Genomic DNA, 57671 nt, shown 5'->3' with positions numbered 1-57671 from the left:
ATCCTCATCAATACCGACTCGGAAGAGGAAGGCGACGTCTACATGGGATGTGCTGGCGGTGTGGATGTTCAGGTGAACCGCAGGATTGGACGTCAGCCGTTGCCTGCCGGTTATCAGTCCTTTGAACTGACGCTGTCAGGATTAAAAGGTGGTCACTCTGGCTGCGATATCCACCTGGGACGTGGTAATGCGAACAAACTGCTGGCCCGTTTTCTGTTTGGTCATGCAGAAGAACTGGAACTGTGTGTCGCAGATATTCGTGGCGGCAGCCTGCGCAACGCGATTCCCCGTGAAGCGGGTGCAACCATTGCTGTGTCTGCAGCGAATGTCGATGCGCTGAAAGCCCTGGTGGATCGCTATCGTGGGATTCTGTCGTCTGAATTGGCGGCTACAGAACCAACGCTTAAGCTTGAGCTGTCACCGGCAGATGCTCCGGCTCAGGTCTTCACCACAGCAGATCAACGAACACTGTTGGCGATGATGCACGCCGCACCTAATGGCGTGATCCGGATGAGTGATGCCTTCCCCGGTGTTGTGGAAACTTCGACCAATATGGGGGTGGTGAAAACGGCTGACGAGCAGGTGGAAATCCTGTTCCTGGTACGCTCCACCATTGATTCCGGTCGTAACATGGTGGAGAACATGCTGCGGGCGCTGGCATTCACCGCCGGTGCGGACATGGAAGCTTCCGGTGCTTATCCCGGCTGGAAACCCGATGCGACCTCACCGGTCATGCAGATAGTGCGAGATGTTTACCAGGAAAAATTCGGCAAACTGCCGTCTATCCAGGTCATTCACGCAGGGCTTGAGTGTGGCTTGTTCAAGGAACCTTATCCGTCACTGGATATGGTATCGATAGGCCCAACCATCCGCTTCCCGCATTCTCCGGATGAGAAAGTGGACATCGCTTCTGTGGGCCGCTACTGGGAACTGCTGGTGGCTGTGCTGGGTGCGATACCTGCCAGAAACGCCTGAAACGGATACCCGTTTCTACACCGCGGCAGAGATTCCTCTGCCGCACTCACATCAAGAAATTACCCTTTTATTGATCATTATCGGGGTTTGGTGAAACAATTCTGTCACACAATAGAAAAATAATGTTCGAACAAGAACGAATGTAAACATGATCCTGGGGGATTTTATGCGTAAACCAGCCCGTAAGTTTCTGGCCGCAGCCGGTGCAGGCCTGCTTGCCTGCAGTCTGACAGTATCGGCACAGGCCGAGGAATTACGACTCCTGACGTGGGGAGGTTATGCGCCCCAGGAAGTGATTGACCTGTTTGAAAAAGAAACCGGTATTGACGTCAAAGTCACAGTATCAAACAACGAGGACATGATCTCGAAGTTGCGCGCAACCCGTGGTGCGGGCTTTGATCTGGCGCAGCCGAGCCAGGATCGTATCCTGGGCGCCCAGAAGAACTACCGTATCTACAAGCCGATGGATATGAGCAAGATTGATACGAGCCGGTTCATTCCTTCCATGCTGAAAGCCTCTGAAGCCAGTGCAACGATTGGTGATGATGTATATGCGGTGCCGCATATCTGGGGCACCAGCGGTCTGATTGTGAATCAAAGCACCGGTCAACAGGAGTACAGTTTCAATGACCTGTGCTCTGATGACTATGCGGGCAAAGTCTCCTACCGCCTGAAGCGTCCGACCCTGATCGGTTTTGCCTTTGCCATGGGAGAAGACCCCTTTGCGGCGTATGACGACCAGAAGAAATACGAAGCCATTCTTGGCAAAGTGCAGGACAAGCTGATCGCGTGTAAGGGCAATGTTAAAGCCTACTGGTCCGGTGGTGATGCCCTGATCAACCTGCTGCGCAGCGGCGAAGTCACCATGGCAATGGGCTGGGATGCCGGTGGCTGGAAGCTTAACCAGGAAAACGACAGGATTAACTTTGTCGCGCCGACATCCGGTGCGTTGGGTTGGATCGATACATTTGTATTGCCTGCCAAGGGACGTAATGACGAAGCCGCCTATAAATGGATTAACTTCGTAATGCGCCCGGATATTGCTGCGAAAATTACCACATCTGCCGGTAACTTCACTGCTGCTGTAGGTGCTGAAGAGTACGTGGATGCCGGGTTGCGTCGCAGTTACCAGCAGAGTTTCGACCAGGCCGCCCTGGATAATATCAAGTGGTATCCGCCGGTACCGGCCGGTCTTGAAACCATCGAGGGGAAAGTACTGGATCGCGTAAAAGCGGCGCAGTAACCCTGATCGGGAGGCGGGCTTCCCTGCCTGCTTCCCCCATGCATCTGGTTCTATCTCATCAGTAACAGCAGGATCTACCCATGCCCCCAGAGTTTGATCTCGAATGTCGGGATGTCTGTAAGTCATTCGGTGATTTTCAGGCTGTCAGGGACGTGTCGTTTGCGATTCCCCGTGGTGCTTTCTTTTCCATTCTTGGTCCTTCCGGTTGCGGTAAAACGACACTGTTGAGAATGCTGGCGGGTTTTCTGGAACCCGGCGCCGGAGCCATTGATATCAAGGGGCGCTCCATGCTGGGCGTTCCTCCCAATAAACGACCGGTCAATATGGTGTTCCAGCATCTGGCGCTGTTCCCGATGATGAACGTATACGAGAACATCGCCTACGGTCTCCGGCGTCGTAAAACGCCGAAAGATGAGATTCAGCGACGGGTCGAAGATGCACTGGAGCGTATTGGCTTACCCGGCATTGGTAGTAAGGCTATCAGTCAATTGTCGGGTGGTCAGAAACAGCGTATTGCCATTGCCCGCTGCCTGGTGCTGGAACCGGATGTATTGCTGCTGGATGAGCCGCTGGGCGCGCTGGACCTGAAGCTGCGGGAGCATATGAAGGTTGAGCTCAAGAAACTGCAGCAGGCGTTTGGCACGACCTTCGTTTACATCACCCATGACCAGTCGGAAGCCATGGTGATGTCAGACCAGGTGGCGGTCATGAACCAGGGACGTTTTGAGCAGATCGGTACGCCGCAGGAACTTTATTACCATCCAAAAACGGCGTTCGTCGCTGGATTTGTCGGTGAAAGTAATCGCTTCCAGGGCGTGGTTGAGGCCGTTACCGGTAATACCATCAAGGTTAAAACGGAATGTGGTCAGCTGTTTCAGGCACAGGCCGCCAACGGCATGCCGATGGATGTCGGCAATCCCGTGTCAGTTTTTGTACGGCCCGAAATCATCCATCTGGGCAAAACCGATAACAAGACGGCAGATAACCAGGTGTCAGGCGTCGTTGAAAATATTCTGTTTGATGGTGGTAACAGCCGATTACTGGTGCGCGATGCGGATACAGGTTCTGAACTTCAGGTCGTGTTGCCACAGACACACGAGTTCACAGGTATTCAGCGAGGTGATCAGTTATACCTGAGCTGGAATGCCGAACAGTGTCATTGCTTTGCAGGTTCTGGGGATGCCACGATTTCCGTACCGAAACCCGTTCAGGCACAAGCCACTGAGGCGGACGTATGATCAGAATGACTGGAAGCCGGCTGACGCTTTACCTGTTGATGATGCCTTTGCTGTTAACGCTTGGGTTACTGATACTGTTTCCCCATCTGGACATGATCAGTATCTCCCTGCGGGAACAGATCAGCTACGGTGAATACCGTTTTACCACTGACCACTATATGGAGTTCTTTACTGAACCCCTGTACTGGCGAACCTTCCTCCGCACGGCGGTCATGTCGATCATGGCGACAGCCATCACGCTGGTGATTGCTTTCCCTATTGCCTGGTATATCGCCAAACTGGCCCGGGGGCGTTCCCGTAACCTGATGTTCCTGGCTTGTCTGATCCCCTTCTGGGTCAGTGAGCTGGTGCGCACCTATGGCTGGATGATTCTGTTACGGGAAACCGGCGTCGTCAGTAATATGCTGCAGTGGATGGGACTGGTCGATGGCCCCATTGAACTGTTGTACAACGATGTGACGGTGATGATGGGACTGGTTTACAGCTCCATGCTGTTCATGGTCGTTCCGCTGATCACCACGCTGGATGGACTGGACGACAGCCTGGTTGAAGCAGCCTATGACCTGGGTGGCAACGGTTTTCATGCGTTGAAAGAGGTCATCATTCCTTACGCCATGCCGGGCATCGTCTCGGGCTGTATCGTGGTGTTCATGCTGACGTTGGGTAACTACCTGACACCAACACTGTTGGGCGGTAAGGATAGCCTGTGGTTTACCGATCAGATCTTCACACAGTTTATTACCCGCTTTAACTGGGAACAGGGCTCGGCATTCGGTGTCCTGCTGCTGGTGCTTTCCTCGCTGATTGTCTGGCTTGGCCTGAAACTTAGCGGACAGTCATTCCGGGATACCATGGGTAAGTGAGGAGCCGACCATGATTGCATCCATTCCCCAGAGTCTGGCGTTTCGCAAAACCTATGCGGCGTATGTCAGTCTGTTCTTTTTGTTCCTGATCGCACCGTTGGTGGTTGTGGCGGTCTTTTCATTTAACGACAGCCTGTTTCCTTCGCTGCCCTGGCAAGGATTTACGCTGGACTGGTTCCTGTCAGAAGGCGGTGGACGTACAGGCCTTTTTCATGACGACAAGTTACTGGGCAGTATCGGTATCAGTATGGTTGTTGCGGTTTGTGTGGCCCTGTTATCGGTGCTGGTGGCGTTGTCCAATGCCTTTCTGTTTGAACGGAATGAATTTCCCGGAAAACAGCTTCTCTATACGTTGATGTTGATTCCTCTGGTGATTCCCGGCGTTATTCTCGGTATTTCTGTACTGGTCTTCAGCAGTAATATCGCCAATGGCGCAGAGGATCTTTGGGGTTGGGATCTGAACTTTCTCCGTCCCGGGCTGCTGTTGATTGTATTAGGACAGTTCTCGTTTATTTCGACAATTTGTACGCTGATTATCTCTGCCCGGTTGCGTAAGTTTGATCGGGCGCTGGAAGAAGCCGCACTGAACCTTGGCGCCAGCCGTTTTGATGTGCTGTGGACTATAACGTTGCCTTGGTTGCGCCCAGCGTTGATTGGCGCTGCCATTGTTGCCTTCCTGATGTCATTTGAAAACTTTAATACGACGCTGGTGCTGGTTGGCAGTGATGCGCCCCTGACTATCACCATGTTCGACCGGATGCGGGAAGGTTCCACACCGGTACTGAATGCGGTATCGCTGTTGTTGATGGTGGCATCGGGTGGTCTGGCGCTGTTAAGTGTCTTTGTGCAGAGACCTGGGCCGCGCTGACGCCGACACCCTGAACCGGAACAGATGCAGACAGGGGACTTTGCAGGAAGTCAGTATTGCTTGCGCAATCGCATCTCTTGAAACCCTTGTCCGGCGAAGCTTGTCGGCTGCACTGGGCGTGTGCGCAAACGGCCAGGTCATGGGTTCTGACTCCAACAGCAATATCTGATTCAAATAGAGCCCGGATCAAGTGTCATCAACTATATTCATCGGACGCTATTATCAGAGCGTTCGATGAGTGATGCATAAAGGTACGACTGCAGGTTGGGGCAATGTTGTTGCTGTCCGGTGTCTGGCGTTTGCCCTGTTACTCTTGCCCAGGACACTTATTCCTTATGGGTATTGTTCATCGGGTGCTTCGGGCATTGATACCGACAATTACTCCTCGGGAATTTATACCGACAGCATTGTTTCTTATGGTGCTGGTAACACGGTCACGCTGTCAGGCAGTATGACGATGAATTACGACTCTGACCTTCGTGGTTCCGCAGCCTTCTTTGCGGACAAGCGGGGCTATATTACCGGTGCGGTGGATGATCTGACGATTAACCTGCTCAAATCGTATATGGGGGGCATACGTACCCGTGATGGGGGGGAAGTGATGCTCACGGGGCCGGTCACGATTAAGGGGCGGGGTGATAAGGTCGAGGGGCTGTCTTCCCTGATCGGCGAGGGTATCCATATCAACGGGCCTGTCACAATCGATGTAAAGGGGTATTTCTCCCAGGCGATCGGTTCCCTGCCGGGAGCAGTCACGATTGATGGACCATTGTTCGTGACGGCAGAAGGCGGCTATGCCCAGGGACTTTTTGTCAGGCACATCACCAAGCCTGGCGTAGTGACGCTCAATGGTGTGACGGATATCCGGGTGTCGGGACCGGAGGCCGCGGGCATCAGTGGCTGGAACAGTATCGTATATATTCATAACGCGCTGACTCTTACAGCCAGTGATGACGCGTGTGCGATACAGACCCTGAGTTCATCCCAGTATCTGTTGCCCCCTTCCACGATCACGCCGGTGGCTGATGATCCTGATATGCCCATGGCCTTGACAACTCGCAGCAGCATCCATTCGTCACAGCCCAATCCGCAGGTCATCAACATTAATGGCAAGATCAGTATCCAGGGCGAATACAACCAGCTGATCCTGGATCTGGACAGTGGATCGCATATCAACAGTGAGTTTGTGGAAGCTTCCAGCAAGGGCGTATTCCGGCTGCATTTTCATAAGCCGGACGCCAGGTGGACAACCGGTCACGGCTCCACCCTCGGCGGTGGCGGTAAGCTGATGCTGGATTTCGTCAATGGGGGCGTATGGGCATTACCGCTGTCAGATGTGAACCGGGTAGGCAGTGGCTTGCCGATAGCGCCCCTGACCATTGAACGTGATGGCAATTTTGTGATTCAGGGGCATGGAACCCTGTTAGGTCATGTGAATACCCTGATGGAGGAAGGTGAGCAGGCCACTTACCTGTTAGTGAAAAAGGATATTACTGACAGCCCGTTAGCATTGAACCTCGCCCAACTCACGGCCGTAACCGATCAGGACAACTACTCACTTGCCTTAAAACAGCAGAACGAGGGAAGTGACGGGTATCTGTATGGCATCCTGACACACCATGCGCCATTACCTGAACCGGTCATTGACCCGACGCTTTCCAATGTCGCATTAACGCGCAGGCTGCCTGTGGCGATGATTGATCAGAACCTGGCATCCCTGCTATTGGCGGGCATAACCCGGGCTGGTGCGTGTCACAACCCGCGTCGCGCTATGGGTGTTGATACTGTTCCGGATTGTGGCAATGCCGCAGATTCAGACGTTGCCCCCTGGCTACTGCCTTTTTATGTGCACACACGAGCCAAAGACCTGGATATTGATGGCGTACAGGCAGGTTACAAAGCCAATATCCGTGGGCTGGCGATCGGATTCATACATGAATGGGGTCATGGACGCTGGGGACTGGGTTTTTGGAATGGCAATGGCGACATGGATGCCCGGGGAGATGCCCGGCCTGCTACAAGTCATGCCGATTATCGGGGAGGTTCGCTGTTTGGCAATCTCTTCCTGGAAAACGTGCAGGCGTCAGCGGCGTTGATTCTTCTGCACTCTGATCACCGGTTGCACCAATACGGTGGGGTAGCCAGCCTGAAATCGGAGAGCGAAATCGACATATTGGGCGGGCAGGCAGGTTTGTCTCTACCCGTGGATTTGGCAATGTGGAGATTGACGCCGGGTGTTGGTCTGTCCTACTGGCATACCCGTCAACACGGCGCCGAGGTTATCGATCAGCAATCGGGGCAGGTCTATGGCAATGGCAGCAGTACACAGACCTACTGGCAGCTACCGTTGAGTCTGTCCGTCAGTTCTGTTGATCCGTTCACGACGCGCCACCCTGAGGTTGCCGTGATGCCGGACATCCGACTCCGTTTTGTACCATCATGGGGGGATCGGGATTTGCCGGTCACTGTGTGGCGCAACGATCAGCCGGCATTCAGGCTCAGGCAGTCAGGTGTTCGCAGAGATTGGTACAGTGTTGAAGCCGATATCGGCCTGCGGGTCGTTAGTAAGGCAGTTAACAGTACGGTGCGCTATGGTGTGAGTGCGTCCAGACACACGCTTTCGCAGCAGATAAGCGGTGAATTTTCCTGGACTTTTTAACGGCGTGGGCAAGAAGTTTGTCACTTCCCGTAGCGATCAGGTCGTTTCTTCACTGTCACGCGGTTTCGATCGTTTGCCGGTTTCTGGTGAATACTCGCGCGTTTCCCCTTCGGTATTTTCGCTACCGTTATATTCAGAGAACTCAGTCATTGTCGTTAGATAGTCAGTGGCAGCCTCAAGTAGAGAGATTCGAATTTCAGAGAGTTCTTTTTTCATTCGTGCAATTAAAACTGATCGGTTGATAGGGTCAGGGTCTGGATCATTCTTGCTCACCGGTGCTCTCCGGTTTTACTGTTTGAGAGAGTGTCCATAGTTCACGATTCACAGGCTCAATGCTATGACAAGGGAGTCTGAAGGGCTGACCAAAACGGTGAAGTTTCTGTGACCTTCCCGTTGTGCTGTCAGAGAGAATCAAGGGTGATTTGAATGCTGTTCGTGTGCAGCGTATGACGTCAGGGAAAAACGACGGAAAAGAAAATACCGGTTTTTTGCGATGAGATGAATTGGCGGGAAAGTACCAGAAAAAAGATTATTTTCAGGATGAAGTCGTCAGCAGAATATGCTTTCAGCGGCTGTGATGTTTGTCACAATTTTCCCAGTATCCCACAGAAAAACCTGAAGAAACAGACTGTTTTTCCGAGGGTGTTTTCCCTAACCTTGAAAGTGACATCGAATAACAATAACCAGCGATGTCGGTGAAAAAACAAAACGGTATGCCATGGAAGAGGGGACGGTGAAGCCCAACCATGGCGTGAAACTGACGGTCGGGGACAGCGCGGGAAGGATTGTTTACAAGTTTGGAGTGGGGCTGGATGCACGCCCGGCACGTCGTACACATCCGGTTTATAAAAACCAGAGATTCATTCAGGAAAGACGGGTGGTGAGTATGTCAATATTCCAACATTTCCAGGATCGTTATGACTCCACGGCTCAGGAAGAGATGAGCCTGCAGGAGTATCTGGAACTCTGTAAGAACGACCCCGGAGCTTACGCCAGTGCAGCGGAACGCATGCTGATGGCCATTGGGGAGCCGGAGCTGGTAGATACCTCCCGCGACCCGCGTTTAAGTCGTATTTTTTCCAACAAGATCATCAAGCGCTACAAGGCGTTTGAAGAATTCTACGGCATGGAAGAGGCGATCGAGCAGATCGTGTCCTACTTCCGTCATGCCGCCCAGGGTCTGGAAGAGAAGAAACAGATTCTTTATCTCTTAGGCCCCGTTGGTGGTGGTAAATCCTCCCTGGCAGAACGCCTGAAGCAGCTGATGCAGCAGGTGCCTTTCTATGCCATCAAGGGTTCTCCCGTATTTGAATCCCCGCTTGGGCTGTTTGACTCAGCCGAAGACGGCACCATTCTGAAAGAAGAATATGGTATTCCCGGCCGTTATCTCCGACACATCATGTCGCCCTGGGCTGTTAAGCGTTTGCACGAATACGGCGGTGATATCACCAAGTTCCGTGTCGTTAAACTGTATCCGAGCATCCTGAACCAGGTGGCGGTTGCCAAGACTGAGCCCGGTGATGAAAACAACCAGGATATCTCCAGCCTTGTGGGTAAAGTCGATATCCGTCAGCTGGAAGAGTACTCCCAGGACGATCCGGATGCATACAGCTTCTCCGGCGCATTGTGCCGTGCCAACCAGGGCATGATGGAATTCGTCGAGATGTTCAAGGCCCCGATCAAGGTCCTGCACCCACTGCTGACAGCAACCCAGGAAGGTAACTACAACAGTACCGAAGGTCTGGGTGCGATTCCGTTCGAAGGTATCCTGCTGGCTCACTCCAACGAGTCAGAATGGCAAACCTTCCGTAACAACAAGACCAACGAAGCCTTCATTGACCGTGTGAATATCGTCAAGGTGCCTTACTGCCTGCGGGTTGATGAAGAGATCCGAATCTACGAAAAACTGCTTGAGCACAGCTCGCTGCGCGAAGCCCCCTGTGCGCCGGATACCCTGCGCATGCTCGCCCAGTTCATCGTGCTGTCCCGTATCAAGGAGCCGGATAACTCCAACGTCTTCTCCAAGATGCGGATTTACGACGGTGAAAGCCTGAAGGATACCGATCCGAACGCCAAGTCCCTGCAGGAGTACAAGGACGTGGCCGGTGTCGACGAGGGTATGGATGGTTTGTCCACCCGTTTTGCCTTCAAGATCCTGTCCAAGGTGTTCAACTTTGACCCGAGTGAAGTGGCGGCCAACCCGGTTCACCTGCTCTACGTGGTCGAGCAGCAGATCGAGCAGGCGCAGTTCCCGCAGGAAGCTTCCGAGCGTTATGTCCGCTTCCTGAAGGAATTCATTGCACCCAAGTACATCGAGTTCCTGGGCAAGGAAATTCAGACCGCGTACCTGGAGTCCTACTCCGAGTATGGTCAGAACATCTTTGACCGTTACATCACCTATGCGGACTTCTGGATCCAGGATCAGGAATACCGTGATCCGGATACCGGCCACATCCTCGACCGCTCTTCTCTCAACGATGAGCTGGAGAAGATCGAGAAGCCGGCAGGTATCGCCAACCCGAAAGACTTCCGTAACGAGGTGGTGAACTTCGTGCTGCGCGCCCGCGCCAACAATGAAGGCAAGAACCCGAGCTGGCTCAGCTACGAGAAGATGCGTTCGGTCATTGAGAAGAAGATGTTCTCCAATACCGAAGACCTGCTGCCGGTGATCTCCTTCAACGCGAAGGGTAGCCAGGACGAGCAGCGCAAGCACAACGACTTCGTGTCACGGATGATGGAACACGGGTATACCGAGAAGCAGGTCCGCCTGCTCTGTGAATGGTATATCCGCGTGCGTAAGTCCCAGTAATGCCTGACACGTGACGTGGGACGACGAGCGTCTCACGTCACCGTGTTACCGCATTCTATCTACTTCGCACGGGGCCGTATTATGACCAGTATCGTTATCGACCGGCGCCTGAACAGCAAAGGCAAAAGCACGGTGAACCGTGAGCGTTTCATGCGTCGCTATCGCCGCCATATACGCCGCGCTGTGAATGACGCCGTTAACAACCGCTCTATCACGGATACCGAGAGCGGCGAAAAAATCAGTATTTCCAACAAGGATCTGTCTGAGCCGTTTTTTCATCACGGCCAGGGTGGACACCGGGAACAGGTACACCCCGGCAACAAGGAATTTGATACCGGCGACCGTTTCAAGCGACCGGACAAGCAGGGGGGGAGCGCTTCCGGCGACGGCGACGCCAGCGATGGCGGCGGCGGTATGGATGATTTCGAATTCCAGATCAACCGGGATGAATTCCTTGAATTCCTGTTTGATGACCTCGAACTGCCCAACATGGTCCGCAAGGATCTGAAGGACAGTAATGAATTCCAGACCCGTCGGGCCGGCTTTACCAGTGCAGGTTCGCCAGACCGGCTGAACGTTGTGCGTTCTCTGCGTAGCGCCCATGCCCGCCGGATTGCCCTGGGCGGCAAAGAGCGTCGTGAGATTCGCGCCCTCAAGCGTGAACTGCGCGAGATGGAGGTCAGTCCCGAGGGGACTGATGAAGCGCGCGCCAAAGAACTGCGTGAACGTATCGCGGCGTTGAATGGCAAGCTCAAGCGGCTGCCGTTCATTGATGACTTCGACCTGAAGTTCAACAACCTGATCCGGGTGCCCATGCCGTCGAGCAAGGCGGTGATGTTCTGCGTCATGGACGTCTCTGGCTCCATGACCCGCGACATCAAGGATATGGCGAAGAAGTTTTTCTTCCTGCTGTATATGTTCCTGCAGAAGAACTACAAGGCGGTGGATGTCGTCTTTATCCGCCACCATGCCGAAGCCCGGGAATGTGATGAACATGATTTCTTCTATGCTCGTGAAACCGGCGGTACCGTTGTGTCATCGGCGTTGTCGCTGACCAGCGAGATCATTGAAGAACGTTACAACCCGAAAGACTGGAACATCTACGTGGCCCAGGCCTCAGACGGTGACAACTGGGAGGCGGATACGCCCAAGTGCACCAAACTGATCCGCGAGAAATTGTTGCCGCTGGTCCAGTATTTCGCCTATATCGAGATCACGGACCGCCACCACCAGAACCTGTGGCATGAATACCGGTCAGTGGAAAGCGAATATGAAGGCCAGTTTGCCATGTCCCATATTCGTTCGGCGAAAGACATCTACCCGGTATTCCGTGAGCTGTTCGAGAAGCGGGAGGCTACCGCATGAGAAAAGAACCTCTCTCGACCGGTCCCGAGTGGACCTTTGAGTTACTCGACAAATACGACAAGGAAATTGCCCGTATTGCCGAAGGCTACAAGCTGGACACCTATCCGAACCAGATCGAGGTGATCCGCTCGGAGCAGATGCTGGACGCGTATGCGTCCACTGGCATGCCGCTGATGTACAGCCACTGGTCCTACGGAAAACATTTCCTCAGTAACCAGGCCAACTACCAGCGTGGCCAGATGGGCTTGGCGTATGAGATTGTCATTAACTCCAACCCTTGTATCTCCTACCTGATGGAGGAGAACTCCATGACCATGCAGGCGCTGGTTATCGCCCATGCCTGCTATGGCCATAACTCCTTCTTCAAGGGGAACTACCTGTTCAAAACCTGGACGGATGCCGATTCCATCATTGACTACCTGCTGTTCGCCAAGCGCTATATTTCCGAGTGCGAAGAGCGTTACGGTATTGATGCGGTCGAAGATTTGCTCGACGCCTGTCATGCGCTGCAGAGCCACGGCGTCAATCGTTACAAGCGACCGCGGCCGTTGTCTGCAGAAGAAGAAAAGAACCGTCAGAAGGATAGGGAAGTCTATATCCAGCAGACACTGAACGATATCTGGTCCACTATTCCGAAAACGTTCCGTGAGGAGAAAAAACAAGAGGAACGGTTCCCGGAGCATCCGGAAGAGAACATCCTCTATTTCATTGAGAAACACTCACCGTTGCTGGAAACCTGGCAGCGAGAGATCATCCGCATCGTGCGCAAGCTGGGGCAGTACTTCTATCCCCAGAAGCAGACCAAGGTCATGAATGAGGGCTGGGCAACGTTCTGGCACTACAACATCATGAATGACCTGTACAACGAAGGCTTGATCACGGAAGGCTCCATCATGGAGTTCCTGAAGTCGCACACCAACGTCGTGTTCCAACCGGGGTATGACAGTCCGTACTACAGCGGCATCAACCCGTACGCGCTGGGTTTCGCGATGTTCCAGGATATCCGTCGTATCTGCCAGAACCCGACCGAGGAAGATCGCCAGTGGTTCCCGGATTTTGCCGGCAGCGACAACTGGCTGGAAATCGTCCATTACGCGATGCAGAACTTCAAGGATGAAAGTTTCATCCTCCAGTACCTGTCGCCGAAGGTGATGCGGGATCTGCGTTTGTTCTCCATTACGGATAATGATACCAACCCTTACCTGGAGGTCGGTGCGATCCATAACGAGCCAGGCTACCGGCAGCTGCGGGAAACCCTGGCGGCCCAATATAACCTGGGCAACATCGAGCCCAACATCCAGGTCTACAACGTGGATGTGAAGGGTGACCGTTCCATGCAATTACGGCATTTCATGCATAACCGCCAGCCGCTGGACCAGCGCAGTACCCGGGACGTGGTCAAACACGTGCAGTCTCTCTGGGGTTTTGATGTGAAGCTGGAATCCGTCGACGGTGACGAAATCCTCGCCACCTACCCGCAACCGGAGTCAGATTCGCATAAAGCGGCCTGATTCAGTCGGGATTTGAGGTTTTTGCCGGGCTTGTCCCGGCTTTTTTGTTGGTTATTGGCGGGAACCTGCCGGGATATTCGCGGTCTAGACTATTGTAAAGCGGGAAAAAACGCGTTTTAGCAGGGGGAACGGTGAAGCAATGCGCTTATGGACTGTCATCGACTGCAACAGCCGAAAAGTACCTGACATTATAGAAATCCTTGAAACGCTGGGTATCACGGCGGAGTGCGTCCAGCTTGAACAGGCGAATGAGCACGACTTCAGCTCTCAGTCAGAAGCGGTCGTCATATCCGGTGGCCCGCGCCTGTTCACTGATTCAGCCATTCATCAGACACTTCTTGAGCAATTTACCTTCATCGACCATCTCACAATGCCGGTTTTTGGCATTTGCCTGGGGCACCAGGCAATCGCACTGCGTCATGGTGCGACTGTCTATCGGGGCGAGGAGCGTCGTCAGTATGAAACGGTTGAATTACTGGATAGGCAGCATCCTTTCCTTACGGGTCTTGAGGCGAGCACCTGTTTTGCTGCTGATCACTGTGAGGGAGTGACCTTGCCGAAAAATTTCCGACTATTGGGAAAGTCTTCTCACTACGGCGTTGAAATTATGGCCTGTCCTGCCGACAGGCAGTTTGGTGTGCAGTTTCATCCGGAAATATCCGGCATGCCGGGGGATATCCTGTTTCGAAATTTTGCCGAACGGGTCAAGGTATTTCATCGTCAGACACTTTGATGAATGGGGTGCTTGCTAAGCTGAAAAGAGACGTTTCTTCAGGGACATCGGGGTGACAATGAGTATCAAAGGTGTTGGAACCGGTAATTCATCCAGTTACAAAGAGTCTGCAGTGACGGCCAAGCCTTCCACCGGGGAAGGCAGCAGTAAAGGGTATGCGGTTAAATCTTCTGATGGTACCAGTCAGTTGGCCGATAAAGGCGGAAAATCGGGAGGACAGTCCCCGGATTTGAGTAGCAGGCAAATCAAACAATTGTTAAATACCCTGTTTAAATCCCGCGGCAAGGAACCGGACGCCCAGTTCTATAAAAGCATTCAGACGATTCTTCCCGGTGCAGATAAAAAAACCATCAACCTGTTCCTGGTTAGCCATAAACTGGCCAGCAAAGGCGATCAGGATGATTCCGTTGTTCTCAAAAGCCTCTCCAACCGTCAGGTGAAAACCAATATCAAGCTGACCAAAATGGAAATGGGACACTATGATCTGAAGGCGGCTTCCAGCGCCATGGCCAAGTATATCTCCCAGATTGAAGAAAAGGAGCTGGGTCATAAGAAACACAAGAAAGCGGTGACGGATAAAGTCGAAAAAGCCAAGGCTAAAATGCAGAAGGAACGGACAGGTCGTGCAGCGCCCGGCTCTTTTCATGCGGCGCTGAAAAAGCGCGCTTCCGACGCAACGACGGCAATCGCCAGTAAGGATTGTTTACTGACCATCGACAGTTACCGAATGAGTGGCAAGAGTTCAAAGAAACGTAAAACCAAAAAGCTGAGAGAGGATGACGGTCAGCAGTCATCTGATCATCGTGATGAATAATTTACTGAAATGGAATCGCTTGTAAGAATTCGGCCCTATCAAGAAACTCTTACTGTTTAAATTGGTTATGAATAGATAGCTGAGAACTTTTTTTATTCCTCGTGTCTTATCTGTATCAGGATTTTATTTATCTCAATTTAATAGCATTGTTCATAGGGTACGATTTTGCTCACACCTGCAACAGGATCCCAACCAATTACGCCCGGTACCATTCCCCCTTCACCCGTAGCGGGTACTCAGAATGTAAAAAAGGTGACCCCCCAACAGCGACCCGGGCAAGCGGGGGGAGGATTTTGTGCGTGTTTATGGCGTTGTATTGTCAGGGTTTTTCACTTTTGCTGTTGCTGCAGCTGTATTCGAACAGTTGCCCCCAGGGCTGGTAACCTGATTGCGCAACCGCAACCGCAACCGCAACCGCAACCGCAACCGCAACCGCAACCGCAACCGCAACCGCAACCGCAACCGCAACCGCAACCGCAACCGCCTCCTCCAGCTGCTGTAGCTTCTTCAGTAGCACTGGCTTCGCCAAAGGATGATAGGAATATACAAGAATACGAAGATCATAAAGCTAATGGTCGAGTGAAAGAACTCTATATGAGGATTGTTTCAGATCAAAATTATCGACGTGATTATTTAAGCCATAAACCTGATGTAGAAGAATTCGGGAAATCAGATCAATTGTGTTATAACCCTTTGAATCTAATGATGTGTGCTTGCGATCGGGCGGGACATTTAACGAGAAGAAAAATATTAGAAGATCAGATTGTTGATTATGTTTGCAAAAATATTACTGAAAGTGATAAAGGGAAAATAGTCAGTTTACTTGAGTTTGGTTGTGGTGGATTATTGCAAACATGGTTTACTATTGGGCGATTAATAGAGAAAGGATATAAAAGTTTCGAAGTATTATTGGTTGAGCCTTGTGATATTTCAAGTCAGGTGAAAGCGTTCTGTGATTTTTATAAAGAAATACCGGGGGTCATGATTAAAGTGAGAAAGGCAGATGGTATTGCTTCTGTGACAGCAGGAAATTTTTTTCCCCATGTTATATCTGCTATCGATTTTGATGCGATAGACTCATTAGATGATAAGGCTTCAGATCGTGCGTTAATGGATTTTAATCAGTTAATAGAAAGGTATAAAGATATTAAGCCGTTATTTGTTTTTGGAACTCCATATAATGACTTTAGATTTTTGGAGGGCTCAATTGAACGAGTGAGATGCGGGCATCAGTGGGAAGGTTTTTTGAGATATCTGCAATTATATGTTGGGAGAATAAAGAAAGACCTTCCATGCAGGATTTATGTGTGTGATAAGTACCATTTCATATTAATGGATATAATACGGTATCTTCAGGCGCAGGGTATTACCGACTATAGAATTTATTATCGTTATTGTGATCGGATTTTAAAGGTAGGAGATGATGGCGACCTATCGGGTAAGCAAGATGAGTCTAAAATTAAGGAAGCTAATGAGCGCTATCAAAATATTAAAACATTATTTAACCTGATGTTTCCCAATATTAATATTGATTTTGTGACTGAGGCTGATTTGGGGAAGGCTCATTTTTGTTATGGTGTGAATATACCTGATCATTTCAAAGTCACCCCTGAACGAATTATTCAGTTGCAGCCGGGTGGTGGCTTTAAACCAATAACTAAATCCGCAACTTCTAAATAGTAACCTGTTTTAGATACTGGTTTAGTGGTTTCTGGAAAATAATGTCTGTAAGACTAACTCGTAATCGCGTAGTTTCAGGATGTGTTTTTCTCCTGTTGGCTCAGGCATCTGTTATAAATAACGTTACCAATGCAAGTCTGTACACCTTTTCACGTCTCAAGTAATGGTTAAAGTTACCCTTAATCAACTCCTGTTTTAGCGGATGCCCAAATCACGTAGTGGAGGAATTATCCACACTTATAAAAAAGGAAGGCAGTAATGCGCTGGAGGTACGACGTATGGCTCATATCTTGTAGATCCGACAATAGAATCAAAGCGCTTACCAGTGAGCCGGACATTCGTTTTTGTCTGTTGGCTCGTTGACGAAAAGCGTCGGTTGTGGGCAGGCTGATGTACAAAACTCTATAGCGACTTTCTCTTTATCCAGCTCATAGTGGCCAATGGTGGTAACCCCATCAGCAAGAAACGTATTATTGAGCCATTGCTGAAAAAAAACAGAACCATTGGATCTTGCTGCTTCCATAACACGCTGATAATAGCCCTCTCTGGGGAGTAATCGATCTGACGTGTATTGACTGGGTGTTGGTGAACTCAGAATGTACGCGAAACTATAGCTTTCTGCCCGTTGGTCAGGTGCAACATTTTGATTTGAGTCCACCCAATCCTGAACAATAACAGGTTTCAGGTCATAGCCAACTTCCCTGGACAGCAGGGCTGGTATTTCATCCAGGGGAATATCCAGCAAAACACCAAGAGCAATATCCTGGGTATCTCCTGTGACAACGGTATTCAACATCGCAATAGCATAAGGGACTTCCGGTTCTCCCCAGTGTGGCGTAGCAGTGTATGGAACGGATCGGTTATAAATCGTTTTGACACCGTAAGCTTTAGCCAGCTTCCTGGTCTTCAATGTATCTGGATGCAATGTTCTACTGGCAGACATACAATCCATTAAACTGCCATAAACAAATAGATTGATGGATTGTTTACCCTGCGATGCAAGCAGTGACGGTAAATAGTCGTAGGGATATTGATAGGTTGGCAGATCAGGCAGGCTTTTAGTGAAAGTATCATAATCATCATCCGCAAATGCAATTGTCCGGGATTGTGCAAGTCCATCTGCTGGAATCGATTCAACAGGTAAGGCATCAGACAATACCGGCCCGCATAAAATGAGTAGTGTCAGGAATAGGGATCGATATTTTGCGAAATACGTTTTCATGTTTGTCATTTTCATGAGGACTCCGTTTTTACATTTGATTCTAATTATCTGTTCAATTTGTTTAGACAATTATTGTTGGCAGGGTTCATTAGTAATTAAAGATATTTGTTTTAATTGGTTTCAGTTATTTTTTAAAGTTATATGCGGGTTTATGCCAGTTGTACGTTTGTCGGACTCCTGTAATCGAATCATGAATATTTCACTCATTACGATGAACTAATCGGCTATGAAAATGTCTATTAGTCCTGTGTATTAAAAAATAGTAATTTTTACGAGGATGTTCTGCCATGAAATCAATAAGGATTGCGTTGTTTGCTCTCTATAGCTTCTCTGTTGTAACAGCTAATGCTGTACCATTAGTCAGTGATGATGTTGTTTTTGAAAAAGATCATTCAGTGATTGCGGAAATATTAAATACCAGCCTGCAATGGGTTGAAAACATGATGGTCGATCGTCAGGGCAACCAGGCTGATTCAAATATGACGACATTAGGATTGCATCAGAATGTCAAGAATACCGCGTGTTATCTTGTGTCTCCAACGTCGGGCTTGACTGAAGCGGCTTGTACAGAGACCTCTCGAAACCTGGAAGCGTATGTGGCGGAACACAGCCAAAAAGTTGATATTCCAGAGCATACTGAAATAACCGCTGACTGGTTAAAAGATATCAGTGATGTTGGCGGGGATGAGAATATTCTCGGAGACAATGTCATGCTGTCTGTCGACAGTGAAAATACAACGATCACTGTACCGGTTGTGGAGGCTGATGACGAAGCACTTCTCTATTATGGCGCAACCCTGGTTGATGCCGGCAGTAATGTCATTTTTCCCAATGACAGCTATCCAGTCTGGAAAATGCAACTTGGGAATGATTATGTGGATAATTACCTGATGACGGATCAGGGAAAAGGGTTTTATCTTGAATACCATCGTGACCGTCCTCACTGGCATCAGCCTCTCTCAGAGGATGCGGGTGGGTTTTATCTGCTGGCCAGAGAGGCCGGTATCAATGAGGCTGGTAAGGTGGTTTATCACCTGACGGGTTTCAGCATTCCTCATGGTAAAGCGGTTTATACCCGTATGGGCGCCATTCATGCCGACCCTGCGCTGACGGGCAGTGTATGGGCTGTGGGTTACAGTGACTCTGGTGATTTTTCTACCGCCCTGGTGCGCAACCGTGATGGGCTGATGATACGCTTTGCGCCTTCACCGTAACGTGGTTTGAGCCGACTGACCGGCACAAATAACTCACCTGTTTCAAGGGAACATGCGTTCCCTTTTTCCCTTCATGGCAGAGGGTTTTTCCGTTAAGGAATCCGTAAGGATTGCGCCTGTTTTTCAGCATGTCGAAAAAAACATCACCACGGGGCATGAAAACAGGGTTAAGCGGTTTGTGTATGAACTTTTTCCGTATCCCTCGGCAATTCGGATTTTTTTGATCTGAACAGGCAGTATCGTTTCAGGATAATAGTTATGGAAAATCTTGGTATTAGAGAGGCTGCTTCAAAATCGGCATCTGCTATACCTGCCGTTGATGATGGCACGCAAAAAAAACGTCGCCATGCATTCGGGGGAGCAGAGATGGCGAGTTATATGACTATTGTTTCAGCGCCCAATCGTTGTAAGTATTTAGTCAATATGAATCAGCCAGAATTCGATTTTACTGAGCAATGGCGTCATCGCTCCCTGAATTTGAGAATGTGCGCTTGCTCTCAGGCTGGAAACATGGTTCGAAGAAGACTGCTGGAAGATGCGATTGTTAAACATGCCGACAATAGTGACAGAAGCAGAGCGTTCAATTTACTGGATTTTGGTTGTGGGGGCTTGTTACAAACATGGTTCACTATTGGACGTCTTATAGAAGTAGGGTATACAACATTTAATGTTGTCTTGATTGAGCCGGATGAAATATCGGATCTATTAGAATCATTCAAACGCTTTTATGAAAATATGCCGGAGATTACCGTTACGGTGCACGAAGCCGTGGGTAGTATTCAATCCTTATCGGAAAGTGGTTTTTGTCCTGATGTTGTATCGTTGTTCGATTTTCCTGCGCTGGATATTAGATGTGATGACGCTTCCGATAAAGCGATAAAGGATGTTGCCCGGTTAATTGAAAGGTTCAAAGACAGTAATTCATTCTTTGCGTTTGGAACATACTATGATGATTTCACATTGTTTAATCGCTCGGTCGATTTTATCGCAGCCGGTAATCGATGGGGTGATGCCCCTGAATTACTGGATTTGTGTGTGGGGGATATACTGCATGACTGCAGAATTTATGTCTTTGGCCAATATAATTTTTTATTGATAATAATAAAACACCTATGTGGCAAAGGTATCAACAATTACCTGGTTTACTATCATGAATATTACAAGGAATTCATAAAGGCGGCGAATGACGGTTTATCAGATGAGGAATGCGCATCAATGGCTAAAGTGGCTGATGATCGTTCCAGGAATCTTCAGAAATTATTGAGTTTGATCTTTCCTGATATAAACATTGTTTTTGTCAATGAAGATGGTTTGGGTAAGGCGGATATCTGTTATGGCATGCATATACCTGAACATATCAAAATAAGGCCGAAAAATATTTTCAAATTACAGCCGGGTGAGAAGTGTGCTCTCCTTCGGAACACTGAAGCGTTTAAAGAATGACTGTTTTTTTTGATGTGCTGATTCTTGTCAGGCGCCAATTCCTGTAAAGGGAGTCTGTACCCTTTCCCCTGTCCGTTAAGGAACCGTTAAGGTTTCTATCAACATACTGCGCCCGTTTTTCAACATAGACCAAGTAGATAGCAATCTGGGGGCAGGTAATGTTTAAACCGTTTACAGCAAGCGTTCTGACTGCGGCCTGTATAGCCGCTTCTTCTTCAGCCATGGCCGGTGACTGGTTTGCCGGCGCCGCCATCGGTACTGTCAAGCAAGACATCTCGGTTAAGGAAAATGGTGAAAAAGCCACTTACCCAAGCGATCAAGATGTTGCCGGCAAACTGGATAATCCTGGTTTTGGGGCGCTGAGGCTTGGGCAATATTTGAACGAAAATATTCGCGTTTATGCGACTCTCGGTGCCGGGGGCGTAGAAGCCAGTGAACGAGGTTCTGTGGCAATAAACAACAATGGTTCGCCGGCAGTTGTGGACTATAAGGAAACCGACCGCATAGACAACCGCGAATTAAGTTTCTCTGCTGATTATATGGACAATCTGTTTGGTCTGGAGACAACCCACTATTTCGTCGGTGGAACGCTGGGCATGAACCAGATGGAAGCGGAGTTTAAGGGGACTTATCAAGGACCCAATGTTGCACCGTTGGAGAAGCAATCCAGGAAAGACAACGCCTTGATGTACGGTATTCAGCTGGGTCTGATTCAAGAAATCGGTGATCATTTTTCTGCAGAGTTGGGCTATCGCTATACCAGGATGAACAATTCAGTGAAATTTAACATCGACGGTGATCAGTATAAGTTCAAACTGAAAGACCAGAAGCTCTCTTACCTGGCCATTAACTACCACTTCTGATAGCGGTGAGTTGTCGTATCGAATCAGGTCGTTTAACCGCTTGACATCAAACGACAGGATTGTAGTGGAGATGAGCCGTGGTTCCGGGCTCAATCAGCTGCCATAGAATAGCTGATGCCAGTTCTGCTCTATCTCCCTTTTCGCTCCCCCCAACATAGACAAACTTTCCAGGGTGACACCATGAAAAAATTATTCGTTATGCTGTCGGTGACGTTGCTGTTTGCCGGCTGTGCCAAACTGACGACGCAAACCCGTTATACCGAAACGGGACGTGAGATCCTGATCGGCCAGTTCCCACCTGAACCTGTATCGGAGTGCCGAATGCTTCACAATGAAACGCTTGAACAGAGCCTGCTGCAGCGTTACACCGATACCGGTGCTCTCCTCGGTTTCTATGCGGATTCGGAACAGACGCTGTCGATTGCCGAAGCCAGGGGCGCTAATTATGTTCACATCTATATTCCGCCCAAGAAGCTGCTGTTCGGCATTATCGATTTGAACTACAACGACAAGCCCCGGGCAACCTACTATACCTGCAAGCAGATGCCGTTCCGTTAAACCCGGTGTGGATCCCGATTATCTTGAGCTGTTGATCGCCGGAGCCGGATCATGAATGTACTTATTGTCGAAGATGAAGAGCTGTTGCTGCACCATTTGCGCTATCAGCTGGAAAATGATGGGCACAGCACGCTCGGCGCCACGGATGGTGAGATAGGCCGGTACTACCTGCTGAATTACCATCCGGATGTCGCCATCATCGACCTTGGCCTGCCCGGCATCAGCGGCCTGGATTTGATCCGACAGGTTCGGGTTCAGGGGAATGCCATGCCGATCCTGGTTCTGACGGCAAGGGGTAACTGGCGTGACAAGGTCGATGGCCTCAATGCCGGTGCTGATGACTACCTGGTCAAGCCGTTTGAGCTGGAGGAATTGAAAGCCCGTTTGAATGCGCTGGTCCGGCGTTCGGCAGGCTTCTCCCAGCCGGTGATTGAGGTCGGGCCGTTCAGCATTGACAGTCTGACCAAGACGTTTTTGGTCAGCAACGAACCGGTGTCCCTGACGGCCTATGAGTATGTTCTGATGGAATACATGATGCGTAATCACCAAAAGGTGTTATCGCGCACGATCCTGGAAGACCAGATCTACGGCAATAACCACGGGGCGGACAGCAACGTACTGGAAGTGTTGATCAACCGGCTGCGAAAGAAACTGGAAAAACACGCGGGTGTGAATCCGATTGTCACGGTGCGCGGCCAGGGGTACCGGTTTGACCTGCCATGGCATTGATTGAATCCCTCAAAGGCCGCATGACGCTGGCTGTGGCGTTGCTGTTATTGCTGTTTTTGGGCTTGGTGCTGGCCGCGGTGCTCAGTTCGTTCAATCGAACGCTGGATAAAGCCGCCAGGGAACAGCTGGCAGCCAATGCCAACGCCATGTTGGCTGCAGCAGCCCGTGAAGAACATGGCCAACTGATCATGCCGGATACGCTGACGGATCATCGTTTTAATACCCCCGGTGAAAAGCTGCGTGGTTATATTTATGACGAAGATGGCAAGCTGGTCTGGCAGTCCATTTCGACCATGGGGAAGAGCCTCCCTTATGCACCGGATTTCAACCTGGAAAAACGGGTCACCTTCAACATACTGACGCTGGAAGGTGAGGATTTCCTGGTCTACGAAATTGATGTCCCGGTGGGGCAGGATTCCCTCGGGTATAGCTTTGTGACCGTCGTACCCGCCCAGAGCTATTTCGATATTATCAGTGTTTTTGAAAATCACCTGTTGTTCTGGATGGGGCTGGTGTCGCTGGTGATCCTGGTCACGTTCTGGCTGGCGCTCGGGTGGTCGCTCAAGCCGTTTCGGCGTGTCATTGCGCAGATCCGTGAGATTGAATCGGGCGACCGTGAACAGCTGGATGGCTATTTTCCTTCAGAAGTCCGGTGTCTGACCGGTAGCATCAATACCTTGCTGATATCGGAAAAGACCCAGAGGGAGCGATATCGCACATCGATGGATGATCTTGCCCACAGCCTGAAAACGCCACTGGTGGTGTTGCAGACCCTGGGCAACACGCTGGATATCCAGAAAAAACGCCCGGACTGCCATGAACTGCAGGATTTGCGGCAGACCATGATGCAGCAGATTCACCGGATGAACCAGATCATCGGCTACCAGCTGCACCGTGCCGTGACCGGTCGACAGGGGCTGACGCGCAAGGCGGTTCAGATTCGTCCCCTGGCCGAGGATCTTTGCCGTACGCTGGATAAGGTACACAAGGATAAGCACGTTAATTTTCAGATAAACCTGGATGCCGCCTGTCTGTTTTATGGTGATGAGAATGATTGTCTCGAGATCCTTGGCAACCTGCTCGAAAATGCGTTCAAGTTTTGTGTCCAGCGTGTCCGCATCGGGGGATATGTGAAGCCTGTGGATGAGCGAACAGGTCAATCCGGCAATCTGGTCCTGGTCGTTGAAGATGACGGTGCAGGATTGGCTGATGATCAACGGGCACGGGTATTAAAGCGGGGAGTCAGGGCAGATTGCCTGGGCCCCGGGCAGGGCATCGGGCTGGCTGTTGTGCTGGATCTGGTGGAAAGCTACGACGGCAAACTGGTGATTGATACGTCGGACCTGGGAGGCGCTCTGTTCCGTCTGGTATTACCCTGAGCATGTTATGGCTGATACTCTCTTTTGGGGAATACCAACGCTTGCCAGTGACATTTTGTTGGTAGTGTCGTTAGCTGCTTAGCGGCATTGGACGGGTATTTGAAGAAGTTCTGACCAGTCGCTTTCCCACCCCTTATTATGGCCAGCGTTAGTGTTCATATAGCGTGAAAGACAATTCTTTGGCTGAAAGAATGACGCGTAATGGTCGTAGACCGCCGGGGTAATGACGCGGTCTTTACCACCGATAAAATGCAGTTGCGGTATGGTGGCCAGTTGACCGGAAAAGTCGACAGGATTAAGGCTGTCAGGCATGGGGCTGACTTTATGAAAGGCATTGACGAATGCCGGATCCAGATTACCCGCAATCGTTCTGACAGAGAGCACATCATCCCGCCTGGCGGCAAGCAGCAAGGCAAGCGTTCCTCCACCGGAGAAACCAATCAACTCAATGTTTTGATAGGGGCCTTTTGTTTTGAGCTGATCCAGTGCGTCGTTCAGTGTATCTACCATCGGCTGGCTGTACCTGAGGCTGGTCCAGACCGGAATTTTGCAGTTTTCGCTCCACACAAACTGGCAGGGGCGGGCAAGATAAACACGGTCTGGAAAGTTATCCTGGTGCATTAACGCTGCGAGTAACAGGTTATGGGGGGTCGGGTCCAGGGAAGGTCGGCGCCGACTGGCCCAGGCATGACCATCGCCTTCAAGGTATATACGCAGGGTTTTTTGCTTGCCATCGATAACTTGCAGCGTCTGCAACTTGAATAATCCGGTTTCAATAACCCCGGCACTGTAACCTGGCTGCAAGGCAAGGTTCGAAAACATGTGGCGGCTGTCTGTGATGTGGGAGCAACCTGCGAGGAACAGGGCAAGAAAGGATGTAATAACGCGCAATGGGAGCAACCGTTAACGGGGCTTGAGATTGTATGTTAAATGAATTTTTGTTTGTTTTTAAGTTTGTATGGTTTTTTCAGTGTGGACTCTTCTGGTGTTGCTCCAGTCTGTCTTTATCGAGAAAAAGTTGATCGCAATAGCAGCATTGTAATATTTCCAAATCTTGCGCTGTCTTGGATGTTCTTGTTTCTGTAGCTATTGCTTGAGGTGGCGGGGTATTAGAAGACTCTTGAGTTAAAATCCATGGTGGTGATAAAGGTGTAATGAACGGAGTTTCTGGAGGGTTCTGCAAGGGTGTTTCCACAGCTTGAGGTGTCTGTAAGGTGGTATTGTCTGGTAATGGTGTTGGAGTGGCTGTTGCTGTTGGATCGGGTTGGGGAAATATTTCTAATTGGCTTAAATCAGTCGGTGTCGGTGTCGGTGCGGATGGCTGTTGATCCGGGGACGATTCATCGGTATTGGAATCCTCAGTGCTTTCTGGCTTACGACTTGCCACCATCATGACAGTGTTAGTATTTTCTGATCCATTCTGTTCAGGAATGTGGATAAGCGTCGATGGCGGTGATGACGATGCAGGCTGCTCGGTTCCTACAGGTTCGGTTTGCACCGAATCGGTCTCTGGAGATTGTGGAATGTCTTGTTTTTCCGATGGTTCGGGCTGTCCCGTGGACATTTGATCTTGTGCTTCCGGTGGCGATGAAGTAACTATGATGTCGCTAGTCGTTGGAGCAGTAGCAATACCTGAGATTCTGGCAGATTGTGATAATATATCACCACTAACTTGCGACGTTGTAATAGCAGGAGGAATTGTATTTCCGGGAATAAACAATGTCCCGACTGGTTGTAATAAAATTGGTATTGGCGTCAATGTTGCTGGAAGTATTTGGAGGTAGGTTCTGGTTATCGGCATAGTATTCGCAGGTTCATTGGTTTTCTGGGTGGATTCTTTTACGACACGTTGTTTTTTTCTGCTCGGTCCTGGCTGTTCTGTATCCTCGTCACCACTTGGGTTCTGGTTCCTGGTGGAGACCGGATCTGGATGTTCAATGTGTTCAGTTAATTGACCGGTCTCATCAGGCCATGCGATAGTTATGGCATTCCATTCGTCGTCGTTGATTTGTTCACAGGCATGCTTAAGCGCATTTAATGCCGTATGGACATTGTTTAACAACGCAGGCTGTTGGCATAACGTTTCATTGGAGAACACCGTCATTTGATCAATAAATTCATCTTTTACTTCCTGTAATTTTATTGTCTTCGGGAGATGCATGCCTTTTATGGTGAAATATTTAGTGAGTGTCTTGATGTGGGTGTAATGCTTGTAGTAATCCGAAAGACTTTTCGGCAGGGCATTCAGGTTGCTGTTATTTAATTCTTTTTGTATCGTGAAAGGGATATTTTCAAGTGTTGATTGTGTTATCGTATCGGACAATAAATTCATTCTTTTTGTGATATTGGTATCTCTTTGTTGTTTAAGGTTATCCATTATGAATTTCAGCTGGCGCCCGTTTATGATATCTATTCTGTCATTCAGTGCTGTAAGTAATTCTTTTTTTTCTGTTTTTTCTAGCAGGTCAGCGATTTCTTCCCTGATATGATTTTGTTTTTCTTTGATGATTTCTTTTTGTGGGTTATCTATTTTGCATATTCTATGATCCAGCCAGATTTTATCATCCGCTTCAAATGTTTTGTCATGAATGCTGTTGTTATAAATGTCGTAGAGTGGATGTTTTTGGTAGTCATAACCGTCATTAATTCTCATAGTGTTAAACCTTCACATTAATGGTTGTCTGAAAGTAAAAGGGCTGCTGCCTCCCATACCCTGTCATGTCATTATTGGCTGCTCTTTTCATACGACTCGGTTGTGCAAGTCGATGGTGAAGATCCGGCGTCCCGTGTAGTGCTTGTCCTGAAAGGTATTTCTGTATCCGTATTTTGGCTTTCCGGGTCGCCTGGGTTTGTTGCCAGACTGGCTGGTTCGTACATGACATAGGGTGAAAAAGTTATCGAAGCGGGTGTTGGAGCCACAGAGGAACCTGGGGTGTTATACACCAGCTGGGGTGTCATTAAAGCTTGATATGAAGACTGTGGTGTTGATGTCGCGATGATGGCTGTTTCTTGTTGAGAAAATTTGCTCCCTTCCCCCGTTATATGTGTTAGTTCCTCTTCGGCGGAGGATTTTGAGTCAGAAGCTGAGCTTTGGGAAGAGGGAGAATCAGGGCGAATCAGTGTAGGCGGTTGCGATACTGGGGTAGCGGCACTTGTCTGTTCATAAGTACAGGTCTGTGGTGGACTTGAAACAGAGGGGAATTCTTGCACTGCCTGTATGGAAGTGGATGTATCACATCTTTGTTGTGATGAAACCGCGTGTGTTTCGGGCGCAATCATGCTTTCTACGTTTGAGGTTGTTAGAGGTGTAAAAACAGGCGTTGTTTCGAATGAAGTAGTCCTTGGCTGTCCGGTGGTTATAAGCTGTATTTCTTGCGGTGCTATCGTACCATGTCGGATCTGTGAAATTGGTGTCGTGGAGATGGGTGTTCCTTGTTGAGACATTTTTTCAGGCGTAAGGGTTTCCTCTATTTGTATAAATTCCTTTTCGCCGGAGGCTGGTTGTTCAGGAGACGAACTTTGGTAAGAGGGAGCGACTGTGGTGACAGTTGCTGGAATGTCTGTGCCACCACCATGGGTTATTGCTGGATGAAGGGGCACTGCTGGCATCGTTGATATGTTGACTGCATGAGCCTGTTGTGATGAAGCTGCAGAATAAATTGAGGGTATTTGAGGCGTTAATACAGGAATTGGAAGAGTAACCACCATACCAGGGTTACTTGTCAGAAGAGGGGTCGCTATTTGTTGTCGCTGCGCGGACGGTTGTCCAATTGGGTTACTGGAAATATATGGGAAATCAGGTTGTGGAGCAGACGGTTGACTACGTATTGGCATGTTGGCGTAAAGCGTTGGATTCGCTCCAGCTGTTGGCTTGGGCGCTATTAAGGCCAACTTGGGCGGAGTCTTTTTTGATTTTTTGGGGGGAGGAGGTGCAGGAGGTGCTTTTATTTCAGCGAACTTTCGTCCAGAGTCATATCTAATAGTTATTGCATTCCATTGATTTTCCGAAATTTTTTTGCATGTTGCTCTCAACGCATATAATGCAGCGTGGGTTTTGCTAAATAATTCAATGGATTGATTAAGTGCCTCTAAGGTGAATGCTTTAATCTGATATATAAATTCACTTTCAAGCCCTTCTTTTTTTATTTTATTTGGAAGATCCATTCCTTCGATGATGAGATATTTGGTTAGCATGTCGAACTGGGTGTAACTCTGTAGATATTTCTCAATGCTTCCTGGTAGAGAATTTATTCCGGCTGCAATTATTTGTTGCCTTAAATTAAATGGGGTTTCCATGATGTTTTTTTTTGCTATGGTTTTATCTAGTTTATTGGCTCTATCCTTTATTATTTTAATCTTTTCTTTTTTCAAAGCTTGGTTTAATTTCATCAGACTGGCACCGGTAATGGTTGTTGTAGTGATTTGTTTTAATGACCTGTCGTCTTTTAGGTTTGTAGAGCTTATCAGAATAGTGATTTCATTTTTTAATGATGTCTGAAGAGTTTCTACGGTTTCATTGTTTGGTTTAGTTAGTTTGGTTATTTTTCTATTATTAAGCCAAACTTCATCATCTTTTCTGAATTTGTTTTCTTTGATGCTTTTATCAAGGATAACCGTGAAAGGGTGGTCTTGGTAAAAATGCAGTGCATCTCGCATTCTCATGCTATATACCTCATGCGCACAGATTAAAGTTTACAATACGCTACGACTTCAATTGACACCTGCGGCAGCAGTAAAGTTTCTGGTAGAGGGGATATTGACAGCGTTTTACGTATAAAAGTTTATCTCGTTGACCGCACGGGATGTGCATCGGGTTCATGACAGTGTGTGTTGGCCATTGACTATGTTGTTACGTCGAAAGAGATAACATACTCTCTGGCGTCAAGAGTCTTTTGTGTAAGGAACCCCGTGACCATAACCATCATCGCGGAAAAGCGTGACCAGGCGCAGCAGATTGCGACGGCCATGGGCTGGCGGATGCAGAAGGAGCTGGCGACCGGTACCCTGGAGGGGCAGCCGGTGATGCTGGTGTGGGCGTCTGGCCATCTGCTGGAAATCCGCGAACCCCAGGAGCTGAAGCCCGATGCGTCCTGGAACAATCCCGCCACCCTGTTGCCTATTCCCAGGCAGTTTGACATGCGTCTCACACATCGCAGTGGTCGGGGCAAGACACCGGCGCAATATTACAAAATCATTCGGGATCAGCTCCGGCAGGCCAGCGAAGTGATTGTCAGCACCGACCCTGACCGGGAAGGCACCGCCATTGCCTGGCACCTGCTGGAGGCCTGTCGCTATCGAGGTCCGGTACGGCACGCCTGGCTGGTGGACGGGCTTGACCGGCAGGCGGTGCGTAATACGTTTTCCCGGCTGAAAGGTGGTGATGAAATGAAGTCCTGGTTCCGGGCATCAGAGGCCAGGGCGAGGGCTGACTGGAGCTACCAGTTCGCCGTACGGGCGCTGACCTTCTATGCCCGGGGAGGCGCCATGGGGCCAAACCTGGGGCAGGGGGGCGGTCGGGAATCGGTGGTTTCGGTCGGACGGGTGCAGACACCTACGCTGGCGCTGGTCGTGGAGCGGTGCCGTGAGATTCGTCACTTTGTGCCGAAGGATCATTTTCTTATTAACGGTCATTTTACGGCTTCTGACCTGTTGATCGAGGCCCGTTACAACCCTCCTGTCACAGCTGACATCATTGATGCTGCACCGGATGGCGTGTCCTGGGAACCCAGTCGGCGCATTGCCAAAGAAGGCGACCCGGAACCACTGGATATCCCTTTATTCACCGGTGAACAGGAAGTGCAGGCGTTCAGACAACGGCTGTTGAAAGCCGGTGATCAGGCGACAGTTATCCACAATCGAGAGCGTAACAGTCAGCGGAATCCCCCGTTGCCCTGTGACCTGGCGGAGTTTCAGGCAGAGATGCACCGGGCCTGTGGCATGACGGCGGCTTCTGCACAGAAAGTGCTGGAAAAACTTTATAACGATGGTCTGGTCACCTATCCCAGAACCGAGCATGCGGAGCTACCTGATTCACTGTATGCGCCCGATGAGCGCAATCCCGTGCTTGATCACCTGACACAGATACCGGAATTTGCCCGGCAGGCACAGACTGCCCGTGATATACACGACGGAAATCATCAACACTATCCCGCCAGAAAGCCCGCCTGTTTCACCAGTAAGCCGATGGAGCACTATGGCATTATTCCTACCCGTAAATCAGCTAATCTGTCGTCCATGAACCGTGAGGCGCAGATGGCTTACCGGATAGTGGCGCGACGTTATCTACAGGCGCTTTGGCCAGCGGCCAGCCTGCGGGAGCAAAAACTGGCGTTCCAGGTTCCCGTGACGGATCTTCTGGGTCATCCGGCAAGCCGTTTCACTACGTCGCGTACTGAGGTCGTTGATCCGGGCTGGATGCAGGCGTTTCCCCGTCAGAACGACAATGATGAAGATGCGGCTGAACGCTACCAGGCGATTCTCCCGGTACAACAGGGCATGCTGGCACCGTTGAAGCGGGTCGATATTGTGACGCGGACGACCCGACCGCCAGCGTATTACACCGACCGGACACTGATTAAGGCGATGAAAACGGTTGGCCGTTTTGTCAAAGATCCGAAGTTGCGGCGGATTCTGCGTGAGAGTGCCGGCATCGGTACGCCGGCGACACGAAGCACCATCCTTGAGACGTTACTGGCTCGAAAGTTCATTGTACGCAAGGGCAGCCGTCTTGAGTCGACGGCCAGTGGTGAATCGCTGGTGGACTGGTTACCGGCGTGGATGACCAGCGCAGAGACGACCGCTGTCTGGGAAGATTACCTGACCCGGGTCTGTGAATTGCGACATGATGACAACCTTGCCTGTGAAAAGCGGGATCGGTTTGTTTACCGGCAGATTGATCGGCTGGAAAGCTGGTTGCAGGAATTGCAGGGTTCACTGGCGGATAAAGTCAGTGTCCAGGGGCGGACGCGTTTTTCGGGCAGTGGCACGCCGACGCCGAAAATGCTGGCTTATGCACGCAGCATCAGCCGGCAGGCGGGTGTGCCGTTACCCGATAATGCGCTGACGGATCGACAGGCCTGCAGTACGTTCATTGATGCCCATCAGGCCCAGGCGTCACAGAACCGCGCACCGACACCTAAAATGCTCGGACTTGCCCGAAAACTGGCACAGGAACGGCAATTGAATGTGCCGGACGATATTGCCTCAAACTTTGAAGCATGCCGGGCCTTTATCGACAGTCAGCTGGGTAGTCGTCAGCAGCCGTCTTCTGGCAAGAAACAGCGTCAGGCAACCCGACCTCGGCAGGCGACAAGACGACAGGGTGGTTAAGCGGTGGCGGATAAAACAATCGTGCTGGCAGGTGGCGGTCATGCTCATGCGTTACTGCTACATAACCTTATCAGGAAGCCTTTGCCCGGTGCACAGATAGTGATGGTGTCGCCGGATCGCTATACACCGTATTCCGGTATGTTACCGGGAATGATTGCCGGGCAGTACCAGCCGAACGAGATGCATATAAACCTGGCGGAGTTGTGTCGTCTGGCAGGCTGTGAGTTTGTGCAGGGACATGCCGTCAGGCTTGATGCTGACAAGGCCATCCTCAGTATCGATGGCGGCCGTGGTTTTCATTATGACTGGTTATCCATCAACACCGGTTCATTACCCCAGGGTCCTGTGGGTTTCGGCCAGTCTGACCGGGGCATGACGGTGATAGGGGTGAAACCCGTCAAGCAATTCCTGTCATGGCTGGAAGATCTTGAAGTTCAGCTGCCGGTCTTACCGTCTTTTTCGCTTGGGGTGCTGGGGCTGGGGGCTGCCGGTACCGAAGTGGCGCTGGCACTGGAACAGCGTCTCAGCCAGCGGTTCCCCGGGGTTTCCATTCACCTTGTGGGTGCCGGTGGCTTGTTGTCCGGGTATCCCCTGACCCTGCAACAGCATATGCGTGAGCAACTTGCCGCTCGAATGATCCGGCTACATGAAAACTTTCAGGCGTCCCTGGTTCCGGGGGGATTGCAAAACGGGCAGGGTAAAACAGTATTCCTGAATGCTGTGGTGTTGTGTACATCGGCGCGGCCGGATGGCTGGTTGCAGGGCAGTGGTCTTACACAGGATGAACAGGGTTTCATCCTGGTGGACAGCGCCCTGCAATCACTCAGTCATCCGAACGTATTTGCTGCCGGTGATATGGCAACCCTGTCATACCGGCCGCATCCTAAATCCGGTGTTTATGCGGTTCGCCATGCTGCGGTGCTGGAAACCAATCTGCGACACCTGCTGATGGGTAAACGCGTCATCGCGTATAAACCACAGCATCAGTCACTGTCACTGCTTAACACGGCGGATGGACGCGCTGTCGGGTCACGGGGAAATGCTACGGTGGCCGGGCGCTGGGTCTGGCACTGGAAGCGCTGGCTTGACCACCGTTTTATGAAACAGTTTCCCCGTGGGTTTCAGCGATAACCTGGTTATTGATGTTTTTCGATGCTGATGTCCTGATGATTTTTTTCATCGGGTTTTATGGCCAGAATCGAACAGTCGACACCGGCAAAGACGTTCTCTGCCGTATTGCCCACGACAAAGGCGGCCAGCCCGGTTCTGCCAGCCGTGCCCATGATCACCAGGTCTGCCCTGATGGACGCCGCCAGTTTCTGAATTTCATGGGAGGCACGGCCTCGCTCCAGGTGACATTGCGCCGTGTCACCCATGCCGTTGGTGGTGACCAGGGTGTTGAGACGATCCCGGTTGGTCGTTTCCGTTTCCTTTAACAGGTCATTGACCTGCTCGCGGGACATATTGATGAACGGACCCTGGAGGCGATCTTCACCATAGAGATCCCAGACATGCAGCACATGCAGGCTGGCTTTTTCCTGCAGGGCCAGGTGGTCAGCGCAGGCCAGCAGTTTCCGGTTAAGGGCGATTTGTTCCGGTGTATCGGTACTGGTGTCGAGGGCGACCAGAATGACCGGTTCCTGTGCCGTTTGTTCGCTGTCTTTATCCTGCATCATCCAGACCGGGCAGGGGCAGCGACGTAAAAGATTCAGGTCATTGCCTGTTAGTTGTCGTCTGTTAAACACCCCGCTGGGTTCTGCCAGTTTGACGACCAGGTCATACTTTTCCGTTTCCACCAGGTGGATTATTTCGTGGAACGGCTGGCCACAGATCTGCCGGGTGGTGACCGAAATACCGGCATCCATGGCGGGCTGGGCGATGGCCAGCAGGTGTTCATCCCAGAAGGACTGAAAATCATCCCGTGCGAGCAGTGGATTTTCAAACCAGGCAGGCTGAACAATACTCACAAAGGTCAGTTCCGCCTGGTTATCGGCTGCCAGTGTTATGGCCTGCGCAAGTTCCGCCTTGCTGGTATGGGCATTGGTGATGGCGACCAGAATCTTTCTGAATTCCTGCATTCGGTTCTCCTCCCCGTTTATTCTCATGGTAGTGATTGCATCACTGTTACGGTTTGACGGGCATCAATGACCGGAATACTGGCTTGGTGCCGGATTGCTTTCTGATAATATTCAGTGATCGGGTTGTTTACCGATAGTACAGGGAACGGGGATGTTCGTCAGTGGAGAAGTTGTATGTCGTTTTATCGCTGGCAGGGTAAGGACCTTGTGATTGCCTGCCATCTGCAGCCCCGGGCCAGCAGGGATGAGTTTGCCGGATTGCATGGTGATAGCCTGAAAGTTCGTATCAAGGCGCCGCCGGTTGAAGGCAAGGCGAATGCTTACCTGGTGAAATTCCTGGCCAAATGCTTTGGCGTGCCTCGCCGGAATGTTGAAATTGTTGGTGGTGAACTGAGTCGGGAAAAACGTATCCGGATTAGCGCACCGACTATCCTGCCTGGGGTGCTGGGTATTGAAGCTGGCGAATAATGCCAGAACCTGTTGTACTATTTATGAACAGTGCGGTTTTATGGATATCGCAGCAAGATAACGGAATACGACGCTGAAATGGATAGCTCGATGATTGAAACCCAAATACCCTATATCGCTATTGTCGTTTGCATCGCGCTGTTGGCCACCCTGGCGGTGGCTGTCGCTTCGCGCATGCGCAGGGACACTGGCGTACATGTTCGCAAGCCCTTCTTTGATGGGTCGGAACGCTCTTTCTATGGCCTGCTGGACGTGGCAGTCAGGGAGCATTTCTGCCTGTTTCGTAATCCTTCCCTTGATGAAGTGCTCTTTACGGATGAGCAGCAACGCCCGATGTCTGCACGCCTCCGTAAAGCCCGGATTGACATTTTGTTGTGCGAACGTCGTTCGCTAGCGCCGCGTTGTGCGATTCTGCTTGCGGACCGAAGTACCAAGAAGGGACGTCGGCGGATTGACAATATGCGGGTCTGGTTTGACAAGGCTGGCCTGCCGCTGCTGGTCTACGAGACGGGTGGCATGCTGGACGTTCGCACGTTACGGGAAGATGTTTACATAGCGACGGGTATAGAGCATGGACATCAGGGCAGTGAGGTGATCGGCTCTGCTTCCGTACGCAAGGCGATCAATGAACAGCCACAGCGGCCGGAAACCCGGATTTGCGGGAAGTGCGGTGGCGGCATGGCGCGTCACACATTAAAGCAGGGTAAGCATGCCGGGCGGGAAGCCTGGATCTGCAGCAGTTATCCTGAGTGCCGTACGGCAGTTATGATCCCCGGTAAAATATCCGGCTAGATGCCTAAGGCAGTTTCCTGGTATTCAGGAACTGCCTTCTCTTTTCTTCCTCTAAAACTGTCGGCAATCCTGCTTCAAATGGGTGCTGGTTCTCGTGACTCGTACCGGGGGAACTCAGTTGGTCAGACAGGCTTTCCCGTTTTGTCAGGTAGACTAAACGCTGCCTCCTTGCGATTTCTGGCTGCCTCTTCGTTTGAAGCGGCGGAGCTGGCGCTGGCGGTTTATCGTCAGGCACCGGAGCCGTATGGCGACTTTCATCGACGTCTCATATTGAAACCCGTAGCGCATACCCGTCGTTCAATTCAGGCAACACCGGCATTCGTCATCGTTATAAAGTCAGCAGGCTGGTTATGCTGATGGTGATTCTTAACGGTTTGAGAGCAGCGTGTTTTCCTTTATACGTCTATCGACGTAAGGGTTGCGTTTGCCGGTAATCTGGCCAATCCGCTTGTCCCGTTCTTCTTCCCATGCAGACACGGGCCAGGTACGGTCCCATGCTTCGTAGAGTTTGCGATCCTGTTGGCTCAGTCGCAGTTTGTATTCTTCGGCCATATACAGGTAAATCCTGGCGATCATCCCCCGTGTTGCCGGCGGTGGTTCGGCTTTTCTTGCTTTGAAATCGACCTTGAAGGCGCACTGGCCATATTGTCCCCGGGTTTGGGGTAGAAGGCTGAAGCGGTAATTGGAACGATCACCATTGATCTCACCGATGGCCGGCACCAGGTTGTGCAGGTCTGCCTCCATTACCCGGAATTGCTGGCTTTTCTTTGTGCAATTCTTGCGTCCCCCCTGTTGCCAGCATTGCAGCTGGTGGCCGAAGTTCCAGGCAGGAACCACATGTTCCCATTCCACGCGTGATGCGCGCCTTTCCTGCTTGCGAATCTGGTAGCCACAGGCGTTGAGGTCCGGTATCAACTTTTTGCCCTGTTGGTATTGCGGGCAGCCGCAGTAGAACGTGAACGGATTGTCTTCGTATAACCTGGCTGCCACTTTTTTTGCCTGACTAAACGTCTGTGGTGTCTTAATGGCATTGTTGACGTAGGCATGGGCAGGATGCGCCAGCAATGTCAGTAATAATATTGCGAATAATGAATGTCGCATTATTTAACGTCTTATGTCTTATAAATAAGGCGGTATTTTTCCATTACCCCCTATCTAATAAAAGACATTTGACGTTATTAATAGCGTGAAGAACAGGCTGTCTGATAATAACAATCGGGTACAACCATTGCGGTTATACGCCAGGAAACGCTCCGTGATGAACCGATAGGCTCAGGAAGTCAGACGCTCTACAGGGTTGTGCGCCAGACACTGGAATGTTTCTGGGCAGTAGAGACTGCAGCAACATGGCTGATGTGAGCCTTGCCATAATTCATCACAATTGGGCAGGAATTGATCGTTTTTGAACCATCGGAATGCCTCCTTCATGGCGTTAAATCATGGCAGACACAACGCACATGATAAGGAGCACTACGATGAAGAAAATACTGACTGCCTCTGTTCTTGGGCTGATCTGTACACTGTCATTCACACAGGTCCAGGCGGCTGAATGGACCTGGAAGAAAGGTGCAACAGTGGGCAGTGCGGCTATTGCCGGCGCAGCCCTTGGCGGACCGGTTGGCCTGGTGGTGGGTGTAGCGGCTGGTGATTATCTTGGCAACAAGGTGAACCAGGCTGACCAGTTAGGTGTCGAACAGTCAGACATGCAGTCTGATCTGGCCGTGGCGCAACAGGAAGCCGAACAGTTGCGGATTGCCCTGCACAATGCCCGGGTTGCCATCCATCAGTATGAGACATTAGCACTGGACACCCTGCAGCAGGATATTCTGTTTCGCACGGCAGGCGATGCGCCTGACGAGAAAGCCACTCGAAGACTCCAGACACTGGTGAGTTACCTGTCAGTGAACCCGGCCGTCAATGTCAGACTGGATGGTTATGCAGATCCGCGGGGTGCGGATGAGTATAACCTGTCGCTTTCCCAGCGACGTGTCGATTCAGTTCGCCGTTTCCTTCAGGATGCCGGTATCGACGAAGACCGTATTCGTGTGAATGCCTACGGTGATCGACTGTCTACCGCCGAAAAGGGCGATACGGATGCCTATGCCCTTGAGCGGGTGGTCACGATTGAACTGACCGGTTCCAGCGAGAGCGAGGCCGTTGCCGCCTACTGACAAGGCGTTTATGAATAACCGCTATAAGGTGGAGACCTGTTACAAGGCAGTGTCTCCGCCTTTGGTCTAAGCCCCTGCTATTTTCCTACCATGGTCTAGCCCCCGATCCTGAACTTGCCGTTGTTATGCCTCTCTAATTTTTTAATCACATCTATTTACCCGCTTTCAGGGTTGACCGCTTTTCAGGGATAGGGGAAGTACAATGCCGTTACGCAGTAAAAGAGAGGAGTATAGCGTTCGATTCAGCCTGGACCATGTCTGGCTCGGTGACTACCAGTTGTCTGCTGTGAGTGCACAGGTCACTTATGGCAAAACAGGCAAGCTGTTTATTGAGACGTTTGAGTGTGAAATACACAGTACCCTTCCGTGTGCCAGTCAGCCAGCCATTCGGTTATCCGCTGCGGATGTACAACTGGAGAGACAGAATAACAGCGTTGTGGATGATCCCCGGGAACGTCATCAGTCACTGCATATCGGACACCTTCGGATACAACCGCTGGTGACATCACCGGAAACAGACGCGATCGCGCCTTCCCATGTTACAGACTGTCGTCTGGATATTGTGTCCTGTCACTATGAAACAGCTGTGTATTCTGAGGTGTTGCTTACATCGGAAACAGTGAAACAGCAGAGGCAGGGTTCGGGCTGTGGTCTGGCTTATCTTGAACACCTGGTATCAACCGTGTTGCAGATCCCTGTCGTAACCAGGGACAGGCATTATGAAAGCCATCTGCATGCCGTAAAAAAACAGATGGCTGCAGTCATGGATAATACGGGTGAATCACGCACGCGGAATCATAAAATCGCACGACAAATGACATCTAATTTGGTCAGGGAAATCTGTCAGTTGGAACTGCAGGGACAGAAGGTTCTTTCCGCCTCACTCTTGCGACGCATACCGTTAATGGCGTTGCGATTACTGCTGCCGTTATCCGATCGTTCCCGGTCAGATGAGAACCGGTTTATTGAGTTATTGTTGATGCTTCACCGTATTCAGCCTGAAAAAGCAGTGGCTTTACTGGTGTCGGAAATGGATCTCCCTGTTCGCAGCTGGCGTGAGCTTATGGATAGCCCATTGCTGCAGTTGCTATCAAAACATCATGCGTCACCCATGGGGGCTGATATTGCAACACGAAAGCAGAACCAACGTAACATTGCCTGCTTGTTGCTTGACCTGTCTAACCGGATGCTGGTGGAGTCATACCTTGAAGCTGACCAGGTAAATACAGCAGTGCATTCTCAAGCAGATGTGACGGGTAGTTTGGCTGATCTGTTTTCATTGACCCAGCTTGTAACTCCTCTCATGCATTGTCAGCGGCAGGATACATCTGAATTGAAACAGATGATTCGCCGGTACGTAGAAAAACAAGGTAGTACTGATGACCTGCTGCCAGTGATTCAACACTATGAACGGCTGTTTCAGTTAACCGAATCATCGGATGTACTGGTTGTGTTGGCGGCACTGCATCAAGCTGGCGGTTATCACCTCCAACGGCTGGAGGGATTGTTATTCGGTCGACCAGAAAATCCCGATCTGACGGTATTGGCCAAGAGTAACAGCGCTCTTTCCGTGGCACACAAGGAAAAGGCAATCCGCCTGCTGCCCCGTCTTTCAGAAGGTGATCGTTGCTTGATGATTGGTGAGTATTTTCGACACATTAAGGGACAACTGCCACTCAAAATGCGGGTTCTGGAAGCCTTTTCCCAACAGCATTCCCTGGCAGAACAGCAGCGCCTTATGCGGCTGTTACCGGCAACGGTTCTTGCCGGTATGGTGACGCGTTATTACTTGCACACGGAGCTGTCCTGCATTGATCGTTTGCTGATTCACGCGGCGAAAGCCACAGTACGACAGCGTTTATACATTGCGGCAATCCTGCCGATTGAACGCCTCCATGAACAGGTGATGGCATGGCGCCACTCCCCGCCTGAAAATGATCCAGTGGGAAGCGTTACCACCGAACAGTTAGAACGTGCAGAAAAACGGTTGGAACGTATGTTGGATATGGCCAGCGAGTTTGATGCTGACCTTGTAGTGCGACTTTGCGATCGGGGTGACAGTGCACTGAAAACCAGAATAGAGGCGCGTACGCGTCATGGTGATGCACGGGCTGCCCGTCAGTTGACCCAGCGTATCCTGACGCGATTGGTCACAAAGGGCTACCGTATTGCCTCGGGAAGCCGCACAGCCGGTGCATTCAGGGAATACCTGGCAGGCTTGAAACAACTCTACAATCGTTATCGATTCTGGTCTTATGGCCTGTTCAGCCGTTTACTGCAGGATGGGCGAGATGATCGGGAACCCGCCAATGGATCTAACACCTATCCCGTGGCGCGCTATGGATTGCATGAGCTGCCGGAGCGGGATGTCAAATTATTTCAATTGCTCCAGCTGGCCGCGAAATACTGTGATCAGGGCATGATGCTGCTGAATATCGTTGATCGACTTCATGTGGAAGCAATGATGGCGAAAAAAGTTTGAACTAATCAAACACCACCGCCTCTATGTTCCAGGGCATGTATAGATAAGCAGACAACCGGTTGATGTCAGTGAGCCTGACGCATCAGGCCTCGTGATAAACGACTTTGTCTGTCCACTGGTCGGTGCTTGATCCACTGGGCAACAAGAAAGGCCCACAGGAAACCGGCGACAACATCCGTACCATAGTGATACCGCAGGTACAGGGTGGAAAGCGTAATCGATAGTGCCATGAACAGTAACATGCCTCTTGCAGGCCATGGATGCAGAGTCCAGGTCATGAACAGGGTTAGCCAGGGAATAGCGGTGTGCAGGCTGGGAAAACAGTCATAGAGGAAACGGAAGCTGTTCACTGCATCGTATAAAATCGCGTGGTTGGCAGGTAAGGGCACCACGAATTGGTCTGGCATGTACATGACAGGCCCCATGACAGGCAGGATGAAGTAAAAGCAGAAACCTCCCGTTAATGTATAAATCAGTGCTTTGCGTAGCTGCAGAAATGTTTGATGTTGCCTTCGCCAGAAAAAATAGAGCAGTGAGCCTATCGGCAACAGGTAGTAAAAATGCAAATAGGCAAATTCCATCCATAGCGTTAAGCCCGGCGAAATCCAGTGCTGGAGAGCCAGCGGCACTGGCTGGCCAAATAACGCGTTGTCGAGTTGGATCATCCAGTCGTCGCGCAGTGGAATATTGAAATAATCCACGGCTAGCTCAAGCCGTAAAACGCGCATGGTGAGATAACCTAACAATATTGCCGGCACAGGCCAGAATTCGCGCAGAAACCATTCTGTTCTGGGGGAGAAACGGTTTTGATGCAGACGTGGTCGAATGATCAGAATGAATAGAACAAATAAAAAACCTGCGAACAGTGCCGCTTTGTTTGCCATGGGATCTATGGCCAGCATTGAGCCAGATATCAGGGCAACCAATAAAATCCCGGTGGGGAAAAACACGGTAAGCTGTTTGTCGAAAGGCCAGTGACGAAACGTCTTAAAAAAATGTTGCATCATGATAGGTCTGGTTATTTTTATTGTTATGGCCCTCGGGCTGGGTGACCCTTGCCAGGGGCTTAATGAGTAACCAGTGACGATTATAAAAAAGTGCGTACATGTAGGCAAAAGCCTGTAATGAATAACTTATCGGAAATACGGCGTTGTATAACGACTATTCTTCTGTCGATAGTTCAAAAAATACGACATGCCATACGATCGTCCGGCAATGATTTCACTGTGTTTAACACTATGGGAATCATGGGATGCCCCTCTGGGTTTGCATCGGTACATGCCATTTGATAGCAATAAGCGATGGATGATCGTGTCCGGGCAGTACAGGACAAAACCAACCCGTACTCTCAGGAGCGTGATAATGCCTGAAAATACCGCGAGTGATGTGATTAACGGTGAGTTTCCACCCCGTGTGACTCGAACGCTGGTGCTTAACAACGGCGATCCGGAGAGTAAACGTCAGGAATTGCTGGCCTATTTTCAGCAAACGTTTGATCAGTATGAAACGCTGTTTGAAACACTGGCCTGTGATGACGCGTGGTATGAAAAAGCGATTCCCCTGCGCCATCCCCTGATTTTTTATTTTGGCCATACGGCTGCCTTTTTCATCAATAAACTGATGACCGCGAAATTAATCCCGGAACGTGTTGATCCTGATATTGAAGCCATCGTTGCCATCGGGGTGGATGAGATGTCCTGGGATGATCTGGATGACAGTCATTACAGCTGGCCTTCCGTTGACGCAATGAAAGCCTATCGTCGTAAGGTTCGTGCGCTGGTATCTGATTTCATTACACAGATGCCTTTGGAGATTCCGATCAGCTGGGATAGTCCGGCCTGGGTCATCATGATGGGGATTGAGCATGAGCGGATTCACCTGGAAACATCGTCTGTGTTAATCCGCCAGTTACCTTTGTCGTACGTTCAGCCACATCCTTATTGGCAGCCATGCCGGGAAAGTGGTGATGCACCGGAAAACCGGCTCGTGGGAATTCCCGGTCGTTCCCTGAAACTCGGCAAGGCGCACGATAATCCGCTCTATGGTTGGGATAATGAATATGGCTGTTATGACGTCGATGTGCCGGCGTTCAGCGCCAGTGAATACCTGGTCAGCAATGCCGAGTTCCGACAGTTCATCGAGGCCGGCGGCTATGATAATGAACGCTGGTGGACGGATGAGGGCTGGGCCTGGGCGACTTTCAGTGAAGCGCGTTATCCTGAGTTCTGGGTAGCCGATGGCGATGGTTTCCGTTATCGCACCATGCTCGAAGAGATTGCCATGCCATGGAACTGGCCTGTAGACGTCAATTGTCATGAGGCGCAGGCCTTCTGCCAGTGGAAATCGGAAGTGACAGGGCGTCAGATTCAACTACCCAGTGAGGCGGAGTGGTATTGCCTCCGTGAAGCCATTGATACAGACCAGCCCTGGTGGGATAAAGCGCCGGGCAATATCAACCTGGAACATTGGGCATCTGCCTGCCCCGTGGATCGATTCCGTACCGGTGAATTGTGCGATGTGATCGGGAATGTCTGGCAATGGACGATAACGCCCATTGATGGCTTTGATGGCTTCCGTGTGCACCCCTGTTACGATGATTTCTCAACGCCAACGTTTGATGGTCGGCATAACCTGATCAAGGGGGGATGCTGGATTTCCACCGGGAACTATGCGATCCGTGATTCCCGTTACGCCTTCCGCCGACACTTTTTCCAGCATGCCGGTTTCCGTTATGTGGAATCGTCAGCGGTGGAAAATACGTCAGCAAATCCTTATGAAACCGATGCGCTGGTTGCCCAGTATCTTGCGTTTCACTACGGCGAAACCTTCTTTGATGTGCCAAATTATCCGGCAGCCTGTGCGCAGATATGTCATGGCTTAAGTCAGGGCTGTTCCGGAACCCGCGCGCTGGACCTGGGGTGTTCGGTAGGGCGCACCAGTTTTGAACTGGCTCGCTGGTTCCGGCATGTGGACGGGATTGATTTCTCGGCGCGATTTATTTCAGCCGCTTCCGAACTGCAGCAACGAGGCAAAATCCGCTATTTCGTTCCCACGGAAGGTGAGCTGGGTGATTATTGTGTAGCCGATCTGGCGGAGCTGGGGCTGGATGATATTGATGTTAATCGTATCCGGTTTACCCAGGGTGATGCCTGCAACCTCAAGCCGATATACGACAATTATGATCTGGTGTTCGCAGGCAACCTGATCGATCGATTGAATAACCCGGCGCTTTTCCTTGGCATGATCCATGAGCGGATTCGTCCGGGCGGATTGCTGGTGCTGACATCACCTTATACCTGGCTGGAAGACTATACACCCAGGGACAAATGGCTCGGGGGCATCCGTGAAAATGGTGAGGCACTGGATACCTGTACGGGCCTGCACCGTATACTGAATAGCCATTTCGAAGAAGTTCAGCCGCCTGTTGATGTTCCTTTTGTCATCCGTGAAACCGCCAGGAAATTCCAGCATACGCTGGCGCAGTGTACGGTCTGGCGACGTAAGGCTTAAACAGAAACAGGTTTCTGTTTTAACGGTGACGATAATCGGAAATCGTTCCTTGTGATAGCGTTACACCTTTCTATACTGCGGGGCATTAATGCATGTTAATGCCCCGGTCCGTATGAATTACGAATTGCATAATATCCCTGAGAGGACGCTAAAACCCAGGCGGACGGGGATAACAATGGCCATGGATAAAGGCCTCGCACTCAGGGAAGTAGACGATGTGCTGGAGGTATCGGGTGATTTTATCGACATCATGAAATTAGGTTGGACGACTTCATACGTTTATCCAGGACTCCGGGAAAAAATCCATCTGTATAAAAACGCGGGAATCAATATCTACCTGGGCGGTACGCTTTTTGAGGCTTTTGTCATTCGAAACCAGTTTGAAGACTACTTGGGCGTCATGGACAAATTTGGGTTGGAAATGGCGGAAGTGTCTGACGGCTCTATTGAAATGCCCCATGACGAGAAATGTGAATACATCCGGCGACTGTCGCACTACGTAACGGTTGTATCGGAAGTCGGCTCGAAGGATGCAGAAAAAGTCATACCGCCTGACAAGTGGGCTGAACGCATGCATAACGAGCTTGAGGCCGGTGCCTGGAAAGTGATCGGTGAGGGCCGGGAGGGGGGCAATGTGGGTTTATTCCATTCTTCAGGGGACGTGCATTCTGATTTAATTGATAAAATTCTCACCCATATTCCTGAAGGCAGTATTATCTGGGAAGCGCCCAGGAAGGCCCAGCAGGCCTGGTTTATTAAGTTAATCGGTTCTAATGTGAATCTTGGCAATATCGATCCCCGTGATGTTATTTCACTGGAAACCCTGCGCCTGGGATTGAGGGGGGACACGTTTCATCACTTTTTGAATAATGATTGAGCAATTTTTTCAGAGCATTCTTAACAGTGACACACATAAAAAGCATCCGGGTTGTCAAGCTGCTATCCGGTAAAAGTGTTTTGCCAGCCATTCTTGCGGGGTTGTTATAAAATCCTGCCCTGCGTCGTCTTTTTTAGGCCAGACTACTACTTACTGTATTAATTGTTTCCTGGTGTGGTTATCAGAAGCAATGCAAATGTTTTGGATGTTCTTTTATGCAGCGAGTCGCTTATGTTGCTTTTATAGCCCTTGGCATTATTTGGGGCAGTAATTTTCTGTTTATGAAATGGGCCGCTGAATACGTGTCACCCTCACAGATTGTCTTTTTGAGGATATTCTTTGGTTTTCTGCCGTTGCTGGCCTATGCCCTTTGCCGGCGGGCGTTGCGTTTGTCCCATTGGCGTTACTGGCACCATTTTCTGGTGATGTCACTGCTGGCCACGGTGCTTTATTACTATGCCTTTGCCAGGGGTACGTCACTGCTATTATCCAGTGTGGCAGGTATGCTCAGCGGTTCCATTCCCCTGTTCTCCTTTGTCATGACCCTGTTTTTTCTGCGGGATGAGGCGGTGAGTCTCCAGAAAGGGCTGGGTGTCGCGTTGGGATTTCTTGGTGTGCTGACGATTGCCCGTCCCTGGGTTGGTGGCATTGAGGGTGTGAATGTTGAAGGTGCCCTGTACATGGTGCTGGGGTCACTGAGCCTTGGAGGATCGTTTGTTTATGCCAGGAAATACCTGTCGGAATTGAACCTGTCTGCAGTCGCGCTTCCCACCTACCAGATCGGCTTTGCCTTGCTGGTGTCTACGGCTGTTACGGATTTCGATGGAATTACCCGGATTGCAACGGATACAACAACCCTCGTCAGTGTTGCTGCGGGGCTGGGGACGCTGGGAACAGGCATTGCTTTTATTCTTTATTATTTCATTGTGAACCGCCTGGGGGCGATCACGGCCTCCGCTTCCACCTATATTCCCCCGGTAGTTGCGCTGGCTATTGGTTATTTTTTCGTTCATGAGCCTGTGACACTGCTGGATCTGGCGGCAATGGGCTTCATCCTGAGTGGCGTGTATCTGCTTCAAACAGAAAAACAGTGGATTGCCTGGGAGAAAATGAGAAAAAGCCATCCCTGAGACGTTGGGTTGTGATGCACGCAACCCTCAAACCAAAAGAAATGACTGCAGGGCTTTAAGACCTTGGTGCAATGACTGATACTCTCCCTCTGATTTCACCGGATACCTGTTGATTGTCATGGCGCGTCATATTGCGATTGTCGAAGATGAACCTGCGATTGCCGAGAACTATCGGGATGCCTTCCAGCGGCAGGGTTTCCAGGTCAGCCTCTATGATAACCGGCCAGCGGCCATGGCGGCCTTTGGCCAGGCGTTGCCGGATCTGGCCGTCATTGATGTGGGCCTGGGTGATGATGTGGAAGGTGGGTTTGAGCTTTGCCGGGAGTTGCGCAGCCTGGCGCCCACGTTGCCTATTGTGTTCCTGACAGCCCGGGACGATGAGCTGGATGTGATTTCCGGACTCCGCCTGGGCGCCGATGATTACCTCACCAAAGATATCAGCATTGCCCATGTGCTGGCCCGTGTGAATGCACTTTTCCGCCGGGTTGATGCCCTGAAGCAGCCCCACCGTGAGCCGGATAAGCTGGAGCGCGGGAAACTGGCGCTGGATATGGATTGCCTGACAGCCCGCTGGGGCGATACCGAGATTCCCCTGACCGTGACGGAATTCTGGATGGTGCATGCCCTGGCCATGCACCCCGGTCATATCAAAAACCGACAGCAACTGATGGATGCCGCCAGAGTTGTGCTGGATGACAACACCATTACCTCCCATGTCAAACGGATTCGCAGGAAGTTCCAGTCAGCGGATATCGACTTTTCTGCCATAGAGACCGCCTATGGCATGGGTTATCGCTGGAAGGTGGCCTGATCAAATGACGTTGTGCAGCGTTCCGACAGCAGGGCTGGATTGCCGGTGAAACTCAGTCGTCAGCTGGTTCTGGTCAGCCTACTGGTTCTGGTGCTGCCATGGGCGGGCATCCAGTCTGTCCGTGATATGGAAGCCAGCCTGCGGGATGCGCAGGCCCAGGTGCTGGAGGCGTCACTCCAGACGATCGCAACCAGTCTTGAGGTAAGACAGCAGGTGCCGGAACCGGTAACGGCGCCGGTGGCTGGTCATATTTATGCCTGGTGGCTCGAGAGTCCGCTGGTGCTTGATGGCTATGATGAAGACTGGCAGGCACAGGGCATTACGGGACAACCGGTCGAAAGTACCCCATACGGCCCTGCGGTTAACTTCAAAGCCGCTACCGATGATGACTCGCTTTACCTGTTCTGGCGTGTGGCTGATGATCATATTGTCTACCACAACCCCTCCCTGCCTTCGCTGAACAATGGGGACCGCCTGTTGTTGAAGTTGCATGATGCCAGCGGCCAGGTCATGACCTATACCATCGCCACGGAGGCGCCGGGTCCGGTGCTGGCCCGCTATGTGCGTACGGTGAATGGACGGGAACGCATCCAGCGGGAGAACCTGATCCGTGGTGTGTGGAGGGATACGCCAGCCGGTTACCAGTTGGAACTGGCGATGCCGCTGACCATGGCGAAGTCTGGCGTGAGCTTTACGGTCGTCGATGCTTCACAACAGGCTGATGGCGCCATAACCGAACAGTGGACAGGCACCGTCGCACCGAATGATCGACAGACCGGTCCGTTGATTACGCCAGATGTCGCTCTTCGTGAGGCGCTGACAGCGTTTCTGAAACCGGGTGTTCGGCTCGGTGTTATTAACAATGCCGGATGGCTGCTGGCCGGTGTGGAAGAAAACGCACATCAGGATAACGCAGACCATGAACCGGAAATGTTCTGGCTACTCGAATGGCTCTATAACCTCATCCTGAATCATGGCCGCCTGCCTCAGTATCATTCGCACTGGCATGAAGGTCGCTGGGTCAATGCGGTGGTCAATGATGCGCTGGCCGGACGTCCCGCCAGCCAGTGGGTGCGAGATGAAGGCGTGCTCCGCCTGGTGGTTGCCTGGCCGTTGTATCGCGATGATGTCATTGCCGGTGCGCTGGTCGCGGAGCAGGGCAGTGAGAAAGCCATGTTGCTGGCAGGCCGGGCATTCAACCGGCTTTTTTCCCTCAGCTTCCTGGCGATGTTGATCACTGTTGTCGGGTTGCTGGGTTACGCAGGCTGGCTGTCACTGCGGATACAGCGTTTAAACCGGGCCGCAGAACAGGCCTTTGGTGCGGATGGTCGTGTGCGGGATGATTTTCCCGTCAGTGACATGTCCGATGAAATAGGTCAGTTGTCGCGTAGTTTCGGGCGCTTGCTGGGGCGATTGGGGGAACATACCGATTATTTGCGCTCGCTGGGCAGTAAGCTTTCCCACGAGCTGCGCACGCCACTGGCTGTCCTTCGCTCGTCGCTGGATAACCTGGCCCATGAGCCGCTGGGTGATCAGGCGGGTGTTTACCTGCGTCGTGCGGAGCAGGGGGCCGGGCGGCTCAGCGCGATACTCAATGCCATCAATGAGGCAACCCGTCTGGAGGCCGGTATCAGCCATACGGAAAAAGAAACCATCGATTTAAGGCAGATGCTGGAGGAGTTGCGAGAGGCTTATCGTGCCATCTATCCCGGTGCAACACTGGAGACTGATTTGCCGGAAAAGGCGGTCTGTCTGGAAGTAGCGCCGGAGTTGGTGGTTCAGGCGCTGGACAAGCTGGTGGGCAATGCGGTGGATTTCTGTACGCCGGGTGGCGTTATCCTGATTCGCCTGCGTCAGGACCGGGAGGGTGTGTCTATTGATGTTGAAAATGATGGCCCCCTGTTGCCCGCAGCGCTGGAAGGGCGTTTGTTTGACTCCATGGTATCCGTCCGTACCCATCAGGAAAATGAGACAAGCCTCAGTAATGGGAAGGAACGACTGCATCTCGGGTTAGGTCTGTATATTGTCAGGCTGATTATGGATTACCATGGAGGAACAGTCGCAGGAATCAATCGAACCGATGTTCGTGGCGTAATATTTACGTTGAGGTTTTTAAATAGCCATGAATGATATCGTCTCATTCATGGCTATAATCGTCATCGTCTTTAGTAAGAAACTGGTCGATTTCTTTTTGTGTTTCTTGAATCATTCCCTGTCGGTGTGTAAGTAACTCCGGTGTGCCAAGCTCTCTGGCTGTCGTACAATCATCATTAAGTTCTTCGGGTCTATGGGATTGCTTTATTACTTCCATCATGATTTTTTTATAGGTAGAGAATGTTTTTTTTAGCAAGGCGCCTTTTTCAAGTAATAGCAGGACAACTTTTAAACGTGACTCTTCATCTTTTCGCAACAACGCCATCTCAAGTGGTAACTCTTCCTGAAGATTTTTTTTGGTGAAGGTGGTAATACTTGGTTTGGGGTTCAATTTAAACCATTCCGTGATAATCTCCAAGCTACTATGGAGACAGGCATAGGCAAGGAGATCAGCACCATAATGCTTTAACTCCCTCAGATGCTGAAATGCGGGTTCGCATAATATGTAGTGCATCATTGTCGTTTTGTTGTGATACATGTAGAAAGCTGCTGGATTACAAAATCCTATTTCAGGAGGGGATTTTTCAGTTAAAAAGTCCCTTAGACGTTGTTCTTCCATGTCGCAAAGTTCTGCAACAGTATGGTGGGTATATTCATCAAGATTATTAAGGTTGACGAAGTCAATATTGGCAATGTGGCAAAGTAAAATATGAGTTTGAATAACCAGCTGCTCATTACCTTTTTTTAATAAGTTCAAAAGCAATAGTTCGCGCATTATCGTAATGACGGCTTTTTGAGATTCGGGGTGATTCCTTTGATGAGCGGTTTGACTGATTGCAGTATTAAAGTTGTCAATCAGTTGTTGAAGCTTTTTTTCACGTTGGGCGGGTTCCAGCCAGTTTTCTATTTCTATGCCACCCGTGGTGAGGTTGAGAGTTAATAAGAAATCAGTTTCGTCAATAGGCTTTTGGCCATGTCTGATATCCTGCCCTGGAATACCACACTGTTGCAAAAAGGACTCATCCTTTGTTTTTTGATCGATAGCTTTATCTTTCAACGTGGATCGGTGAACAATATCCCTAAGGTTTTCGTGAGAGCATTTGTTACCACTGAGTTGAATGTTAACCTGTGAATAGTCGCCTGGTTGCCAATCCAATCCAAGATGCTTGAAGATACCATGTAAATGTTCCATTTGTAGCTGATCGCAATCACTGTTTTCGAGTACAAATTGTAAAGCATTGATCATTTTTATATCGCTGTAAGGAAAGTAGCATCTTCCTAATCGCCCCATGGGGGCCTCTTCGTCAATGGTTGTTAACGCAAGTAATTCATCATGATGTCGGATGGGGGGTAATGATCGAATATGGGACGACACGGAAAGGTTGAATAATGCGTTTTCGGATTGTAATGCGCCATCCAGAATCTGGCTCAGTAGCGTTTTTTGCTCCATGGATAGTTTTTTTGTCGTTTTTACGCTTTCCAGCAGAGCACTTAATATAGCGACCCTGTCATCTTTGTTTTTTACCTGTTTGTATAAAAGCTGCTCCATCATGATAGCGATTGTACGGCAGTAGCTTTGCACCATCTGACTGCGATAATGGTTTCCCCAGTCACTTTTTTCAGACTGGATAAGATTCCATAATGTCTGTTGCAATAGACTGTGTGTTTCGGTTTGCTCGAACATACCATTATGGTCAAATGCATCCATTGGCAGCAATGCGAATGTGGCTCTTAGCAGGCCGTTAAATATTGTGCTGGATGGGTCACCCTCTGCATGCCTGCACTTTTCATTGGCAGAGAGCTGCAGTTGGTTCATCCCGTAGCTTAGATATAATTGTTCAGTATCTTTGTCAGGGTTAGGCAGTTTGATAGACCAACCGTGTATGCCCCTTGTAGCAAGACGAGCAGGTTCTCTCTCTGTGGTGAGGGTAGGTACACGGGTTTCTTCCCCTGGTGTGCTTTTAGTGCTGGAACCGGGTTGTTGGGCTGGTTGGTGATGGGGAATTGAAACTGCTTCCATTACGAATCTTCCTTTTGATCATTTGGACTGTTGTGTGACAGACGAACTCTTTATGTACATGTCTGATGTGTATTACATATGACAGGTGTTAACTCATATGGTTTACCCTTTTCAGGGTGTGGATAAAAAAAGTAAATCATATTGAACAATTTGTTAGATGGTTTTTTATTCTGTTCGCTATGCAGAAAAAGATTGCCGTTTAGAGGTGGACAGGTGTTCCTTTTTCCGGGGTGATTCCCTCTTTCTCTACTTCTAAATTTTCAATAAACTGCAAGAGTGATTTGTTATGAGCATTCATGGCTCTATCTTTAATCATGTAAAAACTTTTGCTTTCTATATCGGGAAGTTCTAAGCCTTGCTTAATTAAGTAAACAGCAAATTCAGGGTCAAACGATAAACGGTGTATAGTTGCAGCCTCAATCATCATTATTGTTTTTTGGTTGACTGGATGTTTTGATTTTTTCAGGGGGTCGACACCTGCGTTTAGTAATGTTTTAGCAATGCCTGGTTCACTGTAAATAAGGGCATATGTGAGCAGTGATGTACCTTGGTGATCAATTTTGAAGAGTTCGTGTAGATTATTTGTAACAACCCAGTCAAGGAATGCTTTGTTGTTGCTTCTTATAAATGTTAATAGAGGGTTAATATGTAACTGTTCTTTTTTTGCTTTGAGCGGAGACAAAATTTGAGCTTGTTTTTCATATATTTCATCACAGCTGAAAAATAAATAGTCATCATGACGGATTTTAATGTATGGAATACCCGCTTCCTGACAGAGTAGTATGTCAAGCATTGTAAGAAAGTCATGATGACCTGAAGTAAACGGTTCAATCCGGGCGATTTTCTTAATAGCTTTAATGACAAATTTCCGCTTCATTGTATAGAGTAAATCCTCAGGGTAATTTATTGCTACTCTGAATGAACGTATTTTGCTCATAGCATAGTCAAGCACCTGTGATACTTCTTCTCTGCGCTGATCTTGGGTCATTTCATGTTTAAAAAGGAGTGTGTAGTTGTCATTCTCATGAAACTCCATTGTGTATCTTCTGTTTAATGCCTGCTTAAATAAGTTGGTGTGTATTGACTCAACAAAAACGACCGCCCTTGTAGGTAAGCCATATTCATGGAAAAAGTCAGCGACGCCTTTCATTGCAGGTTTATCATGAAAGGGTATGACTGCATCGCACAGTAAATTACCGATAACCTGATTAGAAATCTCCTCGGACCTGACTTTTACCCGGTGTTGGGTGAATGTCGCTAATTCTTGTGAATGACCCAGTTTTTTCATCAGTTCAAGTATTACATCAAATGATAATGTGTCAGGTTGATAATCAACCAGAATGTATCGTAATGCTGAAAGCCTTCTGGTCAGCGTGTACGGCATCGCATCATCACCATGCCTTCCAAACCTGTACTGCTCATGACTGATGCAAAATGCTAAACATTCATCATGATGCTGAATGGGAAGCTGACGCTCATGTAGTTTGCTGGTTAATGAATAAGCCAGATTTTCAGCTTGTTGAGCATTGTCTATTAATTGAAAGAGAGTAAGGTGATGTTTGTGACGCATCTGCTCTTTCATTGCTGATAGTGAGCGCTTTAGGTCGTTTAGCAGAGTGTTACGTTGATCATTTGCCCGTGTTGCCTCATAGAAATTACGTTCCAGGTATAATGACGCAATTTGGTAAAAGGCTTGCGTGCTACTTTCTTCTGCTTCTTTTACTTGTTTCTCTGGAAAACAGTTTTTTGTTAATTCAACTAAGGCATTGAAAATGCTGTCTCCTTTATTATGGATGTTAGAGTCTTCAATTCTTATATCTGGAACGCGTTTAGGTAAAGTTGTACGCCATAATGAGTGTGGGCCCAGTTTGGATAATGTCCAGACTCTGGATGGAAGCAGGGTAGGTTTGCCCATTGTATCGCTTTTGGGTGTTGGTGACATGGGCGTATCAACTTCGAATTCATGTGTAGTGACTTCCCCAATTTGCACTCTTTTGGGTTCTCGTTCCATGATGTATCTTTTTTGGGGCATAGAATTGCCATCAACCAGGCAGTATACATAAGCAAGACTTTCGACAGGGACTGCAGTGAATTTTTTTGAGATGTTAATTCTGTCTTGAGTAGGAACAGGTGCTGTTAATAGCAAGGGTTTGGTTATTCCGGCTTCCATTTTTTCAACCTGCAAAAAATTAATAAAGAAGAAAGTTGCTGGTATTACAGGTTGGTTTGAGAAGTGATTGCTGCGAAAGTTTCCCAATCTTGAATAACTATCTGGTTAGCCTGAAGCAGGACTGTGACGCAGCGGTCTCTGTCCTGCAGTTGGTCGATCATTTATCACATGACCATTTGCCCGTGATAATCCTGATCACAACGTATAATCGCTTCGCGGGCGGATGGGGCATCCAGTTCACTGACCAGGTGGTAGCCTCTGCGCAGTAACGTGTTTTCCCGCCACTGGTTGCCTTTGAAAGCGGGCAAAAGCCATACCGCCAGGGAACAGGCAAGGATCAGGAGTGCCATTGGAAGGCTGTCGGAGTGCTGAACCTGAATATCCAGCATGTGCAGGATCAGCTGTATGGCGAACAGTAATGCGGCAATATTCCAGAGTCGTTTGAACAGGGCCCAGAACACCCCAAAGAACAGCGCCGGCCAGGAAAACCCACGCTTGACCGCTTCATGGCCATGGGCCGGATGGTAGTAAACACGGAATCTTTTCATGGTTATCTCCCGGTTCCGGTAGTCACTGTCAACCTGACGATGATACAGTTCCCACACCGGCGCATGGCCGGAGTCTTTGACTCAAGCATATCAGCCATGGCCCCGGGTATATGTTGGTAATTGACGCAATTGTCTGGGGCGAGAAGGGACTGTGCCTGTCATGGCTGAATGGCATCTTTACATGATTCGCTGTGCCAAAGGCACGTTATATACAGGGATTACGACCGATGTAGAGCGACGTTTCCGGGAGCATTCTGCCGGTAGTGGAAAAGGCGCCCGCTATCTTCGCGGTCGGGGGCCCCTTGAGCTGGTTTTTCATGCCGCTATGCCCAGTCAGACGATGGCGTTGAAAATGGAAGCGCGTGTAAAAAAGCTGGCTCGTCAAAGGAAAGAAGCGCTGGTTTGCGGTAATATCACGCTGGATGAAATACTGTAAATGCGTTTTTGGGCGCTTATCCGAGCTAAGCCAGTTATCAGTATGTCGCTAGATTGGTCTGCTGCTGGCTTATTTTTAATACAGTTTGCGGTTTAATTGTTTCACTTTGTATCAATGGTTGAGCACTGGAAAACCATTGCTATCATTTTTTACTCACGAATCTTAATTTATTACCTGTTTAAGTCAGCAATTCTAATATCTGGATCTATTTTATTAATGCGCTTTCAATAACGCGCTATTTCTTTATACATGATTCAGTGATTTGCTAATCATGCACTATACCGTAAGCATCAATACGAGTGGCGTTTATGAATTCTACTGAAGTCTCGGTCAATGCCTCATTGTTTCTAGTGTTATGGTTGCTGTCTTGTTTTTCTATGGCTGGTTTACCCGGTGAGCAGTCTTTGTTGAGAATTGTGGGCGGCAGAGATGTACCTCATGGCAAGCAGCCCTGGCAGGTTTCGTTTCAGGATGGCAGGGAGCATTTCTGTGGTGGCTCCCTGATTGCGCCTCAGTGGATTTTAACGGCAGCTCACTGTCTCGATAATTATCATCAGGAAACACTCGGTGAAATTGAAATTCGCATTAATCCCGTCAAGGTGTCGGGGGATGGTATGCGTCCACTGCGAGCAGCCAATGCGTATTTCCATGATGACAGCAATGCTGATATTGCACTGGTCAAATTGAGCCGGCCGGTGATGAATACGCCGTATCTGGCACTGGCCGATGATGCGATCATGGAAGAATCCGCATTGCCCGGGGTGCTGGCCACGGTATCTGGCTGGGGAACGACCCGCGAAGGCGATTACAACATGCCGGAAGTCCTTAAAACGATAGAGGTTCCCCTTGTGCCGCAAGCCTACTGCCTCCTGTCCTATGACAACGATATTGAGGATTACGAATTTTGTGCAGGCTACGTTGATGGCGGGAGGGATGCCTGTCAGGGGGACAGTGGCGGCCCCCTGGTCATCAAGCATGATGGCAGCTATGTGCAGGCCGGTATTGTGTCTTGGGGCTCCGGGTGCGCGAGGCCTTTCATGTATGGTGTTTATACCCGTGTAGCATCATTCACTGACTGGATTGGGCGCGTTATCGCTGGCGATTAATGTTGGGCCGGGTCAGTAGTTTTCTGTGTGCGCCGTTAAAAACGCAGGCCAAAAGGACAGCCTAAACAGACCTGCGATTCATCACATTACACGACAAGAAATCCCCCTTCGTCTTCACGGAGGGAGCGTTCGGCGTGGCCTGTGCCGTGTTGATGATGAGACACTCCATGGGTTGCCATTCTAATGGAGCGATTTGGTTCACCGCTAACGCTGAAGAGATATTTGCCACTTCCACATCCAGCAGACTCCTGAGGTGAACGAGGTAGCGGTCGAATGGGGATTTAGACTCTAACAGCTGGATATTTCGTATGAAGCGTATGAAATCATCGTCCAGTGACCTGGGCAGTGACGGCTTTAATGAATGTTGATCTCCCACATATTTTTCGATTTGTTTTTTTAATTCTCTCTTCGATATTTGATGAAATGGTTGTGCCTCCAGCCTTTCTAAATAAGTCTTGCTCAGAAAAATGACGTTTCTTTTAGTGAGTATGTTCTTTTGTGTATCTTTCTTCAGTTTTATAAAAATATCCAGTTTCAATCGATCGGTAAGCTTTTTGTCCTGTAGTCAGCCGGCTCTCATCAGGGTTTTCCAATAATCTTCCGTTTGTAGCGGTTATCCTTGTGAATCATGCTGTGACAAAAGACCAGCAACCAGTAAGCACAGAAAATACCCAGTACATACCAACAATCCGTTCCCAGCATGCTGAGCAGAAGCAAAATCAAAATAAACGAGAAACCTGCCATCCAGTGAGGAAACCCGCGGAAAACTTTCCACCCCGCCGCCATGCTAAGTACATAGACCATAATGAAATTGCCGTTGGTATACCGGATCAGATCATCCAGTGGTAGCGCAAAAACAGCCGCAGCGACCGTGCTGATCACGCTCACGGTGATAACCAGGATTAGTGCATTGGCCGGTACGTCCCTGCCCGATGTTCGTCGCAGCATGGCGGGTAGCCGTTCCTGTCTGGCCTGTGCCCAGACTAATCGGGCAAAACCCTGTTGGTAAATGTTGATTGAGGCGAAAGAGGCCAGGTAGCCCGCCACACCGGCGATATAACGGGCATTATCGCCAAACAGCAGGTAGAGGATGGTGGGCATGGACGTGACTTCCTGTTCAGGAGAACCGTAAGCCCCGAATTTCAACACTGCCGCAGAATAGACCCAGTAAATCATGCCGGATAACACAAAACCGATGACCATGGCCCGTGGGAAGTCCCGCTCCGGACATTTGAATTCCTCGCCCATGTGGGCAAACGCTTCAAGACCTATAAAGCACCAGAACACGACACCGATGGCTTTGCTAACCGCAAGGAATTCAATGTCGCCGGGTAAGCTGTCTTTCAGTGTCAGTTCGCCGAAGTACCCGATGGCGACAACCACAACGGCAATGATCAGGGCAATGGTGATTTGCACATTGCCGGAGATTCTGGCGCCGAGCAGGCCAAGGAACAGGATCAGCATCAGGGTCAACAGTTGTATCAGCAGTTCGCCCATGGGGGTCATGTCAAACATGGCATACCAGAAGCCGGAGGCAATATGCAGCCCTGCCGGTATGGCGACCGGAATCACGCTGATAAATAGCACTGCGGTGAGTTTATCCCAGGCCGGCCCATAGGCTTTGCCAACAAAGTAGGCTGCACCGCCGGCGTTGGGAAATTGCTGCCCCAGCCGTGCAAAGGTCAGCGCGACGGGAATGACCAGCAGGATCAGGATTGGCCAGGCCCACAGGGAGGTTGCTCCCGAGAGGGTGGCCGCTACAGACGGTACGACGAAAATGCCCATGCCCAGTAAGGAGGTCGACATCAGACCGATGCCCTGTAGCAGGCCAATCTCTTTGCGGAGCTCATTCATGACAGCAGATGTCTTTGGCAATCAGGTAGGGCAAGCGTAGCCATGATTCGCCGAAGCGTATGGGTAAATGATGGATTGCAGGCGTGCTGTCAGGCAGTGCTTTGCTATGTTCGGTGGTTCTTTGTGGGAGTCAGCCAGGTTTACGGGATACAAACCTTCAATTATCCGGATATTGGAAAACCACTGTGTTGCGTCATGTCATTTATGTGTATTCGGAAAATACGTAAAATGAGTTCAAGCCTGTGAGGGGGAAGCCAGAAGGGGAGACTCACTGGCGCCTTGATGGTGTCAGATCCGGAGTGAGCCCACTTAGTGAATAACAAGCAGGCGTTAACAGAAATAACAACAATAATAAGAGAGTCTGAGACCTCGCCCTGTGCGGGGTATTTCTTTTAGTTGTAGAAGTTCAGACCCGACCTGACAGTTACCGATAATTCAAAGGGTGTCTGTCAGGTCAAATTCAGCCGATGAATTTTTCCTTCCAGATTTCTTTACCGGCTATCAGTGTTTCTATCGGTGTCCGGCCACAACACATCTTTCCTTGATGCCTGCGACGAGTATTGTAGAACACCAACCACTCGTCCAGATCGTGCTGAATCTCTTCAATCGGCATGGCCGGTCACTGTCTGGTGTGTTTAGGCAAACAACTATTAGACAGTGGCCATGCCCTTACTCAGATCTCATGAAAAATCACAGATCGCGTTTATCTATAAATGCCACTCCTACTCTCTGAGTGACTCTTTCAATCTCTTTTTGCAAAGGGCCAGAGACACTTTGAGTTCGAGGACTGATTTTTTTCGGCAGTGTTAACGCTTTCACTCCATACTCATTGCGCAAATTGGCGCTGGATTGGCCTTCGATCGGTGGTTGATCTTTCTTTTGCAGCGTCTCTTCTATTCAAAAATAAGCAGATACGGCAGAAGTGAAGCTGCCTCTGAATGAACGGTTTGCATGTTATGCCTATGTTTAACACGCTTGGCTGTTCAGAATCTATGGTGAAGAAAATGACTGATTCTGCTGGTTCGTTGAATGTTCCCCCGGAAGGAAGACAACAACCGTTTGACGACGAGAGGGAAAGGAGGCTGTTCAACTCTCTTGATACGTATAATACAGGGTTAATCTTGCCGCACGTACTGTATGACCGGTTGGCTGAAGCAGGCTTGCATCTGGAGGATGAACGGTTACAGGCTATCGCCTCGAGACCCGCTGATGCTCCACTGGATTACGCGGCTTTCTGCCAATGGATTCGCCCGAATATCCTGTTGGTGGAGAAAGTGTTGCAGGGAAAGATGGTTATTCCTGACTTTTGCCAGTTTTGCTGTGCCATGGAAAAAATAGTTGAGTTGGTACGACAGAATTGTGATGGCGCAGTTGCTGACTATATTCCCCAGCTCGCCAAGGTTGAACCGGAACAGTTAGCCCTGGCGATTTGCACGGTGGATGGTCAGCGTTGCAGCATTGGGGACGCTGCGGTGGATTTCTGCATACAGTCCTGTTGCAAACCATTGAACTATTGCCTGGCGCTGGATGAGCATGGTGATGAGAATGTGCACAGTTTTGTCGGCCGGGAATCCAGCGGGAGAAACTTCAATGAGTTATTGCTTAATGAGAAGGGGAAACCTCATAACC

Annotated in this window: 48 protein-coding genes and 1 pseudogene (1 of these 49 running past the window's edge); 33 read left to right on the top strand and 16 right to left on the bottom strand. The window is 50.0% G+C overall.

Annotated features, from left to right (window positions below):
- The 6 genes from AC27K1_RS19075 to AC27K1_RS19050 form a co-directional block, all read left to right on the top strand.
- Nucleotides 1–975, top strand: the 3' portion of a protein-coding gene (locus AC27K1_RS19075) for an aminoacyl-histidine dipeptidase (protein ID WP_487152388.1). Its footprint begins 405 nt before the window's first position; only the last 975 of its 1380 coding nucleotides appear in the window; its start codon lies off the left edge, out of view; its stop codon occupies nt 973–975.
- Between the two features lie 166 nt (nt 976–1141).
- On the top strand, nt 1142–2218 hold the full coding sequence (locus AC27K1_RS19070) for an extracellular solute-binding protein (protein ID WP_487152387.1): 1077 nt from the start codon (nt 1142–1144) through the stop codon (nt 2216–2218).
- Nucleotides 2219–2298: 80 nt separating this feature from the next.
- Entirely contained in the window at nt 2299–3456 is a 1158-nt protein-coding gene (locus AC27K1_RS19065; protein WP_487152386.1) for an ABC transporter ATP-binding protein, read from the top strand.
- Nucleotides 3453–4319, top strand: coding sequence for an ABC transporter permease (locus tag AC27K1_RS19060; RefSeq protein WP_487152385.1), 867 nt, complete (start codon nt 3453–3455; stop codon nt 4317–4319). The genes AC27K1_RS19065 and AC27K1_RS19060 overlap by 4 nt, the downstream gene beginning before the upstream one ends.
- A gap of 10 nt (nt 4320–4329) precedes the next feature.
- Nucleotides 4330–5187 carry an ABC transporter permease gene (locus AC27K1_RS19055; RefSeq protein WP_487152384.1) on the top strand — a complete coding sequence of 286 codons (858 nt, stop codon included), beginning with the start codon at nt 4330–4332 and terminating at the stop codon, nt 5185–5187.
- Between the two features lie 241 nt (nt 5188–5428).
- The gene (locus AC27K1_RS19050) at nt 5429–7846 is read left to right on the top strand and encodes an autotransporter outer membrane beta-barrel domain-containing protein (protein WP_487152383.1); all 2418 of its coding nucleotides are present in this window, start codon (nt 5429–5431) and stop codon (nt 7844–7846) included.
- Between the two features lie 36 nt (nt 7847–7882).
- On the opposite strand, the gene AC27K1_RS19045 is transcribed toward AC27K1_RS19050, so the two are convergent.
- Complete coding sequence (locus tag AC27K1_RS19045; protein WP_487152382.1) at nt 7883–8119, bottom strand: hypothetical protein; 237 nt, start codon at nt 8117–8119, stop codon at nt 7883–7885.
- A 613-nt stretch (nt 8120–8732) separates the two neighbouring features.
- Here AC27K1_RS19045 and AC27K1_RS19040 point away from each other — a divergent pair.
- The 5 genes from AC27K1_RS19040 to AC27K1_RS19020 all read left to right on the top strand — a co-directional run bounded on the left by AC27K1_RS19040 (nt 8733) and on the right by AC27K1_RS19020 (nt 15078).
- Nucleotides 8733–10655 carry a PrkA family serine protein kinase gene (locus tag AC27K1_RS19040; RefSeq protein ID WP_487152415.1) on the top strand — a complete coding sequence of 641 codons (1923 nt, stop codon included), beginning with the start codon at nt 8733–8735 and terminating at the stop codon, nt 10653–10655.
- An 81-nt stretch (nt 10656–10736) separates the two neighbouring features.
- Entirely contained in the window at nt 10737–12020 is a 1284-nt protein-coding gene (locus AC27K1_RS19035; RefSeq protein ID WP_487152381.1) for a YeaH/YhbH family protein, read from the top strand.
- Nucleotides 12017–13531 (top strand): SpoVR family protein, encoded by a 1515-nt coding sequence (locus AC27K1_RS19030; RefSeq protein WP_487152380.1) that lies wholly within the window; start codon nt 12017–12019, stop codon nt 13529–13531. Before AC27K1_RS19035 ends, AC27K1_RS19030 begins: the two co-directional genes overlap by 4 nt.
- Before the next feature lie 139 nt (nt 13532–13670).
- Entirely contained in the window at nt 13671–14264 is a 594-nt protein-coding gene (locus AC27K1_RS19025; RefSeq protein WP_487152379.1) for a glutamine amidotransferase-related protein, read from the top strand.
- Between the two features lie 58 nt (nt 14265–14322).
- Nucleotides 14323–15078, top strand: coding sequence for a hypothetical protein (locus AC27K1_RS19020; protein WP_487152378.1), 756 nt, complete (start codon nt 14323–14325; stop codon nt 15076–15078).
- 319 nt (nt 15079–15397) lie between these two features.
- Here the strand turns inward: AC27K1_RS19020 and AC27K1_RS19015 are convergent, their stop codons facing one another.
- Nucleotides 15398–15595 carry a hypothetical protein gene (locus tag AC27K1_RS19015; RefSeq protein WP_487152377.1) on the bottom strand — a complete coding sequence of 66 codons (198 nt, stop codon included), beginning with the start codon at nt 15593–15595 and terminating at the stop codon, nt 15398–15400.
- 62 nt (nt 15596–15657) lie between these two features.
- On the opposite strand from AC27K1_RS19015, the gene AC27K1_RS19010 reads away from it, so the two are divergent.
- A complete protein-coding gene (locus AC27K1_RS19010) occupies nt 15658–16758 on the top strand; it encodes a hypothetical protein (protein WP_487152376.1) in 1101 nt (366 codons plus the stop codon).
- Between the two features lie 319 nt (nt 16759–17077).
- Here the strand turns inward: AC27K1_RS19010 and AC27K1_RS19005 are convergent, their stop codons facing one another.
- The gene (locus tag AC27K1_RS19005) at nt 17078–17995 is read right to left on the bottom strand and encodes a hypothetical protein (RefSeq protein WP_487152375.1); all 918 of its coding nucleotides are present in this window, start codon (nt 17993–17995) and stop codon (nt 17078–17080) included.
- A 272-nt stretch (nt 17996–18267) separates the two neighbouring features.
- Here AC27K1_RS19005 and AC27K1_RS19000 point away from each other — a divergent pair, with 272 nt between their 5' ends.
- Together AC27K1_RS19000 and AC27K1_RS18995 are read left to right on the top strand one after the other, a co-directional pair.
- Nucleotides 18268–19194 carry a hypothetical protein gene (locus tag AC27K1_RS19000; RefSeq protein ID WP_487152374.1) on the top strand — a complete coding sequence of 309 codons (927 nt, stop codon included), beginning with the start codon at nt 18268–18270 and terminating at the stop codon, nt 19192–19194.
- A gap of 258 nt (nt 19195–19452) precedes the next feature.
- Complete coding sequence (locus tag AC27K1_RS18995; protein ID WP_487152373.1) at nt 19453–20637, top strand: hypothetical protein; 1185 nt, start codon at nt 19453–19455, stop codon at nt 20635–20637.
- Here the strand turns inward: AC27K1_RS18995 and AC27K1_RS18990 are convergent.
- Complete coding sequence (locus AC27K1_RS18990) at nt 20627–20860, bottom strand: hypothetical protein (RefSeq protein WP_487152372.1); 234 nt, start codon at nt 20858–20860, stop codon at nt 20627–20629. The genes AC27K1_RS18995 and AC27K1_RS18990 overlap by 11 nt on opposite strands.
- Here AC27K1_RS18990 and AC27K1_RS18985 point away from each other — a divergent pair.
- From AC27K1_RS18985 to AC27K1_RS18970, 4 genes are all read left to right on the top strand, one after another.
- A complete protein-coding gene (locus AC27K1_RS18985) occupies nt 20859–21500 on the top strand; it encodes a hypothetical protein (protein WP_487152371.1) in 642 nt (213 codons plus the stop codon). The two genes, AC27K1_RS18990 and AC27K1_RS18985, sit on opposite strands and share 2 nt — an antisense overlap.
- 180 nt (nt 21501–21680) lie before the next feature.
- Nucleotides 21681–22058, top strand: a complete 378-nt coding sequence (locus AC27K1_RS18980) for a hypothetical protein (protein WP_487152370.1) — start codon at nt 21681–21683, stop codon at nt 22056–22058.
- 51 nt (nt 22059–22109) lie between these two features.
- Nucleotides 22110–22787, top strand: a complete 678-nt coding sequence (locus AC27K1_RS18975; RefSeq protein WP_487152369.1) for a response regulator — start codon at nt 22110–22112, stop codon at nt 22785–22787.
- Nucleotides 22778–24166 carry an ATP-binding protein gene (locus tag AC27K1_RS18970; protein ID WP_487152368.1) on the top strand — a complete coding sequence of 463 codons (1389 nt, stop codon included), beginning with the start codon at nt 22778–22780 and terminating at the stop codon, nt 24164–24166. Before AC27K1_RS18975 ends, AC27K1_RS18970 begins: the two co-directional genes overlap by 10 nt.
- 78 nt (nt 24167–24244) lie before the next feature.
- Here AC27K1_RS18970 and AC27K1_RS18965 read toward each other — a convergent pair whose 3' ends face one another.
- The 3 genes from AC27K1_RS18965 to AC27K1_RS18955 all read right to left on the bottom strand — a co-directional run bounded on the left by AC27K1_RS18965 (nt 24245) and on the right by AC27K1_RS18955 (nt 28822).
- Nucleotides 24245–24988 carry an alpha/beta fold hydrolase gene (locus tag AC27K1_RS18965; protein WP_487152367.1) on the bottom strand — a complete coding sequence of 248 codons (744 nt, stop codon included), beginning with the start codon at nt 24986–24988 and terminating at the stop codon, nt 24245–24247.
- Nucleotides 24989–25133: 145 nt separating this feature from the next.
- Nucleotides 25134–26819: a hypothetical protein gene (locus AC27K1_RS18960; protein WP_487152366.1), complete on the bottom strand. Its 1686-nt coding sequence runs from the start codon at nt 26817–26819 to the stop codon at nt 25134–25136.
- Between the two features lie 71 nt (nt 26820–26890).
- A complete protein-coding gene (locus AC27K1_RS18955) occupies nt 26891–28822 on the bottom strand; it encodes a DUF5585 domain-containing protein (protein ID WP_487152365.1) in 1932 nt (643 codons plus the stop codon).
- 252 nt (nt 28823–29074) lie between these two features.
- Between AC27K1_RS18955 and AC27K1_RS18950 the strand changes: the two genes are divergently transcribed.
- Nucleotides 29075–31495 carry a DNA topoisomerase gene (locus AC27K1_RS18950; protein WP_487152364.1) on the top strand — a complete coding sequence of 807 codons (2421 nt, stop codon included), beginning with the start codon at nt 29075–29077 and terminating at the stop codon, nt 31493–31495.
- A gap of 3 nt (nt 31496–31498) precedes the next feature.
- The gene (locus tag AC27K1_RS18945) at nt 31499–32626 is read left to right on the top strand and encodes an FAD-dependent oxidoreductase (RefSeq protein WP_487152362.1); all 1128 of its coding nucleotides are present in this window, start codon (nt 31499–31501) and stop codon (nt 32624–32626) included.
- Nucleotides 32627–32631: 5 nt separating this feature from the next.
- Here AC27K1_RS18945 and AC27K1_RS18940 read toward each other — a convergent pair whose 3' ends face one another.
- On the bottom strand, nt 32632–33573 hold the full coding sequence (locus tag AC27K1_RS18940; protein WP_487152361.1) for a universal stress protein: 942 nt from the start codon (nt 33571–33573) through the stop codon (nt 32632–32634).
- Nucleotides 33574–33747: 174 nt separating this feature from the next.
- Here AC27K1_RS18940 and AC27K1_RS18935 point away from each other — a divergent pair, with 174 nt between their 5' ends.
- The 3 genes from AC27K1_RS18935 (at nt 33748) to AC27K1_RS18925 (ending at nt 35190) form a co-directional block, all read left to right on the top strand.
- On the top strand, nt 33748–34041 hold the full coding sequence (locus AC27K1_RS18935) for a DUF167 family protein (protein WP_487152360.1): 294 nt from the start codon (nt 33748–33750) through the stop codon (nt 34039–34041).
- A 90-nt stretch (nt 34042–34131) separates the two neighbouring features.
- Nucleotides 34132–34833, top strand: coding sequence for a DUF2726 domain-containing protein (locus AC27K1_RS18930; RefSeq protein ID WP_487152359.1), 702 nt, complete (start codon nt 34132–34134; stop codon nt 34831–34833).
- 168 nt (nt 34834–35001) lie between these two features.
- Complete coding sequence (locus tag AC27K1_RS18925; protein WP_487152358.1) at nt 35002–35190, top strand: hypothetical protein; 189 nt, start codon at nt 35002–35004, stop codon at nt 35188–35190.
- 9 nt (nt 35191–35199) lie between these two features.
- On the opposite strand, the gene AC27K1_RS18920 is transcribed toward AC27K1_RS18925, so the two are convergent.
- Complete coding sequence (locus tag AC27K1_RS18920) at nt 35200–35934, bottom strand: endonuclease (protein ID WP_487152357.1); 735 nt, start codon at nt 35932–35934, stop codon at nt 35200–35202.
- Between the two features lie 374 nt (nt 35935–36308).
- Between AC27K1_RS18920 and AC27K1_RS18915 the strand changes: the two genes are divergently transcribed.
- Together AC27K1_RS18915 and AC27K1_RS18910 are read left to right on the top strand one after the other, a co-directional pair.
- Nucleotides 36309–37004 (top strand): OmpA family protein, encoded by a 696-nt coding sequence (locus tag AC27K1_RS18915; RefSeq protein WP_487152356.1) that lies wholly within the window; start codon nt 36309–36311, stop codon nt 37002–37004.
- A gap of 202 nt (nt 37005–37206) precedes the next feature.
- The gene (locus AC27K1_RS18910; protein WP_487152355.1) at nt 37207–39486 is read left to right on the top strand and encodes a hypothetical protein; all 2280 of its coding nucleotides are present in this window, start codon (nt 37207–37209) and stop codon (nt 39484–39486) included.
- A gap of 65 nt (nt 39487–39551) precedes the next feature.
- Here AC27K1_RS18910 and AC27K1_RS18905 read toward each other — a convergent pair whose 3' ends face one another.
- The gene (locus tag AC27K1_RS18905; RefSeq protein WP_487152354.1) at nt 39552–40493 is read right to left on the bottom strand and encodes a phosphatase PAP2 family protein; all 942 of its coding nucleotides are present in this window, start codon (nt 40491–40493) and stop codon (nt 39552–39554) included.
- A 355-nt stretch (nt 40494–40848) separates the two neighbouring features.
- On the opposite strand from AC27K1_RS18905, the gene ovoA reads away from it, so the two are divergent.
- The 5 genes from ovoA to AC27K1_RS18880 all read left to right on the top strand — a co-directional run bounded on the left by ovoA (nt 40849) and on the right by AC27K1_RS18880 (nt 47944).
- A complete protein-coding gene (ovoA, locus tag AC27K1_RS18900) occupies nt 40849–42996 on the top strand; it encodes a 5-histidylcysteine sulfoxide synthase (protein WP_487152353.1) in 2148 nt (715 codons plus the stop codon).
- A gap of 88 nt (nt 42997–43084) precedes the next feature.
- The gene (locus tag AC27K1_RS18895; RefSeq protein WP_487152352.1) at nt 43085–43873 is read left to right on the top strand and encodes a phosphosulfolactate synthase; all 789 of its coding nucleotides are present in this window, start codon (nt 43085–43087) and stop codon (nt 43871–43873) included.
- A 215-nt stretch (nt 43874–44088) separates the two neighbouring features.
- Complete coding sequence (locus AC27K1_RS18890; RefSeq protein ID WP_487152351.1) at nt 44089–45003, top strand: DMT family transporter; 915 nt, start codon at nt 44089–44091, stop codon at nt 45001–45003.
- 118 nt (nt 45004–45121) lie between these two features.
- Entirely contained in the window at nt 45122–45814 is a 693-nt protein-coding gene (gene pdsR, locus AC27K1_RS18885) for a proteobacterial dedicated sortase system response regulator (RefSeq protein WP_487152349.1), read from the top strand.
- A gap of 45 nt (nt 45815–45859) precedes the next feature.
- Nucleotides 45860–47944: an ATP-binding protein gene (locus tag AC27K1_RS18880; RefSeq protein WP_487152348.1), complete on the top strand. Its 2085-nt coding sequence runs from the start codon at nt 45860–45862 to the stop codon at nt 47942–47944.
- A 7-nt stretch (nt 47945–47951) separates the two neighbouring features.
- On the opposite strand, the gene AC27K1_RS18875 is transcribed toward AC27K1_RS18880, so the two are convergent.
- The 3 genes from AC27K1_RS18875 to AC27K1_RS18865 form a co-directional block, all read right to left on the bottom strand.
- Complete coding sequence (locus tag AC27K1_RS18875; RefSeq protein ID WP_487152347.1) at nt 47952–49928, bottom strand: hypothetical protein; 1977 nt, start codon at nt 49926–49928, stop codon at nt 47952–47954.
- Nucleotides 49929–50127: 199 nt separating this feature from the next.
- Nucleotides 50128–52098, bottom strand: a complete 1971-nt coding sequence (locus AC27K1_RS18870) for a hypothetical protein (RefSeq protein ID WP_487152346.1) — start codon at nt 52096–52098, stop codon at nt 50128–50130.
- Nucleotides 52099–52262: 164 nt separating this feature from the next.
- Complete coding sequence (locus tag AC27K1_RS18865; protein ID WP_487152345.1) at nt 52263–52646, bottom strand: DUF2628 domain-containing protein; 384 nt, start codon at nt 52644–52646, stop codon at nt 52263–52265.
- 160 nt (nt 52647–52806) lie between these two features.
- Between AC27K1_RS18865 and AC27K1_RS18860 the strand changes: the two genes are divergently transcribed.
- Nucleotides 52807–53082 carry a GIY-YIG nuclease family protein gene (locus tag AC27K1_RS18860; protein WP_487152344.1) on the top strand — a complete coding sequence of 92 codons (276 nt, stop codon included), beginning with the start codon at nt 52807–52809 and terminating at the stop codon, nt 53080–53082.
- Between the two features lie 377 nt (nt 53083–53459).
- Nucleotides 53460–54188 (top strand): S1 family peptidase, encoded by a 729-nt coding sequence (locus AC27K1_RS18855; protein WP_487152343.1) that lies wholly within the window; start codon nt 53460–53462, stop codon nt 54186–54188.
- Between the two features lie 61 nt (nt 54189–54249).
- Here the strand turns inward: AC27K1_RS18855 and AC27K1_RS18850 are convergent, their stop codons facing one another.
- From AC27K1_RS18850 to AC27K1_RS18840, 3 genes and pseudogenes are all read right to left on the bottom strand, one after another.
- Nucleotides 54250–54726 (bottom strand): hypothetical protein, encoded by a 477-nt coding sequence (locus AC27K1_RS18850; protein WP_487152342.1) that lies wholly within the window; start codon nt 54724–54726, stop codon nt 54250–54252.
- Between the two features lie 41 nt (nt 54727–54767).
- Complete coding sequence (gene yjeH, locus AC27K1_RS18845; protein WP_487152341.1) at nt 54768–56042, bottom strand: L-methionine/branched-chain amino acid transporter; 1275 nt, start codon at nt 56040–56042, stop codon at nt 54768–54770.
- Nucleotides 56043–56502: 460 nt separating this feature from the next.
- A pseudogene (locus AC27K1_RS18840) lies at nt 56503–56649 on the bottom strand (IS481 family transposase); the annotation flags it as partial.
- A gap of 514 nt (nt 56650–57163) precedes the next feature.
- Here AC27K1_RS18840 and AC27K1_RS18835 point away from each other — a divergent pair.
- Nucleotides 57164–57671 (top strand): glutaminase (locus tag AC27K1_RS18835; protein WP_487152340.1); only part of this gene is annotated, 508 nt, incomplete at its 3' end.

Source organism: Kistimonas ophiarachnellae, from assembly GCF_057552235.1.
This window is presented reverse-complemented; position numbering and strand designations above follow the sequence as displayed.

Excerpts from the sequence above, each read along its gene's own strand:
- AC27K1_RS19070 (WP_487152387.1), top strand. The coding sequence starts at position 1,142 with ATGCGTAAACCAGCCCGTAAGTTTCTGGCCGCAGCCGGTGCAGGCCTG.
- AC27K1_RS19065 (WP_487152386.1), top strand. The coding sequence starts at position 2,299 with ATGCCCCCAGAGTTTGATCTCGAATGTCGGGATGTCTGTAAGTCATTC.
- AC27K1_RS19060 (WP_487152385.1), top strand. The coding sequence starts at position 3,453 with ATGATCAGAATGACTGGAAGCCGGCTGACGCTTTACCTGTTGATGATG.
- AC27K1_RS19055 (WP_487152384.1), top strand. The coding sequence starts at position 4,330 with ATGATTGCATCCATTCCCCAGAGTCTGGCGTTTCGCAAAACCTATGCG.
- AC27K1_RS19050 (WP_487152383.1), top strand. The coding sequence starts at position 5,429 with ATGCATAAAGGTACGACTGCAGGTTGGGGCAATGTTGTTGCTGTCCGG.
- AC27K1_RS19040 (WP_487152415.1), top strand. The coding sequence starts at position 8,733 with ATGTCAATATTCCAACATTTCCAGGATCGTTATGACTCCACGGCTCAG.
- AC27K1_RS19035 (WP_487152381.1), top strand. The coding sequence starts at position 10,737 with ATGACCAGTATCGTTATCGACCGGCGCCTGAACAGCAAAGGCAAAAGC.
- AC27K1_RS19030 (WP_487152380.1), top strand. The coding sequence starts at position 12,017 with ATGAGAAAAGAACCTCTCTCGACCGGTCCCGAGTGGACCTTTGAGTTA.
- AC27K1_RS19025 (WP_487152379.1), top strand. The coding sequence starts at position 13,671 with ATGCGCTTATGGACTGTCATCGACTGCAACAGCCGAAAAGTACCTGAC.
- AC27K1_RS19020 (WP_487152378.1), top strand. The coding sequence starts at position 14,323 with ATGAGTATCAAAGGTGTTGGAACCGGTAATTCATCCAGTTACAAAGAG.
- AC27K1_RS19005 (WP_487152375.1), bottom strand. The coding sequence starts at position 17,995 with ATGAAAATGACAAACATGAAAACGTATTTCGCAAAATATCGATCCCTA.
- AC27K1_RS19000 (WP_487152374.1), top strand. The coding sequence starts at position 18,268 with ATGAAATCAATAAGGATTGCGTTGTTTGCTCTCTATAGCTTCTCTGTT.
- AC27K1_RS18995 (WP_487152373.1), top strand. The coding sequence starts at position 19,453 with ATGGAAAATCTTGGTATTAGAGAGGCTGCTTCAAAATCGGCATCTGCT.
- AC27K1_RS18985 (WP_487152371.1), top strand. The coding sequence starts at position 20,859 with ATGGCCGGTGACTGGTTTGCCGGCGCCGCCATCGGTACTGTCAAGCAA.
- AC27K1_RS18990 (WP_487152372.1), bottom strand. The coding sequence starts at position 20,860 with ATGGCTGAAGAAGAAGCGGCTATACAGGCCGCAGTCAGAACGCTTGCT.
- AC27K1_RS18980 (WP_487152370.1), top strand. The coding sequence starts at position 21,681 with ATGAAAAAATTATTCGTTATGCTGTCGGTGACGTTGCTGTTTGCCGGC.
- AC27K1_RS18975 (WP_487152369.1), top strand. The coding sequence starts at position 22,110 with ATGAATGTACTTATTGTCGAAGATGAAGAGCTGTTGCTGCACCATTTG.
- AC27K1_RS18970 (WP_487152368.1), top strand. The coding sequence starts at position 22,778 with ATGGCATTGATTGAATCCCTCAAAGGCCGCATGACGCTGGCTGTGGCG.
- AC27K1_RS18965 (WP_487152367.1), bottom strand. The coding sequence starts at position 24,988 with ATGTTTTCGAACCTTGCCTTGCAGCCAGGTTACAGTGCCGGGGTTATT.
- AC27K1_RS18960 (WP_487152366.1), bottom strand. The coding sequence starts at position 26,819 with ATGAGAATTAATGACGGTTATGACTACCAAAAACATCCACTCTACGAC.
- AC27K1_RS18955 (WP_487152365.1), bottom strand. The coding sequence starts at position 28,822 with ATGCGAGATGCACTGCATTTTTACCAAGACCACCCTTTCACGGTTATC.
- AC27K1_RS18940 (WP_487152361.1), bottom strand. The coding sequence starts at position 33,573 with ATGCAGGAATTCAGAAAGATTCTGGTCGCCATCACCAATGCCCATACC.
- AC27K1_RS18935 (WP_487152360.1), top strand. The coding sequence starts at position 33,748 with ATGTCGTTTTATCGCTGGCAGGGTAAGGACCTTGTGATTGCCTGCCAT.
- AC27K1_RS18930 (WP_487152359.1), top strand. The coding sequence starts at position 34,132 with ATGATTGAAACCCAAATACCCTATATCGCTATTGTCGTTTGCATCGCG.
- AC27K1_RS18920 (WP_487152357.1), bottom strand. The coding sequence starts at position 35,934 with ATGCGACATTCATTATTCGCAATATTATTACTGACATTGCTGGCGCAT.
- AC27K1_RS18915 (WP_487152356.1), top strand. The coding sequence starts at position 36,309 with ATGAAGAAAATACTGACTGCCTCTGTTCTTGGGCTGATCTGTACACTG.
- AC27K1_RS18910 (WP_487152355.1), top strand. The coding sequence starts at position 37,207 with ATGCCGTTACGCAGTAAAAGAGAGGAGTATAGCGTTCGATTCAGCCTG.
- AC27K1_RS18905 (WP_487152354.1), bottom strand. The coding sequence starts at position 40,493 with ATGATGCAACATTTTTTTAAGACGTTTCGTCACTGGCCTTTCGACAAA.
- ovoA (WP_487152353.1), top strand. The coding sequence starts at position 40,849 with ATGCCTGAAAATACCGCGAGTGATGTGATTAACGGTGAGTTTCCACCC.
- AC27K1_RS18895 (WP_487152352.1), top strand. The coding sequence starts at position 43,085 with ATGCATGTTAATGCCCCGGTCCGTATGAATTACGAATTGCATAATATC.
- AC27K1_RS18890 (WP_487152351.1), top strand. The coding sequence starts at position 44,089 with ATGCAGCGAGTCGCTTATGTTGCTTTTATAGCCCTTGGCATTATTTGG.
- pdsR (WP_487152349.1), top strand. The coding sequence starts at position 45,122 with ATGGCGCGTCATATTGCGATTGTCGAAGATGAACCTGCGATTGCCGAG.
- AC27K1_RS18875 (WP_487152347.1), bottom strand. The coding sequence starts at position 49,928 with ATGGAAGCAGTTTCAATTCCCCATCACCAACCAGCCCAACAACCCGGT.
- AC27K1_RS18870 (WP_487152346.1), bottom strand. The coding sequence starts at position 52,098 with ATGGAAGCCGGAATAACCAAACCCTTGCTATTAACAGCACCTGTTCCT.
- AC27K1_RS18865 (WP_487152345.1), bottom strand. The coding sequence starts at position 52,646 with ATGAAAAGATTCCGTGTTTACTACCATCCGGCCCATGGCCATGAAGCG.
- AC27K1_RS18860 (WP_487152344.1), top strand. The coding sequence starts at position 52,807 with ATGGCTGAATGGCATCTTTACATGATTCGCTGTGCCAAAGGCACGTTA.
- AC27K1_RS18855 (WP_487152343.1), top strand. The coding sequence starts at position 53,460 with ATGGCTGGTTTACCCGGTGAGCAGTCTTTGTTGAGAATTGTGGGCGGC.
- yjeH (WP_487152341.1), bottom strand. The coding sequence starts at position 56,042 with ATGAATGAGCTCCGCAAAGAGATTGGCCTGCTACAGGGCATCGGTCTG.